At 65.6% G+C, this 56396-nt stretch carries 55 protein-coding genes (1 of these 55 running past the window's edge); 27 read left to right on the top strand and 28 right to left on the bottom strand.

The window, feature by feature from the left end; all coding sequences use genetic code 11:
- The 4 genes in view from mrdA to AC3WN8_RS01580 are tightly spaced (at most 16 nt apart) and all read right to left on the bottom strand, a layout consistent with a single transcriptional unit that may run on beyond the window.
- A protein-coding gene (mrdA, locus tag AC3WN8_RS01595; protein ID WP_492667621.1) for a penicillin-binding protein 2 crosses the window boundary here: on the bottom strand, positions 1 to 1625 show its 5' portion. Its footprint begins 427 nt before the window's first position; only the first 1625 of its 2052 coding nucleotides appear in the window; its start codon is at positions 1623 to 1625; its stop codon lies off the left edge, out of view.
- 7 nt (positions 1626 to 1632) lie between these two features.
- Entirely contained in the window at positions 1633 to 2145 is a 513-nt protein-coding gene (locus AC3WN8_RS01590; protein ID WP_492667620.1) for a rod shape-determining protein MreD, read from the bottom strand.
- 10 nt (positions 2146 to 2155) lie between these two features.
- Positions 2156 to 3034, bottom strand: a complete 879-nt coding sequence (gene mreC / locus AC3WN8_RS01585; RefSeq protein WP_492667619.1) for a rod shape-determining protein MreC — start codon at positions 3032 to 3034, stop codon at positions 2156 to 2158.
- Between the two features lie 16 nt (positions 3035 to 3050).
- Complete coding sequence (locus AC3WN8_RS01580) at positions 3051 to 4094, bottom strand: rod shape-determining protein (RefSeq protein ID WP_492667618.1); 1044 nt, start codon at positions 4092 to 4094, stop codon at positions 3051 to 3053.
- Between the two features lie 146 nt (positions 4095 to 4240).
- Here AC3WN8_RS01580 and mutL point away from each other — a divergent pair, with 146 nt between their 5' ends.
- From mutL to AC3WN8_RS01560, 4 genes are all read left to right on the top strand, one after another.
- A complete protein-coding gene (gene mutL, locus AC3WN8_RS01575; protein ID WP_492667617.1) occupies positions 4241 to 6046 on the top strand; it encodes a DNA mismatch repair endonuclease MutL in 1806 nt (601 codons plus the stop codon).
- Position 6047: 1 nt separating this feature from the next.
- Positions 6048 to 6512: a homogentisate 1,2-dioxygenase gene (locus tag AC3WN8_RS01570; protein ID WP_492667616.1), complete on the top strand. Its 465-nt coding sequence runs from the start codon at positions 6048 to 6050 to the stop codon at positions 6510 to 6512.
- A 7-nt stretch (positions 6513 to 6519) separates the two neighbouring features.
- Complete coding sequence (locus tag AC3WN8_RS01565) at positions 6520 to 7062, top strand: MOSC domain-containing protein (protein WP_492667615.1); 543 nt, start codon at positions 6520 to 6522, stop codon at positions 7060 to 7062.
- A 132-nt stretch (positions 7063 to 7194) separates the two neighbouring features.
- On the top strand, positions 7195 to 8934 hold the full coding sequence (locus AC3WN8_RS01560; RefSeq protein ID WP_492667614.1) for a serine hydrolase domain-containing protein: 1740 nt from the start codon (positions 7195 to 7197) through the stop codon (positions 8932 to 8934).
- 30 nt (positions 8935 to 8964) lie between these two features.
- Here AC3WN8_RS01560 and AC3WN8_RS01555 read toward each other — a convergent pair whose 3' ends face one another.
- From AC3WN8_RS01555 to miaA, 11 genes are all read right to left on the bottom strand, one after another.
- On the bottom strand, positions 8965 to 9930 hold the full coding sequence (locus AC3WN8_RS01555; protein ID WP_492667613.1) for a hypothetical protein: 966 nt from the start codon (positions 9928 to 9930) through the stop codon (positions 8965 to 8967).
- On the bottom strand, positions 9884 to 10372 hold the full coding sequence (locus tag AC3WN8_RS01550; RefSeq protein WP_492667612.1) for a DUF805 domain-containing protein: 489 nt from the start codon (positions 10370 to 10372) through the stop codon (positions 9884 to 9886). The genes AC3WN8_RS01555 and AC3WN8_RS01550 overlap by 47 nt, the downstream gene beginning before the upstream one ends.
- Before the next feature lie 97 nt (positions 10373 to 10469).
- The gene (gene leuA / locus AC3WN8_RS01545; RefSeq protein WP_492667611.1) at positions 10470 to 12134 is read right to left on the bottom strand and encodes a 2-isopropylmalate synthase; all 1665 of its coding nucleotides are present in this window, start codon (positions 12132 to 12134) and stop codon (positions 10470 to 10472) included.
- A gap of 235 nt (positions 12135 to 12369) precedes the next feature.
- A complete protein-coding gene (locus AC3WN8_RS01540; protein WP_492667610.1) occupies positions 12370 to 13011 on the bottom strand; it encodes a YceI family protein in 642 nt (213 codons plus the stop codon).
- Between the two features lie 94 nt (positions 13012 to 13105).
- Positions 13106 to 14356, bottom strand: a complete 1251-nt coding sequence (locus tag AC3WN8_RS01535; protein ID WP_492667609.1) for an adenosylmethionine--8-amino-7-oxononanoate transaminase — start codon at positions 14354 to 14356, stop codon at positions 13106 to 13108.
- The gene (gene bioD / locus AC3WN8_RS01530; RefSeq protein ID WP_492667608.1) at positions 14353 to 14991 is read right to left on the bottom strand and encodes a dethiobiotin synthase; all 639 of its coding nucleotides are present in this window, start codon (positions 14989 to 14991) and stop codon (positions 14353 to 14355) included. Before bioD ends, AC3WN8_RS01535 begins: the two co-directional genes overlap by 4 nt.
- Positions 14988 to 16145, bottom strand: a complete 1158-nt coding sequence (locus tag AC3WN8_RS01525; RefSeq protein WP_492667607.1) for an 8-amino-7-oxononanoate synthase — start codon at positions 16143 to 16145, stop codon at positions 14988 to 14990. Before AC3WN8_RS01525 ends, bioD begins: the two co-directional genes overlap by 4 nt.
- Positions 16146 to 16333: 188 nt before the next feature.
- A complete protein-coding gene (gene ilvC, locus AC3WN8_RS01520) occupies positions 16334 to 17353 on the bottom strand; it encodes a ketol-acid reductoisomerase (RefSeq protein ID WP_492667606.1) in 1020 nt (339 codons plus the stop codon).
- Positions 17354 to 17446: 93 nt separating this feature from the next.
- Complete coding sequence (ilvN, locus tag AC3WN8_RS01515) at positions 17447 to 17962, bottom strand: acetolactate synthase small subunit (RefSeq protein WP_492667605.1); 516 nt, start codon at positions 17960 to 17962, stop codon at positions 17447 to 17449.
- Positions 17962 to 19710, bottom strand: coding sequence for an acetolactate synthase 3 large subunit (locus AC3WN8_RS01510; RefSeq protein ID WP_492667604.1), 1749 nt, complete (start codon positions 19708 to 19710; stop codon positions 17962 to 17964). Before AC3WN8_RS01510 ends, ilvN begins: the two co-directional genes overlap by 1 nt.
- 76 nt (positions 19711 to 19786) lie before the next feature.
- Complete coding sequence (gene miaA / locus AC3WN8_RS01505; RefSeq protein WP_492667603.1) at positions 19787 to 20737, bottom strand: tRNA (adenosine(37)-N6)-dimethylallyltransferase MiaA; 951 nt, start codon at positions 20735 to 20737, stop codon at positions 19787 to 19789.
- Here miaA and serB point away from each other — a divergent pair.
- Positions 20730 to 21605: a phosphoserine phosphatase SerB gene (gene serB / locus AC3WN8_RS01500; RefSeq protein ID WP_492667602.1), complete on the top strand. Its 876-nt coding sequence runs from the start codon at positions 20730 to 20732 to the stop codon at positions 21603 to 21605. The genes miaA and serB overlap by 8 nt on opposite strands.
- Positions 21606 to 21670: 65 nt before the next feature.
- Here the strand turns inward: serB and AC3WN8_RS01495 are convergent, their stop codons facing one another.
- Positions 21671 to 22666, bottom strand: a complete 996-nt coding sequence (locus AC3WN8_RS01495; protein WP_492667601.1) for an SPOR domain-containing protein — start codon at positions 22664 to 22666, stop codon at positions 21671 to 21673.
- A gap of 185 nt (positions 22667 to 22851) precedes the next feature.
- On the opposite strand from AC3WN8_RS01495, the gene AC3WN8_RS01490 reads away from it, so the two are divergent.
- From AC3WN8_RS01490 to AC3WN8_RS01480, 3 genes are read left to right on the top strand one after another with little or no spacing between them, the layout of a single operon-like run.
- Positions 22852 to 23568, top strand: coding sequence for an AAA family ATPase (locus AC3WN8_RS01490; protein WP_492667600.1), 717 nt, complete (start codon positions 22852 to 22854; stop codon positions 23566 to 23568).
- A gap of 12 nt (positions 23569 to 23580) precedes the next feature.
- Entirely contained in the window at positions 23581 to 24240 is a 660-nt protein-coding gene (locus AC3WN8_RS01485; RefSeq protein ID WP_492667599.1) for a hypothetical protein, read from the top strand.
- Positions 24241 to 24260: 20 nt separating this feature from the next.
- A complete protein-coding gene (locus AC3WN8_RS01480; RefSeq protein WP_492667598.1) occupies positions 24261 to 25583 on the top strand; it encodes an SPOR domain-containing protein in 1323 nt (440 codons plus the stop codon).
- Between the two features lie 44 nt (positions 25584 to 25627).
- Here the strand turns inward: AC3WN8_RS01480 and AC3WN8_RS01475 are convergent, their stop codons facing one another.
- From AC3WN8_RS01475 to AC3WN8_RS01465, 3 genes are read right to left on the bottom strand one after another with little or no spacing between them, the layout of a single operon-like run.
- Positions 25628 to 26827: a dihydroorotase gene (locus AC3WN8_RS01475; RefSeq protein WP_492667597.1), complete on the bottom strand. Its 1200-nt coding sequence runs from the start codon at positions 26825 to 26827 to the stop codon at positions 25628 to 25630.
- The gene (locus AC3WN8_RS01470) at positions 26824 to 27813 is read right to left on the bottom strand and encodes an aspartate carbamoyltransferase catalytic subunit (RefSeq protein WP_492667596.1); all 990 of its coding nucleotides are present in this window, start codon (positions 27811 to 27813) and stop codon (positions 26824 to 26826) included. Before AC3WN8_RS01470 ends, AC3WN8_RS01475 begins: the two co-directional genes overlap by 4 nt.
- A gap of 34 nt (positions 27814 to 27847) precedes the next feature.
- The gene (locus tag AC3WN8_RS01465; protein WP_492667595.1) at positions 27848 to 28132 is read right to left on the bottom strand and encodes a DUF1294 domain-containing protein; all 285 of its coding nucleotides are present in this window, start codon (positions 28130 to 28132) and stop codon (positions 27848 to 27850) included.
- Between the two features lie 91 nt (positions 28133 to 28223).
- Between AC3WN8_RS01465 and AC3WN8_RS01460 the strand changes: the two genes are divergently transcribed.
- Positions 28224 to 28466, top strand: coding sequence for a DUF6894 family protein (locus AC3WN8_RS01460; RefSeq protein ID WP_492667594.1), 243 nt, complete (start codon positions 28224 to 28226; stop codon positions 28464 to 28466).
- 6 nt (positions 28467 to 28472) lie between these two features.
- Here AC3WN8_RS01460 and ruvX read toward each other — a convergent pair whose 3' ends face one another.
- Together ruvX and AC3WN8_RS01450 are read right to left on the bottom strand one after the other, a co-directional pair.
- Positions 28473 to 28949 (bottom strand): Holliday junction resolvase RuvX, encoded by a 477-nt coding sequence (ruvX, locus tag AC3WN8_RS01455; protein ID WP_492667593.1) that lies wholly within the window; start codon positions 28947 to 28949, stop codon positions 28473 to 28475.
- Positions 28949 to 30055 carry a DUF3089 domain-containing protein gene (locus AC3WN8_RS01450; protein ID WP_492667592.1) on the bottom strand — a complete coding sequence of 369 codons (1107 nt, stop codon included), beginning with the start codon at positions 30053 to 30055 and terminating at the stop codon, positions 28949 to 28951. The genes ruvX and AC3WN8_RS01450 overlap by 1 nt, the downstream gene beginning before the upstream one ends.
- A gap of 175 nt (positions 30056 to 30230) precedes the next feature.
- On the opposite strand from AC3WN8_RS01450, the gene AC3WN8_RS01445 reads away from it, so the two are divergent.
- From AC3WN8_RS01445 to AC3WN8_RS01415, 7 genes are all read left to right on the top strand, one after another.
- Positions 30231 to 31976 (top strand): DUF4153 domain-containing protein, encoded by a 1746-nt coding sequence (locus AC3WN8_RS01445; RefSeq protein ID WP_492667591.1) that lies wholly within the window; start codon positions 30231 to 30233, stop codon positions 31974 to 31976.
- A gap of 77 nt (positions 31977 to 32053) precedes the next feature.
- Entirely contained in the window at positions 32054 to 32341 is a 288-nt protein-coding gene (gene gatC / locus AC3WN8_RS01440) for an Asp-tRNA(Asn)/Glu-tRNA(Gln) amidotransferase subunit GatC (protein WP_492667590.1), read from the top strand.
- Positions 32338 to 33822 (top strand): Asp-tRNA(Asn)/Glu-tRNA(Gln) amidotransferase subunit GatA, encoded by a 1485-nt coding sequence (gatA, locus tag AC3WN8_RS01435; RefSeq protein WP_492667589.1) that lies wholly within the window; start codon positions 32338 to 32340, stop codon positions 33820 to 33822. The genes gatC and gatA overlap by 4 nt, the downstream gene beginning before the upstream one ends.
- Before the next feature lies 1 nt (position 33823).
- A complete protein-coding gene (locus tag AC3WN8_RS01430) occupies positions 33824 to 33985 on the top strand; it encodes a hypothetical protein (RefSeq protein WP_492667588.1) in 162 nt (53 codons plus the stop codon).
- Positions 33978 to 35462 (top strand): Asp-tRNA(Asn)/Glu-tRNA(Gln) amidotransferase subunit GatB, encoded by a 1485-nt coding sequence (gene gatB / locus AC3WN8_RS01425; RefSeq protein ID WP_492667587.1) that lies wholly within the window; start codon positions 33978 to 33980, stop codon positions 35460 to 35462. The genes AC3WN8_RS01430 and gatB overlap by 8 nt, the downstream gene beginning before the upstream one ends.
- Before the next feature lie 121 nt (positions 35463 to 35583).
- A complete protein-coding gene (locus AC3WN8_RS01420; RefSeq protein ID WP_492667586.1) occupies positions 35584 to 36261 on the top strand; it encodes a hypothetical protein in 678 nt (225 codons plus the stop codon).
- Complete coding sequence (locus AC3WN8_RS01415) at positions 36258 to 37139, top strand: hypothetical protein (RefSeq protein ID WP_492667585.1); 882 nt, start codon at positions 36258 to 36260, stop codon at positions 37137 to 37139. Before AC3WN8_RS01420 ends, AC3WN8_RS01415 begins: the two co-directional genes overlap by 4 nt.
- Before the next feature lie 12 nt (positions 37140 to 37151).
- Here the strand turns inward: AC3WN8_RS01415 and AC3WN8_RS01410 are convergent, their stop codons facing one another.
- The gene (locus AC3WN8_RS01410) at positions 37152 to 37397 is read right to left on the bottom strand and encodes a hypothetical protein (RefSeq protein WP_492667584.1); all 246 of its coding nucleotides are present in this window, start codon (positions 37395 to 37397) and stop codon (positions 37152 to 37154) included.
- 105 nt (positions 37398 to 37502) lie between these two features.
- On the opposite strand from AC3WN8_RS01410, the gene AC3WN8_RS01405 reads away from it, so the two are divergent.
- A complete protein-coding gene (locus AC3WN8_RS01405; RefSeq protein ID WP_492667583.1) occupies positions 37503 to 39098 on the top strand; it encodes a long-chain fatty acid--CoA ligase in 1596 nt (531 codons plus the stop codon).
- Positions 39099 to 39143: 45 nt separating this feature from the next.
- On the opposite strand, the gene AC3WN8_RS01400 is transcribed toward AC3WN8_RS01405, so the two are convergent.
- Entirely contained in the window at positions 39144 to 40250 is a 1107-nt protein-coding gene (locus AC3WN8_RS01400; protein WP_492667582.1) for a PA0069 family radical SAM protein, read from the bottom strand.
- A gap of 73 nt (positions 40251 to 40323) precedes the next feature.
- Here AC3WN8_RS01400 and AC3WN8_RS01395 point away from each other — a divergent pair, with 73 nt between their 5' ends.
- Positions 40324 to 40857 (top strand): YbjN domain-containing protein, encoded by a 534-nt coding sequence (locus AC3WN8_RS01395; RefSeq protein WP_492667581.1) that lies wholly within the window; start codon positions 40324 to 40326, stop codon positions 40855 to 40857.
- A 44-nt stretch (positions 40858 to 40901) separates the two neighbouring features.
- On the opposite strand, the gene moaB is transcribed toward AC3WN8_RS01395, so the two are convergent.
- The 3 genes from moaB to AC3WN8_RS01380 are packed head-to-tail and all read right to left on the bottom strand — an operon-like array spanning position 40902 to position 43895.
- A complete protein-coding gene (moaB, locus tag AC3WN8_RS01390; protein ID WP_492667580.1) occupies positions 40902 to 41429 on the bottom strand; it encodes a molybdenum cofactor biosynthesis protein B in 528 nt (175 codons plus the stop codon).
- Positions 41419 to 43176, bottom strand: a complete 1758-nt coding sequence (locus AC3WN8_RS01385; RefSeq protein ID WP_492667579.1) for a lytic transglycosylase domain-containing protein — start codon at positions 43174 to 43176, stop codon at positions 41419 to 41421. The genes moaB and AC3WN8_RS01385 overlap by 11 nt, the downstream gene beginning before the upstream one ends.
- 2 nt (positions 43177 to 43178) lie before the next feature.
- Positions 43179 to 43895: a uracil-DNA glycosylase family protein gene (locus tag AC3WN8_RS01380; RefSeq protein WP_492667578.1), complete on the bottom strand. Its 717-nt coding sequence runs from the start codon at positions 43893 to 43895 to the stop codon at positions 43179 to 43181.
- Positions 43896 to 44016: 121 nt separating this feature from the next.
- Between AC3WN8_RS01380 and AC3WN8_RS01375 the strand changes: the two genes are divergently transcribed.
- From AC3WN8_RS01375 to AC3WN8_RS01335, 9 genes are all read left to right on the top strand, one after another.
- Positions 44017 to 45666: an electron transfer flavoprotein-ubiquinone oxidoreductase gene (locus AC3WN8_RS01375; protein ID WP_492667577.1), complete on the top strand. Its 1650-nt coding sequence runs from the start codon at positions 44017 to 44019 to the stop codon at positions 45664 to 45666.
- Between the two features lie 16 nt (positions 45667 to 45682).
- The gene (locus tag AC3WN8_RS01370; RefSeq protein WP_492667576.1) at positions 45683 to 47293 is read left to right on the top strand and encodes a tetratricopeptide repeat protein; all 1611 of its coding nucleotides are present in this window, start codon (positions 45683 to 45685) and stop codon (positions 47291 to 47293) included.
- Positions 47294 to 47304: 11 nt separating this feature from the next.
- Entirely contained in the window at positions 47305 to 48135 is an 831-nt protein-coding gene (locus AC3WN8_RS01365; protein WP_492667575.1) for a 4-(cytidine 5'-diphospho)-2-C-methyl-D-erythritol kinase, read from the top strand.
- Between the two features lie 38 nt (positions 48136 to 48173).
- Complete coding sequence (locus AC3WN8_RS01360) at positions 48174 to 48932, top strand: enoyl-CoA hydratase/isomerase family protein (protein WP_492667574.1); 759 nt, start codon at positions 48174 to 48176, stop codon at positions 48930 to 48932.
- On the top strand, positions 48929 to 49651 hold the full coding sequence (locus AC3WN8_RS01355) for an N-formylglutamate amidohydrolase (protein WP_492667573.1): 723 nt from the start codon (positions 48929 to 48931) through the stop codon (positions 49649 to 49651). The genes AC3WN8_RS01360 and AC3WN8_RS01355 overlap by 4 nt, the downstream gene beginning before the upstream one ends.
- A gap of 30 nt (positions 49652 to 49681) precedes the next feature.
- Positions 49682 to 51403: a dihydroxy-acid dehydratase gene (ilvD, locus tag AC3WN8_RS01350; RefSeq protein ID WP_492667572.1), complete on the top strand. Its 1722-nt coding sequence runs from the start codon at positions 49682 to 49684 to the stop codon at positions 51401 to 51403.
- Between the two features lie 25 nt (positions 51404 to 51428).
- Positions 51429 to 51821 carry a hypothetical protein gene (locus AC3WN8_RS01345; protein ID WP_492667571.1) on the top strand — a complete coding sequence of 131 codons (393 nt, stop codon included), beginning with the start codon at positions 51429 to 51431 and terminating at the stop codon, positions 51819 to 51821.
- Complete coding sequence (locus tag AC3WN8_RS01340) at positions 51818 to 53230, top strand: NAD(P)H-hydrate dehydratase (protein ID WP_492667570.1); 1413 nt, start codon at positions 51818 to 51820, stop codon at positions 53228 to 53230. Before AC3WN8_RS01345 ends, AC3WN8_RS01340 begins: the two co-directional genes overlap by 4 nt.
- A gap of 85 nt (positions 53231 to 53315) precedes the next feature.
- On the top strand, positions 53316 to 54515 hold the full coding sequence (locus AC3WN8_RS01335) for a class I SAM-dependent RNA methyltransferase (RefSeq protein ID WP_492667569.1): 1200 nt from the start codon (positions 53316 to 53318) through the stop codon (positions 54513 to 54515).
- 114 nt (positions 54516 to 54629) lie between these two features.
- On the opposite strand, the gene AC3WN8_RS01330 is transcribed toward AC3WN8_RS01335, so the two are convergent.
- Positions 54630 to 55049 carry an MAPEG family protein gene (locus tag AC3WN8_RS01330; protein ID WP_492667568.1) on the bottom strand — a complete coding sequence of 140 codons (420 nt, stop codon included), beginning with the start codon at positions 55047 to 55049 and terminating at the stop codon, positions 54630 to 54632.
- A gap of 67 nt (positions 55050 to 55116) precedes the next feature.
- Positions 55117 to 56310, bottom strand: coding sequence for a type III PLP-dependent enzyme (locus tag AC3WN8_RS01325; RefSeq protein WP_492667567.1), 1194 nt, complete (start codon positions 56308 to 56310; stop codon positions 55117 to 55119).
- Positions 56311 to 56396 lie beyond the last annotated feature (86 nt).

Below are 56396 nucleotides of genomic sequence, written 5' to 3'. Positions count from 1 at the left end.
CTGCGCGCGCCGCCCTTGAAATTGCGGACCTGTGCGGTGCCGGTCTTGCCGCCCAGCCGGACGCCTTCGACCTGGAGCCGGCTGCGCCCCGCCGTGCCGTTGCCGTTCACCACTTCGTCCATGCCAGATCGCACCGCCGCGACATGTTCGGGCGGGAAGGGGAGCGGGCCGGGGGGCTTGTCGTCGTGCCGCGCGAGCAGGCGCGGCATCAGCGCGCGGCCCGACGCCACGCGTGAGGCCATCACCGCGAGCTGGAGCGGGCTGACCTGGAGATAGCCCTGGCCGATCGAGGTGTTGAGCGTGTCCGACTGGCTCCATTGCTGCTTGTGGCGGCGCTGTTTCCATTCGGGGTCGGGAACCGTGCCGTATTTCTGCGACGGCATCGGCAGCGGGAATTCGGTGCCCAGCCCCATGGCGTGCGCCACTTCTGCGATCCGCTCGATCCCGATGCGGCGACCCATCGTGTAGAAATAGGTGTTGCAGCTCTTGGCGATGGCGCGATGCAGGTTCATCGGCCCGTGGCGGCCCAGACAGGCGAAGCGCCGGTTGCCGAGCTGATAGCCGCCGCTGCAATAGACCACTTCCTCCGGATCCACCCCGGCGCCCTGGAGCGCGATCGCGGTGATCGGTTTGAATGTGGAGCCCGGCGGATAAAGGCCTTGCAGCGCCTTGTTGAGCAGCGGCAGATGGTCGTTGTCCGACAGCATCGACCATTCGCCCTGGCTGATCCCGTCGGAGAAACTGTTGGGATCGTAGCTGGGCATCGATGTCAGCGCGAGGATGTCGCCATTGGTGCAATCGATCACCACTGCCGCGCCGGACTGGATGCCGATGCGCCGCGCGGCAAAGGCCTGGAGCCCCGCATCGATGGTCAGCTTGACCGTGCTGCCCGCCACGTCCTGCCGCGTCGCCAGTTCGCGTACCAGCTTGCCGCGCGCGGTCACTTCGGTACGGCGCGCGCCGGGCTTGCCGCGCATCGCCGGGTCGAGCACTTTCTCGATCCCCGCCTTGCCCACCTTGAACCCCGGGGTGATCAGCAGCGGGTCGCGCGTCTTCTCATAATCCTCGGCCGATGCCGCGCCGACATAGCCGACGAGATGACCGACCGCGGCGCCATCGGGGTAGAAGCGGGAGAATCCGCGCGCGGGCGCCGCACCGGCCAGTTCGGGCAGGCGCACGCTGATCGCGGCATATTGCTCATAGGTCAGCCCATTGGCCACCTGGACGGGCTGATAGCCGGCAGCATTCTTCAACTCGGTCAGGATCCGCTCACGCTCATCCTCGTCCAGCCCGAGCAGATCGGCGAGCGTGCCGACGACGCGCGATCCGTCGGATACGCGATCGGGGATCAGGTCGACGCGGAAATCGGTGCGGTTGATCGCGATCGGCTTGCCATAGCGGTCGACGATCCAGCCGCGCCGCGGCGGGATCAGCGTCAGATTGACGCGATTGCTTTCCGACAGCAGCGAATAGCGCTCATTCTCGGCGATCGACAGCCAGGCCATGCGTCCGGCGAGCACCAGGCCGACACCGGCCTGCGCCGCGCCCAGGAACATGGCACGGCGGGTGAAGCTCAGCGATTGCTGCGCTTCGGACAGGATGCGGGGTGGTTTCCTTCCCGGCACGTGGCGGTCAGGACAGACGCCAGCGATCCAGCAGCGCGCAGAAGCGTGCGACGACCGGATAGACCAGGATAGAGAACAGGATTTGCGGCACGATGACTGCGAACTCGGTATGGCCGCCCGTTATATTGGCGGTGAAGAGCCCCCCGGCCAGGCAGACTATAATTGCGGCGGCGGCAATGAGCCAGTCCTGCCAATAATCGCGAAACAGCGTGCGACGGTCGAGCTGGTCGATCGCGAGCAATATGATCGTCCACAGCATCACCGCGCTGCCGACGGGCTGTCCGCTCATCAGATCGTCGACCAGGCCCAGCGGAATGCCCACCCAGATCGGCCATAGCTCGGGCCGGATCAGCCGCCATGACAGCAGCACGAGCAGCCCGAAGGGCGGCAGGATCGGCGTCACCGCGACGATCGGGAGCAAGGTCACTGCCGATCCCAGTACGGTGGAGACCGCGGGCAGCACCTGGCCGCGCAGCCGTGCGACGCGCTCCTCACGGTCGGATCGGATCACCCGGCTCATCGGAAAGGTTTCATTCCGCCGGTTCTTCGGGCTCGGGCGGTGCGATCGCCAGCGGCTGGTAGATTGGCTGGACCAGCGCGAAATCGAGCTTGGCGGGGTCGGCGAGGGGGCGTGCCGTCGCGGTGTCTCCCGCCGCGCGGGTCGCAATGCCGACCGGGATTTGCGGGGGATAGACGCCACCGGTGCCGGAGGTGACGAAGATGTCGCCCGCCTTGAAGATATTGGCGCCGGCATTGAGCCCGCGGATCTCGAGCATGCCGTCGCCCGTACCGCTGGCGATGGCGGGCAGCCCGTCGGAAACGCGGATGACGGGAACGACGGTGCCGGTATCGGTGATCAGCAGCACGCGCGCGCTGGCGAGGCCGACTTCGACCACGGTGCCGACCAGTCCGGTCGCGCCGCGCACCGGCTGGCCGTGGCGCACGCCGCTGATGCTGCCCGCGCTCAGGATCGCGAAGCGCCGCGTGCTCGACGCGGAGGAACTGACCAGTCGTGCCGCGGTGATGGTGGGGCTGGTTTCCGATATGGCGAGCAGCCGCTTCAATCGCCTGTTCTCATATTCGGCGGAGCGTGCGGCGACCAGCCGCCCGCGCGCCGCATCGAGCTCGCGGCGCATCGCCGCATTCTTGTTGGCGGCATCGAAATAATCGGAGACCGCGGTGCCCGCCGATCCCGCGCCGCGCACCGCAGCGCGGATCGCACCTGAGATCGGGCTGGTCAGATCGGTGATCGCGGCGCGCACGGCATTGCTGCCGCGCGGATCGACCCAGGCGGTGATGACGAGCAGCAGGCCGACGAGAGCACCGGTGACGGCGATCACATAGCTGGCGAACAGGCCGTATTGCGCCTTCCGGGAGAATCCGGGGCGCCGCTTGTTTTGCGGAGGCATGGCCGCGCTTCGCCGGTCAGGCGGTTTGGAGCACGCCGCGGAACATCGGGTCTTCCAGCGCGCGGCCGGTGCCCAGCGCCACGCAGGTCAGCGGATCGTCCGCAACCGTCACGGGCAGGCCGGTCTCGTCGCGTAGCACTTCGTCCAGTCCCTGGAGCAAGGCGCCGCCACCGGTGAGCACGATGCCCTGGTCGACAATGTCCGCCGCCAGCTCGGGCGCGGTATTCTCCAGCGCGATGCGCACGCCCTCGACGATCGTGCCAACGGGTTCGGACAGTGCTTCGGCGATCTGGCCCTGGTTGATCGTGATTTCCTTGGGCACGCCGTTGACGAGATCGCGGCCCTTGATGTGGATCGTCTTGCCGACGCCGTCGAGCGGCGTCTTGGCAACGCCCACTTCCTGCTTGATGCGCTCGGCGGTCGCTTCGCCGATCAGCAGATTGTGGTTGCGACGGACATAGGAGACGATCGCCTCGTCCATCTTGTCGCCGCCGACGCGCACCGAGGTGGTATAGGCCAGGCCGCGCAGCGAGAGCACCGCGACTTCGGTGGTGCCGCCGCCGATATCGACGACCATCGAACCGATCGGCTCGGTCACCGGCATGTCGGCGCCGATCGCGGCGGCCATCGGCTCCTCGATCAGGAACACCTGGCTGGCGCCTGCGTTCGACGCGGCGTCGCGGATCGCGCGGCGCTCGACCGAGGTGGAGCCCGACGGCACGCAGATCACGATCTCGGGAAAGCGCCATGCGCGCGCCTTGCCGCCATGCACCTTGTGGATGAAGTGCTTGATCATCTGCTCGGCGACATCGATATCGGCGATCACGCCGTCACGCAGGGGGCGGATCGCCTCGATGCTGCCCGGGGTCTTGCCCATCATCATCTTGGCGTCGTCGCCGACTGCCTTCACCCGCTTGACGCCGTTAATGGTTTCGATCGCGACCACCGATGGCTCGTTGAGCACGATGCCGCGCCCGCGCAGATAGACGACAGTGTTGGCGGTTCCCAGGTCGATCGCCATGTCATGCGACATCATCTTGAAGAAGCGCGACAGAAACATTCTCACCGTCCAGACATTGCTTGGAGCCGGCCGTTTCCGGCTCCGCTGATATGGCTTCCACGCGGGCGCCCGAGAAGCTCTGTAGGCACCGAATTTCTTTGAACGCCGGGTCGCGGAAAGCGGTCGATTGGGCTAGACCCGCGTCCATGTCAATACGCCGCCTTCCTGAGCATCTGGTCAACCGAATCGCGGCGGGCGAGGTGGTGGAACGCCCCGCCAGCGCGCTGAAAGAGCTGGTCGAGAACGCGATCGACGCGGGAGCGACGCGAATCACCGTCCGGATCGAGGGTGGCGGCATCGATCTGATCGAAGTCACCGACGATGGATGCGGCATGGAACGCGACGAAATGGCGCTCGCGCTCGAGCGTCACGCGACGTCGAAGCTGCCCGACGATGCGATCGAGGCGGTGTCGACGCTTGGTTTCCGCGGTGAGGCGCTGCCGTCGATCGCCAGCGTCTCCCGATTCACCATCGAAAGCCGCGTGCGCGGCGCCGATGGCTGGTCGCGCATCGTCGACAATGGCCGGCTGGAGGGGGAGGGGCCGGCAGCCCTTCCGCCGGGCACGCGAATCCGTGTCGAACGCCTGTTCGAGAATGTGCCGGCGCGGCGCAAATTCCTGCGCTCGTCGCGCGCCGAATATGCGGCCTGTGTCGATGTGGTGCGGCGGCTGGCCATGGCACGGCCCGATATCGCCTTCACGCTCGAGCATGAGGGGCGCCGCGCGATCGCGGTGCAGGGCGGCGAGGATGGCCCGGCGCGTGTCGCCGCGCTCACCGACCGCGCGCTCGTCGACAACAGCGTCGCCATCGATTTCGTGCGCGAAGGCGTCCGGCTCGGCGGCGTAGCGGGCCTGCCGACCTTCAACCGCGGCGTCGCCGACCATCAATATCTCTTCGTCAATGGCCGTCCGGTGAAGGATCGGCTGCTCGCGGGCGCGGTGCGCGGCGCCTATGCCGATGTGCTGGCGCGCGATCGTCATGCCGTCGTCGCCCTGTTCCTCGACGTGCCCACCGACGCGGTGGACGTGAACGTCCATCCGGCAAAGACCGAAGTCCGCTTCCGCGACCCCACGCTGATCCGCGGCATGATCGTGAGCGGCCTGCGCCGCGCACTCGACGAAGCGGGGCACCGCAGCGCGCAGCGCCCCGCCGAAGCCGCGCTGGCGATGTGGCAGGCGCCAACCCTCTCCCCCCCTTCAGGAGGAGAAGGTTCGGGAGAGGTCGGAGTCGCGACAGCATCGTTCGATTTTCCCATCCCCAGCGGCAGCCCTCCCCAAAGCAGCGCGCGCCTTTGGGATCGTCGCACATCCTTCATCGCCCCGCCGATGGCGCGTGCCGAGCCCGCTTATTCTCCACCGCCCGAAACGATCAGCCATCCGCTCGGCGTCGCGCGCGGACAGGTTGCGAAGACCTATATCGTGGCGGAAGCGGAGGATGGGTTGGTCATCGTCGATCAGCATGCCGCGCACGAACGGCTGGTGCTCGAACGGATGCGGCGCGCGGTGGCGGATGGCGGCGTCGCGCGACAGGCATTGCTGCTGCCCGAAGTCGTCGAGCTCGACGAATCGGCCTGCGACCGGCTGGAGGCGCGCGCGCCCGAACTGACCGAGTTCGGGCTCGAACTCGAACGCTTCGGCCCAGCCGCGATGCTCGTCCGTGCCACCCCGGCAATGCTCGGGGCGGGCGACGTCACCGGCCTGATCACCGACCTGGCCGACGAACTGGCCGCTTATGACGAAGCGCTGTCGCTCAAGGAACGGCTCGATCATGTCGCGGCGACCATGGCCTGTCACGGCTCGGTCCGCGCCGGCCGTGTGCTTTCAGTCGCCGAAATGAATGCGCTGCTCCGTGAGATGGAAGTGACCCCGCATTCGGGCCAGTGCAACCATGGCCGGCCGACCTGGGTGAAGCTGGCGCATGGCGATATCGAGAAGCTGTTCGGGAGGAAATGACATGAAGCCTTTCCATCTGCTCGCCTTCGCGATGATAGCCCTGTCCGCGCCCGTTGCGGCGCAAGATGGCTGTGAGCCGATCCCCGCCGAATGGGCGGGCTGGTCGGCCAGTGCGCCGTTGTCGGGCGATCTGCGCGCGGGTGGGCGGAACGAGATGGCATTGGCGCCGGTCGGCAGCGTCAAGCTGGCCGCCGCGCCGGTGAAACCGCCCGTTACCGGCCTTTACGCGGGTATTGCGGCGTTCGATGTGGCCAAGGCGGGGCGCGTCAGGATCGCGCTCGACCAGGGCGCCTGGATCGATGTGGTGAAGGATGGCGCGATCGTGAAATCGGTGGCGCACGGCCACGGCCCCAAATGTTCGGGCATTCGCAAGATCGTCGATTTCGACCTGATGCCCGGCCGCTACACCGTGCAGATCGTCAACGCGCCCAAGGACAGGATCGGCGTGATGGCATTGTTGCCGTAACCGGGCGATGGCGGGCGTCGTCATCTCGGTCAGCGCCAGGGCGACGCATAGCCTGTGGAAGGAACCGCGTGACGCGATCCGGTTGATCGCGGGGCTCGGCGTCGAGGGCGATGCGCATTGCGGCGTGACGGTGAAGCATCGCTCGCGTGTCGCGCGCGATCCCAGCCAGCCCAATCTGCGTCAGATCCATCTGATCCATGCCGAATTGCTCGATTGGCTTGCCGATCGTGGCTTCGCGGTTTCGCCCGCCGATCTTGGCGAGAATGTCACGACGCGCGGTGTCGACCTGCTGGCGCTGCCGACGGACACGGTGCTGCGCCTCGGCGATGAGGCGATTGTCCGGGTGACGGGGCTGCGCAATCCCTGTGCCCAGTTGAACGGCCATGCACCCGGCCTGATGGACGCGCTGATCACGCGCGGCGCGGATGGTGCGTTGATCCGCAAGGGCGGGGTGATGGCGGTCGTGACGGCCGGCGGGGCCCTTCGTGCCGGCGATGCGATCGGCGTCGAGCTGCCGGCCGGAGTGCATAAGGCACTTGAGCCCGTTTAAGGTAGAAAGTCTTCACCCGAACAAAAATGTTATAAAGTGATCTTTCATCGATCGCGTCCACGGAGTAACGTCCGCCGGAGCCGAAAAGGCCGATCACGCTGCCGGCGGGGCGGCGGTGTCAGGGAGGATGAAATGTCGATCAGATCTCACGCCATGCGGCGGACCATTCGATGCGGGGCGATGTATGCGGGCGCTGCGCTGTTGGCCTGTGCGATGACAATGCCGGCGATGGCGCAGCAGGGCGGCGGGCTGAGCGCCGACCAGACGGCACGGATCGACGCGCTGTTCGGCGACTATGCGAAGCCCGATTCGGCGGGCTGTGCTGCCGGTGTGATGCGCGACGGGCGCATGCTCTATGCCAAGGGTTATGGCATGGCGGATATCGAGCGCGGCGTGCCGATCACGCCGGCGAGCGTTTTCGACATCGGATCGACTTCCAAGCAGTTCGCGGCGGCCTCGATCCTGCTGCTTCAGGCCGACGGCAAGCTAAAGCTGACCGACGATGTCCGCAAATATGTGCCCGAGCTGCCCGATTTCGGGAAGACGATCACGATCGACCATCTGATCCACCACACCAGCGGCCTGCGCGATTATATCGGGCTGCTGATGCTCGCCGGCTTCTCGCTCGAGGATGTGACCGGCGATGCGCAGGTGCTTTCCTTGCTGTCGCATCAGCGCGCGCTCAATTTCCCGACCGGTTCGCGCTACGAATATTCGAACACCGGCTATTTCCTGCTTTCGGTGATCGTGCAGCGCGTCAGCGGCAAGAATCTGGCGGCCTTTGCGCGCGAACGCATCTTCGCGCCGCTGGGAATGAGCCACACGTTGATCCGCGACAATCATGCGATGCTGATCCCCGGCCGTGCGCTGGGTTATGCGCCCGACGACAAGGGCGGCTTCGTCAACCACCTCTCCAACTGGGAACAGCTCGGCGACGGTGCGGTGCAGGTGTCGGTCGACGACATGCTGCACTGGGAGGGCAATTTCCTCGATCCCAAGGTGGGCGGGGCCGCGATGGTCGATGCGCTGCAGACGCCGGGCGCGCTGGATGACGGCAAACCGATTACCTATGCGCGCGGGTTGATGACCGGCACCTATCGTGGCCAGCCGCACGTCCACCATGGCGGTGCATGGCAGGGCTATCGGGCGATGTTCGAGCGCTTTCCCAAGCAGCGGACGGCGATCGCAGTCTTCTGCAATTCCGATGCGGCGTCGCCTGGCACGCTTTCAAGCGGCATCGCCGATATCGTGCTGGCCGATGTGCTGACGGCCGAGAGCAAGCCCGGCAAGGCGGGAGCGGGCAAGACTGCGAGCAAGGATGTTGCGGCAAAGCCCGTCGATGCCGCACCCTATCTCGGCAGCTATTTCGACGCCACGACTGACACCGTCTATCGGATCGCGGAGAAGGATGGCGGCGTCGTGCTCGATATGTCGGGCCGGACGCTGTCGCTCGTCTCCGACGGTCCCGGCCGGTTTTCGGTAAAGGGTTTCCCCGCGACGCTATCGTTCGAACCGGCCGGAAAGCGCGCGACAGGATTCGGTTTCAGCATCGGCGGCGAGCCGGCGAAGCAGGCGAGCCGTTTCGAGCCCATCACGCTGGCGCCCGATGCGCTGCGTGCCTATGCCGGCAGCTATTACAGCCCCGAACTCGACGCGACGCTGACCTTGACCATCGAGGACGGCAAACTGGCCTTCCGTAGCATCCGCCATGCCTATGCGGAGTTTGCCGGACCGCTCAGCCCGGCGATGCGCGACGCATTTGATGGCCCGCTCGGTTTCCTTACCTTCACGCGCGATTCCGCGGGCCGGATCAGCGGCTTCGGCCTCAGTGCATCGCGAATGAAGGCGATCGCGTTCGAGCGCCGCGACTGACCGGCCGGAAAATCTGCCGGAGCGGCGAATTCAGCAGGGCGCGGCCACGGCCGCGCCCATCATGTCCAGGATCCGGCTGGTCACCCGCGCCTTGAACAGGGCGACGTCGCACAGCAGGGCGAAGATCGACACCAGCCAGGCGGCATATGCGAAGCCGGTGAAATCGGCATAGAGCAGGGTGGAGAACCAGTTCTGCCCGAACAGATAGGCTGCGCTTGCCGTCAGGGTGGATATGCCGAGCAACAGGCCGGGCACGAACAATTGGCGGACATGGTCCGGCCTCGCGATTGAGAGCGCGAACAGCAACAGAAAAGCGAGCAGATTTGCGCCCGTGAAGATGCGCAGGTCGCGCAGCAGATCGGTGACGATCTCGCCATATCGTCCCTCGACGATCCGGCGCAATTGAGGTTCGGCACGTTCCAGCGCCGAAATACGCGACGATGCGATGCCCTGCAGCATCTGCGTCATCCGTACCCGGCATATGCAGTTTGGATCCTGCATACGGCCGACCGTGGCGGCAATCTGTGTGCTGAGGTCCACCGCAAGGGCTTGGCGAAGCGCCGAGATTTCTGCGCTATGCTGTTCAGAGAGCGCCATGGCGAGGCGGCCCGTTCGTGTTTCCGCTGCTGTTGCGCCAATGATCGCCGATCGCTCGCTAAGCTGCCGTTCGATCTTCGTCTCGATAAAGCCGCGCGCGCTTCGCTCGAAATGAATCGGCGATAAAAAGGTCATCGCAAAGGCCGCGCCGAAGAGAATAATACCGGCCAGTGTAGAAATGCGGAGCGTCCACCTCATCTCGTTTTCGATCTGCCCGGTCTCAGGGAGATGTCCGGCGAAATGATCGGCAGGAAGGCCATGCCGGGACGCTATCAGCGCAATGCCCGGTATGTCCATCTGGATCAGGGCAGGACAAAAATCTGCATCGATGTTCGATTGGCACCCGCCGCTATCAGGCAGGAACGGCGGCCGGCTCTTTGGCTCGAGGATTTGGGCCATAGCGATTGGGGCCAATGGTCCCGGGGAAAAGGAGCATTGAGACAAATGCGATCGCGAGAAGGAGGAATGCCAAATTCCAGTAGCTGAGTGCCGGCCATTGCGGATCGAAGGCGTGAAAGTTCACCCGCAGCATAGTGTAGATATTCTGCGCGGCCAGGGGCAGCAATATAAGCGCCCACCATCCCGTGCGACCCTGATCATGAAGTCGCCGGACGAAGAGTGCGATCATGGGCAGTGTGAAGAAAATGTCGATGACCGATCGGACGAGGATTCGGCTCTCCCATGCCCAGAGCTTGTCAGTAGCCAGGTGAAGCGCGGCAACCACAAGCATTGATGCCAACCAGTAATTGGCAAAGTCGAGCCTGCGCGAGCGACCGGTGAAGACGAAGGTGGAGAGGATGGTTCCGCGCACCGATGCGATCGCCTCGCGCAACCCTTCCATCACCCACCCCCCTCAAGAGAATGCAGATTCGCCGATTATGAAATCCTTGTCGAGGCTCAGTTCAGGATGACCGGGATTCCGAGGAATTTCGGCCTGTCTAACCCAGCCCGTTGGCGGCCCCAAGAACGGCGCGGACGCTGGCGGTCGCGACATCCTCGTCGATGCCCACGCCCCAGACGGTGCGGCCGTCGGGTGTGCGGCATTCGACATAGGCGGCCGCCTGCACATTGGATCCGGTGCCGATCGCGTGCTCGCTATAGTCGGCGATGTCGAATTCGACGCCGCACTGGTCGCGCAGCGCCGCGACGACGCTGGAGATCAGGCCGTTGCCGCGTCCGCTGACCGAGCGCGTCTCGCCGTCGATGCCGATATGGCCGGCGAAGATGCGGTCGCCATTGGGCGCGCGCGTCTCGTCATATGCCTCCAGCGTGAAGCGGTGCGGCCCGTCGAGGCGATAGGCGGTCTGGAATGACTGCCAGATGTCGGCGGCATTGAGTTCGCGGCTGGTCTCGTCGGCCATCGCCTGGACGTGGCGGCTGAAATCGGCCTGGAGGCGCTTGGGCAGCTTCAGCCCCTGATCCTGTTCGAGAACCCAGGCGACGCCGCCCTTGCCCGATTGCGAATTGACCCGGATCACCGCTTCGTAGCTGCGGCCCAGATCGGCGGGATCGATCGGCAGATAGGGGACTTCCCAATAGTCGTCGTTGCGCGCTTCCTGCGCCGCGAAGCCCTTCTTGATCGCGTCCTGATGGCTGCCCGAAAAGGCAGTGAAGACGAGTTCGCCCGCATAGGGGTGGCGCGGATGGACGGGGATGGCGTTGCAATATTCGACGGTCTTGATGACTTCATCGATGTCCGAGAAGTCCAGGCCGGGATCGATGCCCTGCGTGTACATGTTGAGCGCGACGGTGACGAGATCGACATTGCCGGTGCGTTCGCCATTGCCGAACAGGCAGCCTTCGACGCGGTCGGCGCCCGCCATCAGGCCGAGTTCGGTCGCGGCGACGCCGGTGCCGCGGTCATTATGCGTGTGGAGGCTGACGATCACGCTGTCGCGATTGGGAATGGCGCGGCAGAAATATTCGATCTGGTCGGCATAGATATTGGGCGTCGCGCACTCGACGGTGGCGGGCAGGTTGAAGATGATCGGCTTCTCGGGCGTGGGTTTCAGGATATCCATCACCGCCGCGCACACTTCGACGCTGAAATCGATCTCGGCGGTCGAGAAGGTTTCGGGGCTGTACTCGAACATCCAGTCGGTGTCGGGCTGCTTGGCGGCTTCGTCGCGCAGGATCTTGGCGCCGGTGATTGCGATCTCGCGCACTTCGTCGCGGGTCATGCCGAAGACGATCTTGCGCCAGGCCGGCGAGACCGCGTTGTAGAGATGGACAATCGCCTGGCGGGCGCCCTTCAGGCTCTGGAAGCTGGTTTCGATCAGGTCGCGGCGCGACTGGGTCAGCACCTGGATGACGACGTCGTCGGGAACGCGGCCGGTCTGGACCAGGCCGGAGATGAAATCGAACTCGGTGGCGCCGGCGGAGGGGAAACCGACCTCGATTTCCTTCACGCCGACCTTGAGCAGCAGGTCGAAGAAACGGGTCTTCTTTTCGCCGTCCATCGGATCGATCAGCGCCTGGTTGCCGTCGCGCATGTCGGTCGACAGCCAGCGCGGCGCCTGGGTGATCGTACGCGACGGCCATTGGCGGTTGGGCAGGTCGATCTGGGGGAAAGGACGATATTTGGTCGAGGGATCGCGTAACATGGCTGTGCTCTCTTCGCTTCATCCGCGCATAAGCGGGTGGAGTTGCTGGGTTCCGGTGATCTGCCCTTAGGCGGTCGCGGCAGCCCGCAGGCCGCACGGAAACGTCGCGCCTAAGGGCGCGTAAGTCGAAGAAGAAGCAGGGCGCGGTGCGCTGACATATCCGGTTCAATGACGCGGAACCGGTCGCGTGTCCAGAGGAAACCCGCCCGGCAGGGGCCGGACGGGTTCCTTCGCATCATTTTTCGAAGGCGGCGGAGATGTCGAGCTTCACGGCGTCGGTGACCAGCGGCACGCCGTAACTGATGCCGAAATCGCTGCGCTTGATCGTGGCTTCGGCCTTGAAACCCACTGTCGGCTTCTTGACGAAGGGGTTGATGCCCGCGCCGACGAATTCGGCGTCGAGCACCACGGGCTTGGTCACACCGCGGATGGTGAGATTGCCCTCGATCTTCGCTTCGTCGCCGTCCTTGTCGGGAATCACGCGCGTCGATTTGAAGCTGGCCGTCGGAAACTTCTCGGCATCGAAGAAATCGGCGGTCGCCAGATGCGCATCGAGCTTGGCATTGCCGCTCGCCACTCCGGCGAAGGGCGCAACGGCTTTGATCGGGATGGTGACCTCGACCGACGACGCGGCCAGATTGGCGGGATCGATCTTCAAGGTGCCGCTGACCCCGGTGATCAACCCATGATAGGGGCTGAAGCCGAAATGATTGACTTCCCATGCGATCAGGCTGTGGCCGGGATCGGCGGCATAGGTGCCGGCGACGACCTTGCTCCGGTCCTTGGTGCCCGGCGCGCTGGTCGGCATCTGCGCGATGACGGGCACGGCAATGGCGGCCAGCGTGGCGAGGCTGGTTGCGATCAGGATTCTGCGCATCGGAATGGGGTGCTCCGTTCGTTGAGTGTGCGGAACGGACAATTGGCGAAATGCGCGCGAAGTTCCATCGGAAAGCGCGAAACGATGCGTTTCCTCAGATCGTGTCGAGCGCTTCGCCGATCACCGCATAGATGTGGTCGAGATCCTCGGCCGTGATGCCGTAAGGCGGCATCACATAGATGGTGTTGCCGAGTGGCCGGAGCAGCGCGCCGCGTTCGCGGAACCGAGCGGCCAGGCGCGGTGCGAGGTCGGAGAGATAGCCGCTGTCGGAGACCTCGACATCGATCGCCGCGATCGTGCCCAGCCGGCGCTGTCCGCTCAGGCGGGGATGGTCGGACAGGCGCGCGATATGGCCTGCCTGCATTGCGGCCAGCGCATCGATCCGTGTCTGGACCGGCTCGTCGCGCCAGATGGCGAGATTGGCATTGGCGGCGGCACAAGCGATCGGGTTCGCGGTGTAGGAACTCGAATGGTAGAAAGTGCGGGCGCGATCCTCCGACCAGTGCGCCGCGAAGATCGGCTCGGCGCAGAGCGTGACCGCAAGCGGCAGCGATCCGCCGGTCAGCCCCTTGGACAGGCACATGATATCGGGTGCGATGCCCGCCTGTTCGCATGCGAACATCGTGCCCGTGCGGCCCCAGCCGGTCATGACTTCGTCGGCGATGAACAGCACCCCATGTGCCGCGCAGATCGCGCGCATCTCGGCCAGGATATGCGGCGGATAGATCAGCATCCCGCCGGCGCCCAGGATCAGCGGTTCGACGATGAAGGCGGCGGGATGGTCGCGGCAGGCGACCTCCAGCGCGTCGAGCGTGTCCTGTTCCTTACCCGCTATGGGGAAGGGGATGGTGCCGACATCGAAGAGCAGCGGCTCGTAAGCGCGATTGAACACGCCGCGCGCGCCGATCGACATCGCGCCGATCGTGTCGCCATGATAGCTATGCTCCATCACCAGCACGCGATGGCGCGGCTCGCCGATATTGGCCCAGTAACCGAGCGCCATCTTGAGCGCGACCTCGACACTGGTCGATCCGCTGTCCGAAAAGAAAACGCGCTTCAGCGGCTCGGGGGTGATCGCGACGAGCGCGCGCGCCAGCGTTTCCGCGGGCTCGTGCGTCCAGCCCGCGAAAATGAGCTGGTCGAGCCTTTCGGTCTGCGCGCGGACCGCCGCCATGATGCGCGGATGGCAATGGCCGTGCGTGACCACCCACCAGGACGAGATCGCGTCGATCCAGCGACTGCCGTCCTCGGTGAAGATCGCCGCCCCTTCGGCGCGGGCGATCAGCGGAATCGGTTCGCCCAGGCCGTGCTGGGTGAAGGGGTGCCAGACGGGCGATCCGGTCATCGGAAATCATCCAGGTTGAAACCGGCAGCAAAGGCGGTGGCCAGCGTATCCGGGGTCAGTGGATCGAGCCGGGGCAGGCGGCCGAGGCGGCGTATGCCCGAGAACGCGGGAATGATCGCTTCACTGTCGGGCATGGGATCACCGATGAACGCGATGCCGTGGATGGGCACGTCGCGATGGCGCAGCGCCTCGATCGTCAACAGGCTGTGGTTGATCGTGCCGAGACCAGTGCGCGCGCAGACGATCACCGGGATCTGCCAGCGCACGAAGATGTCGGCGAACAGCGTATCGCGCGTGACAGGCACCAGCGCACCGCCGGCCCCCTCGATCACCAGCGGGCCGTTTGTTTCAGGCGGCATGAGTGTGCCGATATCGATGGCTACGCTGTCCAGTTCTGCAGCGAGATGGGGCGAGGCTGGCGTGTTCAGCCGATGGGTTTCGGGAAGAACAGATCCTCCCCGTCCCGGGGAGGGAGGATTGGTCAGCCGCGCAACGGTTTCGCTGTCGGTCTCGTCTTCCAATCCTGCCTGGATCGGCTTCCAATAGGTCGCGCCGAGCGCCTGGACGAGTGCGGCTGCGAATACCGTCTTGCCGATGCCGGTGTCGGTGCCGGTGACGACGAATTGCGCGCTCATGCCGGAACCGGCGCCATCGCCTCGGCGAGCGCGTCGGCCATCGCATCGACATCCGTCTCGGTCACGTTGAGCGTCAGCGACAGGCGCAGCCGTGCGGTGCCTTCCGGCACGGTGGGCGGGCGGATTCCGCGAATGTCGAAGCCGCGCTCTTGAAGCATGGCGGCCATCGCCATCGTCCGGTCGTCCTCACCGATCACGACGGGTACGATCTGCGATCCCGTGGCCGGGATGCCGAGCGGGGCAAGGCGTATCGCGGCATGATCGACCAGCCGGGCGAGCCGCGCTCGCCGTTCGGGGTCGGCGGCGGCGATGCCGATCGCATGGCCGACGCAATGCGCGACGAGCGGCGAGGGCGCGGTCGAGAAGATGAAGGGGCGGCCGCGATTGATCAGGAAATCGATCACGGTGCGCGGGGCGCAGATCAGGGCACCCTCGCAGCCCAGCGCCTTGCCGCAGGTGTGGAGCGTGATGAGCTGCTCGCCGAGCCCGAGATCGTCGGCCAGGCCACGCCCATCGGCGCCGAACACGCCGGTCGCGTGCGCTTCGTCGACGACGAGTATGGCATCATGGCGTCTGGCGATGATCGCCAGGTCGGAAAGCGGCGCACGGTCGCCATCCATGCTGTAAAGGCTTTCCACCGCGATCCAGACGCGGCCCGTGCCGCCCGCGGCACGCCAGACGGAGATCGCATCCTCGAATGCGGACGCGTCGTTGTGCGCGGCGGCGACCCGCTCGGCGCGGCTGAGGCGCATTCCGTCATGCGCGCTGGCATGGATCAGCGCATCATGGACGATCAGGTCGCCCCGCTGCGGCAATGTCGCGAACAGCCCGGCATTGGCGGCGAAGCCGGTCGAAAGGAACAGCGCCGCTTCGCTGCGATAGTGGCGCGCGGCATCGGCTTCGAGTGCCTCGTGCGCCTCGTGATTGCCGCGCAACAGCCGCGATCCGCCCGAGCCCATCGGTAGGCCCAACGCGATCCCCTCGGCCAGCGCGGTACGCAGCGCGTCCGAGTTCGCGAGGCCGAGATAGTCGTTGGACGAAAAGTCGAGCCCGTCGCGCGGGCGCAGAGCGCGGAGGCGATCCGCGGCTTTCAGTGCGTCGAGCTGCGCCTGGTGTGTGGCAAATACCGAAATGATCGCGCTCCCATCCGTCATCACGCGGTCGTCATTGCGAGGGGGCGAGCGGCGAAGCAATCCAGAAGTGCGATGTGTCTGGAATCACTGCGTTTCACCTGGGATGACGCCGGCCAGTGGGCATGAAAATGGCGGCGGATGCAGGCACCCGCCGCCGTGATCATTTCACGAGGTGCGCGTCTTCGGCCTTGCCGGGACGCGCAGGTTCCTCAGTTCTTTTCCTTGTCGACCAGCTTGTTGGCGCCGATCCAGGGCATCATCGCGCGCAGTTCGGCGCCGACCTGTTCGATCGGGTGTGCCGCGGCCTGCTTGCGCGCGGCCTTCAGCTCAGGCTGGCCGGCGCGATTGTCGAGCACGAAATTCTTGACGAAACGGCCGCCCTGAATGTCCGCCAGGACGCGCTTCATCTCGGCCTTGGTCTCGGACGTGATGATCCGCGGGCCGGTGGTGATGTCGCCATATTCGGCGGTGTTGGAGATCGAGTAGCGCATGTTGGCGATGCCGCCTTCATACATCAGGTCGACGATCAGCTTCACTTCGTGGAGACACTCGAAATAGGCCATTTCGGGGGCGTAGCCCGCTTCGACCAAAGTTTCGAAACCCGCCTGGATCAGATGGGTCAGGCCGCCGCACAGCACGGCCTGCTCGCCGAACAGGTCGGTTTCGCATTCCTCGCGGAAATTGGTCTCGATGATGCCCGAACGGCCGCCGCCGACGCCGGAGGCATAGGCGAGCGCGATGTCATGCGCATTGCCGCTCTTGTCCTGCGCGACTGCGATCAGGCAGGGCACGCCGCCGCCGCGGACATATTCGGAGCGGACGGTGTGACCCGGGCCCTTGGGCGCGATCATGATCACGTCGAGATCCTCGCGCGGCTCGATCAGGTTGAAATGGACATTGAGGCCGTGGGCGAAAGCGAGCGCCGCACCCTGTTTCATATTGGCGTGGAGATCGTCGGCATAGATCGCGGCCTGATGCTCGTCGGGTGCGAGGACCATGACGATATCGGCCCAGGCGGCGGCCTCGGCGTTGGACAGCACCTTGAAACCAGCGGCTTCGGCTTTCTTCGCGGTGGCGGACCCGGCGCGAAGCGCGATCGCGACCTCCTGAACGCCTGAATCGCGCAGATTCTGCGCATGGGCGTGGCCCTGGCTGCCATAGCCGACAATGGCGATCTTCTTGCTAGCGATCAGCTTCGGATCCGCATCGCGGTCGTAATATACGCGCATTCTTCTTCCCCTAGTCAGGCGTCCCGTGCTGCGGGACGAATGGTGTTGAGATTCGAGGCTCCGTTCGTTTCGAACGAAGCCGGGACGTGGAATTCAGGCCGCCTCTTTCCCTCTGGAAATGGCGACGATGCCGGTGCGGGCGACTTCGACCAGGCCGACCTCACCCATCAGTTCGACGAACTTGTCGATCTTGTCGGTCGTGCCGGTCACTTCGAAGACGAAGCTGGAGATCGTCGCATCGACGACGCGGGCACGATAGACTTCGGCCAGCCGTAGCGCCTCGATCCGGTGATCGCCGGTGCCGGCCACTTTCACCAGCGCCAGTTCGCGCTCGACATGCGGGCCGAGCACGGTCAGGTCGACCACCTTGTGGACGGGTACCAGCCGCTCGAGCTGCGCGATGATCTGGTCCATCACCGGAGCAGAAGCGGAGGTAACGATGGTGATGCGGCTGATCAGATCGTCGTCGCTGATATCGGTCACCGTCAGGCTCTCGATATTATAGCCGCGCGCGGTGAACAGACCGGCGATGCGTGCCAGCACGCCCGCTTCATTGTCCACGATCACGGCCAGCGTGTGCCGCTCTCTTTTTTCTTCCTTGATATGCATCAGACCAGCGCCTTCGCCTCGTCGTCCATCTCACCCGATACCTGATCGGTCTGGAGGATCATCTCTGTGTGCGCCGCGCCCGACGGGATCATCGGGAAGCAATTGGCGAGCTTCGCCACGCGGCAGTCGACGAGCACCGGTCCGGGCGTATCCAGCATCTGGCGGATGCCCGGTTCCAGTTCCTGCTGTCCCTCGATGCGGATGCCCGTCCAGCCATAGGCCTCGGCGAGCTTCACGAAATCGGGCAGCGCGTCCGAATAGCTTTCCGAATAACGGCTGGAATAGGTCAGTTCCTGCCACTGGCGGACCATGCCCATATATTCGTTGTTGAGGATGAACAGCTTCACCGGCAGGCGATATTGCGTCGCCGTGCCCAGTTCCTGGATGTTCATCTGGATCGAGGCTTCGCCCGCGATATCGATCACCAGCGCATTGGGATTGCCGAGCTGCGCACCGATCGCGGCGGGCAGGCCATAGCCCATCGTGCCGAGCCCGCCCGAGGTGAGCCATTTGTTCGGCTGTTCGAAATGGAAATGCTGCGCGGCCCACATCTGGTGCTGGCCGACCTCGGTGGAGATGATCGGGTTCAGGTGCTTGGTCGCCTCCCACAGGCTGCGGATCGCCTGCTGCGGCATGATCTCCTTGGCCGAGGCCGGGAATTCCAGGCACTTCTTGGCGCGCCATTCCGCGATCCGCGACCACCAGGCCGACAGGTCGTTCTTGCGGTGCTGGCGACCCTTCCAGACGCGGATCATATCCTCCATCGCGCGGCCGACATCGGCGATGATCGGCAGGTCGACGGCGACGGTCTTGTTGACCGAGGAACGATCGATATCGATGTGGATCTTCTTCGCATTGGGCGCGAAGGCATCGAGCCGTCCGGTGACGCGGTCGTCGAAGCGGCTGCCGAGCGCGATGATCAGATCGGCCTGATTCATCGCGAAATTGGCTTCGTAGGTGCCGTGCATGCCCAGCATGCCCAGCCACTGATCGGACGAGGCGGGGAAGGCGCCCAGGCCCATCAATGTCGACGTGACGGGTGCGCCGGTGATCTTCGCCAGTTCGCGCAGCAGTTGCGCCGCAGCAGGGCCGGCGTTGATCACGCCACCGCCGGTATAGAGGATCGGCCGCTCGGCCGCGGCCAGCATCTCGACCGCCGCCTCGATCAGCGACTGGTCGGCCTTCAGCGCGGGACGATAGGTCTTGTGCTGGATCGCCGCCGGCTTGCGATATTTCGCGGTCGCGACCTGGACGTCCTTGGGGATGTCGATCACCACCGGACCCGGACGACCCGACGTCGCGATATGGAAGGCTTCGTGGATCACATCGCCCAGCCGCTCGGGCGACTTCACCAGATAATTATGCTTGGTGCAGTGGCGGGTGATGCCGATCGTGTCGGCTTCCTGAAAGGCATCGCTGCCGATCAGATGCGTCGCCACCTGGCCGGTGATGACGACCATCGGGATCGAATCCATCAGCGCGTCGGTGATGCCGGTGACCGCGTTGGTTGCGCCGGGCCCCGATGTCACCAGCACCACGCCGGGCTTGCCGGTCGAACGGGCATAGCCCTCCGCAGCATGCGTTGCGGCCTGTTCGTGACGAACCAGGATGTGCTTGATCCGCTTCTGCTTGAAGATCGCGTCGTAGATCGGAAGCACGGCGCCACCGGGATAGCCGAATATGACCTCGACACCCAGGTCGCTGAGTGCCTCGACCAATATGTCCGCACCGGACTTTTCCGCAGTCATCCGTCGTCTCCGTTTGGCACACGTCTCTTTGCGCCGCAGCGCAGCGAAAGCAAGCGGGCTGGCTAGAGATAAGAAATTAATCTGTCAACGCATAGTTGTGTAATTTAATTGCGATATGAGAGATAAAATTGTCATCAGGTTGCGCGTCATGTCGCTCCCATTCGGGCGGCGGCTGGCGCGAGAACCAGGTATATTGGCGCTTTCCATACTGACGCGTGGCGATGCGCCCGCGTTCGGCCATGGCATCGCGGTCGATCTCGCCCCTTAGCCAGGCCGCGATTTCCGGTACGCCGATCGCACGCATGACCGGCAATGCGGGATCGAGCCCGCGTGCGAGCAGCATTTCGACTTCGTCGATCGCGCCTTGCGCGATCATCTGATCGAAGCGTCTGTCGATCCGTTCGAACAGCCATTCGCGTGGCGGCAGCAGGACGACCGCGGCCAGGCGAATATCGCTGCCGATCCCGCCGCTGCGTTCCGCCTGCCAGGCGGCGAGCGGCCGGCCCGTTGAACGGACCGTTTCGAGCGCGCGCGCGACGCGACTGGTATCGGCCGGCGCAAGCCGGGCGGCGGCGGCCGGATCCTCGATCGCCAGCGCGGCATGGGCGGCGGCGACGGGCAGCGCGCGTACCGCCGACCGGATCGCCGGATCGATTTCGGGCACGGGGGCGATGCCGTCGAGCAGGGTGCGCAGATAGAGTCCGGTGCCGCCCGCCAGGATCGGCAATTGTCCTGCTGCGTGCGCGGCGTCGATCTCCGCGCGTGCATCGGTTGCCCAGCGTGCCGCCGAACAGGCCTCCGCACCATCGACATGGCCGAACAGGCGGTGGGGAATATCGTCCATCTCGTCCGCCGCCGGGCGTGCGCTCAGGAGACGCAGGTCACGATAAACCTGCATCGAATCCGCATTGATCACCACCGATGGCTGCATCCGGCCGAGGCGAACCGCCAATGCCGACTTGCCGCTGGCGGTCGGGCCTGCAATGAGCGCGACCGGTTTTGGGCGCGGGAGCCGAGTCTTGTTCATCGTTACCTTGATAGCCGACGGTCTTTCCGCGGGCGATACCGTCGATGCAGCGGATCGGTTGCGCGCAGCCGGTTGCGAGCCGGGCGAGGGGCGCTGGATCGACGCAGAACGGGCGTTCGACCTGACATTCACCGGCGATCCGGTCGCGGCGCGGCGTGCGATCGAGGGGCAGATCGCGCGGACCGACACGATCGTCCAGCGCGAGGCGCTGCGCGAAAAGGCGCTGATCATCTCCGACATGGATTCGACGATGATCACCGTCGAATGCATCGACGAACTGGCCGACTATGCCGGTCTGCGCGCCGAGATCTCGGCGGTGACCGAACGGGCGATGCAGGGTGAACTCGATTTCGAAGCGGCGCTCGATGCGCGCGTCGCATTGCTCAAGGGCATGGAGGTCGGCGTTCTGGAAACCTGCTATCGCGAGCGTGTCCGCATCATGCCGGGCGCCGAGCCGCTGGTGCGCACGATGCGCGCGCGCGGCGCTACCGCGGTGCTGGTGTCGGGCGGTTTCACGCATTTCGCCGATCCCGTCGCCGCAGCGATCGGTTTCGATCGTGCGATCTCGAACCGCCTGGGCACGTCGGACGGACGGCTCGACGGCACCGTGCAGCGCCCGGTGATCGGCGCGGAGGCGAAGCGAGAGGCGCTGCTGGCGGCGATGGCCGAACATGGTGTCGCCGTCGAACGGACGCTGGCGGTGGGCGACGGCGCCAACGACATTCCGATGATCGAGGCGGCCGGGCTCGGTATCGCCTATCATGCCAAGGAAAAGGCTGCGGCGGCGGCCGATGCCCGCGTGCTGCACGGCGATCTCACCGCGCTGCTCTACGCGCAGGGCATTGCGCGGCGCGATTGGGTGAGCTGACGGGACGGCTTTCAACGATCTGTCGCTCCAGCGAAAGCCGGAGCGACAGGCGTAAATTCCGATCGCTAAGCCTTCACAGCCAGACAGGCCTGACCTGCGCGCTTGACCGCGGTGCATTGGCTTTCGGCCTGGGCCTTGGTCGCGAACGGCCCGGCCTGCAGCTTGGTGATCGCGCCGGCCTTCACCAGAAAGGGTTGAAGCGCCCCAAGGCCGCTGATGTTGCGCTCAAGGGATGTCCATAGCGCCTTGGCGCGGCCATGCTCGCCAAATGCGCCCAGCTGGATGCGCCATGCACCGCTGCGCGAGGGCGTGGGTGTCGGTGCGGCGGCAACTGCAACGGGCCTGGCCGGCGCTTTCACCACTGCGGGCGGCGGCGGAGCGGCGGGGCGTGCCTCGCCCGGTGGCGGATAGCTTGTGCCCGGGCGCTGAGGAGCGGCGCTGGACGGTGGCAGATCCGCCGAGGCGATCGCCGACATCTGCATCTGCGGCTTGGCAGCCCGCAATTCGAGATCGCGCGCAAGCGCGGTGCCCTTCTGGCGCTGATCGAGCGGGATATATTGATCCATTTGCGCAAGCGTGCTCGATGCCTGGGGCAGGCCGGCGGACGAGGCGCGGGTCATCAGCGCATATGCGCGGATCCAGTCCTTGTCGATCAGATCGCCGTTGAACAGCGCGGTTCCCAGCACATATTGCGCGCGGGGCTCGCCGCGATCCGCCGATTTCCGGATCCATTGCAGCGCTTCCTTGCGGCTGCCGTTCTGGAACAGGATCAGTCCGTAATTGTCCTCGGCCTGGGCATGACCCTGCATCGCGGCCTTTTGATACCAGGCCTCTGCCTGTTTCAGATCGGGCGCGGGCACGCCGCGGCCCAGCTTATAGGCCTGTGCTAGGTTGAACTGCGCATCGGCGTCGCCCGCGATCGCGGCCGGACGCCATTCCTTGACGGCGGTGGCATAATCGCCGCGTTGCCAGGCATCGACGCCGGCCTTGACGTCCGCCATCGCCGGCGCCGCCAGGCTTGCCAATGCCAGCCCCAATCCCATCATCCCCACGAACCGCATCTGCCCAAACCCCTGAAAATCGTCACGGCGGATCAGTGTAAGCACAATTTACTAAGCGGTTATTAGCACAAAATTCAGCATGGTTTGAAGCGGAACGATCCGCGGAACAGCTTTCGCATCGTTAACCAGATTTTAGCGCTCAACATGCGATTGGCCGATCCGGGAATTCGAGCCGAGGGGAATCTATGCGCGTTCTTGCACTTGCATCGCAGAAGGGAGGATCGGGCAAGACCACCTTGTCGGGTCATCTCGCCGTGCAGGCGCAACGCGCCGGTGCCGGCCCTGTCGTGCTGATCGATATCGATCCGCAGGGCTCGCTCGCGGATTGGTGGAACGAGCGCGAGGCTGAATATCCGGCCTTTGCACAGACCACCGTCGCCCGCCTCGCATCCGATCTCGAAGTGCTGCGCCAGCAGGGGTTCCGACTGGCGGTGATCGATACGCCGCCCGCCATCACCATGGCGATCCAGAGCGTCATCGCCGTCGCCGAACTGATCGTCGTCCCGACGCGTCCGAGCCCGCACGATCTGCGTGCGGTCGGCGCGACCGTCGATCTGTGCGAACGCGCCGGCAAGCCGCTGATCTTCGTGGTCAACGGCGCGACTCCCAAGGCCAAGATCACGTATGAAGCCGCCGTCGCGCTTTCGCAGCACGGCACCGTCGCCCCGGTCACGCTGCATCACCGCACCGATTTCGCCGCGTCGATGATCGACGGTCGCACCGTGATGGAAGTCGACCCCAAGAGCCGGTCCGCGAACGAAGTCGTCGAACTCTGGACCTATGTGTCCGATCGGCTGGAGAAGAATTTCAGGCGCACGGTGTTCAGCGCGCCGTCGCTCGGCCATCCATATAATGCTCCCCGGCCGGCAGGTGGTTTCGGCCGCCGCGTCGTCGGCCAGTAAGGGGAGGGTATCATGGGCGAACCAAAGCCACTCGCATCGCTTTCATCCACCCTGCTCGCGCGCAAGGGGCAGGCCAAGCCTGCCATGCGTCCCCAGGGTTTCGGCAGCTTCGGCAATCCCTTCAACGGGCATGACGATCTCGGCTGGAACGACATGGGGCACGACATGCGTCACCCCGTTCCGATCCACCAGGATGTCCATCCCGAGCCCGCGCACGACCTGCCCCCCGTGGTGCTCCAGCGCGAGGAACTGGCCGAGGAACTGAGCCTCGCGCCACAGGATTTCCACGCACCCGAAATGCTGGTGTCGGTCGAACAGGCCGAGGTCGAGTTCGACGACGCGTCGTTCGATGCGGAACCCGCTTATGCCGAGCCCGCGATCGAAATGGAGCCGGCCTTGGCCGTGCCTGAGGCCGCCCCGGCGGCCGTGCTGGCGACGCGCAAGGTTCCGATCGTTGCGGTGAAGCGCGCGCACAAGGCGGCAAAGAGCCGCAAGGGCAAGGCGGCCTTCACGCTGCGGCTCGATCCCGAGCGGCATCTGAAACTGCGCCTGGCCTGTGCGATCAGCCGTGAATCGGCGCAATCGATCGTCACCGACGCGCTCGACCAGTTTCTCGCCACTCTGCCTGAAATCGACGAACTCGCCCGCAAGGTTCCGGGTGCGACCCGCTAAGGGAAATGGGGTTTACTGAGATGAACAAGATTCTCGTCCTCAAGCTTGCCGGATCGGCATTGGTGCTCGGCGCCACGCTGGTCGGTTGCAATCCCGCCGCCAAGAAGATGGCGATCGCATCCGCGTCCGACATGGGCGGTTCGTCCAAGGGGGCCGCATCGTCGGCCGCCAAGGCGGAAAAGGCGTTGAAGGCCAATGATTTCGCGACGGCGATCGCGGCGGCGGAGGCGGCGGTCGCCGCCCAGCCGCGCCAGGCCTCCTATCGCATGCTGCTCGGTCAGGCCTATCTGGCCGGCGGTCGCTTCGTTTCCGCGGAAACCGCGTTTCTCGACACGCTGCGCCTCGATCCGGACAATGGCCGTGCCGCGCTGAGCCTCGCTTTGTCGCAGATCGCGCTGGGCCGCCCCGACATTGCGCGCGACACGCTGGAGAAGACCGCCAATTCGGTGCCCGTCGCCGATCACGGTCTGGCGCTGGCGCTGGCCGGCGACATTCACGGCGCGGTCGAGATGCTCGAAGCCGCGGCACGTGCGGAGGGGGCTTCGGGCAAGACCCGCCAGAATCTGGCGCTGACCTATGCATTGGCGGGTGACTGGACGCGCGCGCGCGCGATTGCCGAGCAGGATGTTCCCGCCAATGAGGTCGATGGCCGTCTTGCCAATTGGGCGAGCTTCGCTCAGCCGCGCAACAGCTGGGATCAGGTGGCGAGCCTGCTCGGTGTGAAGGCCGTGCTCGATCGTGGCCAGCCCGAGCGTCTGGCGCTGGCGCCCGATGCCGGACCGGAGCGGCAGGCACTGGCCGCTGCGAGCCCGGAACAGATGTTCGCCCCGACTGCTGCGGAAAGCGCGGACGCGACCCCGGCGTCGGAGTCCGTTCCCGTGCAGGATGCCGCGCCGGTGCAGGTCGCCGAAGCCGCAACGCTCCGCCAGGTGGTGTTCGCGCCCAGCCGGGAAATCGTGCAAGCCGTTCCTGCCGGGCTCATCCGTGCGAGCAATGGTCCGGTCAAGCAGGCCGCCGTCGCGCATGCCGTCACTGGCGGCCGTTTCGTCGTGCAGCTTGGCGCCTTCTCGACGCCTGCCAAGGCGGAAGCCGCCTGGAAGCGGGCGGTGGGTCGCTATGGTTCGCTCACCGATTATCCGCCGAACGGCGAATCCTTCCGTTCGGGTTCGGCAACGCTCCACCGTGTCGCTGCTGGCGGATTCGCTACGCGCAACGCCGCCAATGCGGTTTGCGCACGCGTCAAGGCGAATGGCGGCAGCTGTTTCGTCCGTGTCGACAGCGGACAGCCCCAGTCGCAATGGGCGATGCGGGCCGCTGGCGGGATGCGTCTCGCGGCACGCTGAGCGCTTTTAGCAGATCCAAGTCCGTTCCCGGACAGACAGGGCGGTCAACCGATGGGTTGGCCGCCCTTGATCATTGCGGTGACGCGGCCCTGTACCGGCATGCCGTCGAACGGCGTGTTGCCGGCGCGCGCCGTCATGCGGGCCGTATCGATGCGCCATGGCGCATCGGGTTCCACCAGGATCAGGTCGGCGGGCGCGCCGATGCTCAGCGTTCCGGTTTCCAGGCCCAGGATGCGCGCGGGATTGGCCGCAAGCAGCTCGAACAGGCGGGGCAGGGCGATATGCTCGTCGCGGACCAGCCCCAGCCCCAAGGCGAGCAATGTCTCCGCGCCCGCCATGCCCGGCGCCGCGTCGGCGAAAGGTAGGCGTTTGTCCTCGGGGCCACGGGGATCATGGCCTGAACACAGCACGTCGATCGTGCCGTCCGCCAGGGCGGCCAGCGCGGCCTGACGATCGCTTTCGGCGCGCAGTGGCGGAGAGAGGCGCGCAAAGGTTCGGAAATCGGAAACGGCGATGTCCGAAAGATAGAGATGCGCCGGCGTGATGCCGCAGGTGACGGGCAAACCCTTTGCCTTTGCCGCACGGATCAGCGCGAAGCCCGCCGCGGTCGTCACCTGGCGGAAGTGGATCGCGGCGCCCGTATCCTCCACCAGCGCCAGGTCGCGCGCGATCGCCATCGCTTCGGCAATGGCAGGCGCGCTCGGCAAGCCAAGGCGCGTCGCGGTCTCGCCCGACGTCGCGACGGCATTGCCCGTCAGTCCCCCATCCTCGGCATGGACGATGACGGTCAGGCCGAGCGGCGCGGCATAGGCCAGCACCCGGCGCATCACCCCCGAATCCGCGATCCAGCCGCGGCCGGTCGCGACCGCCTGTGCGCCGCTGTCGCGCATCGTCGCGAATTCCGCGAGATCCTCTCCCGCCAGTCCGCGCGTCGCGGCGGCGATGGGGTGGACCCAGAGATCGGGCTTGCCGCTGTCGGCCGCGCGCTGGATCAGGCCCGGATCGTCGAGTGGTCGCGATTGATCGGGCATCAGCGCGGCGCGGACGATTCCGCCCGCACGGCAGGCAGGCTTGTCGATCGCGAACACGCCCAGATCGATGATGCCCGGCGCGATCAACGCGCCCTTCGCATTGAGGGCTTCGGCGCCTGCCGGAACCGCGATCGTGCCGATCGCTTCGATAATGCCATCGCGCATCAGCACGGCCTGGCCATCGGCTCCATTGATGACGGCGCGCGCGCTCATGCCCATCCCTCCAGGCCCCGGCGTTGGCGCGTCAGCACGTCGAGACAGGCCATGCGGACGGCGACGCCCATCTCGACCTGTTCGGTGATCGCCGAGCGGACGGGATCGTCGGCGACGTTGCTGTCGATCTCGACACCCCGGTTCATCGGTCCGGGATGCATGACGAGCGCATCGGGCGCGGCCCGTTCGAGCCGTTCGAGCGTAAGACCGTAAAGCGCGTGATATTCGCGCGGCGAGGGGATGAAGCCGCCGGCCATCCGCTCATTCTGGAGGCGGAGCATCATCACGACGTCGGCACCGGCGATGCCCGCGTCGAAATCGGTGAAGGGGGTGACGCCCATCCGCTCGATCGCGGGCGGCATCAGCGTGGGCGGCGCGATCACGCGCACTTCGGCGGCGAGTGCGGTCAGCGCCAGGATGTTGGACCGGGCGACCCGGCTGTGGAGCAGGTCGCCGCAGATCGCGACGCGCAGATTGGCGATCCGTCCCTTGCGCCGGCGGATGGTGAGCGCGTCGAGCAGCGCCTGGGTCGGATGTTCGTGCCAGCCGTCACCGGCATTGAGCACCGGGCAATCGACCTTGTCGGCGATGAGCTGCACCGCGCCCGAGCTGGAATGGCGGATGACGATGATGTCGGCGCGCATCGCATTGAGCGTCATCGCCGTATCGATCAGCGTCTCGCCCTTCTTCACGCTCGACTGCGCGGCGTGCATGTTCACGACATCGGCGCCCAGCCGCTTGCCCGCGATCTCGAAGCTGAGCAATGTCCGCGTCGAATTCTCGAAAAAGGCGTTGATCAGCGTCAGGCCGGCCAGCCGATCGTCATGTTTCGAGGCGCGGCGGTTCAGATCCACCCATTGCTCGGCTTCGTCGAGCAGGAACGCGATTTCGTGGGGCTGGAGGCCGGAAATACCGGTCAGGTGCCTGTGCGGGAATTGCGCCGCACCGGTGAGGCCGGTGGGCGGGAAGGGTGTGGGTGCTGGCATTAAAGGCCGCGATTAGGCCGATTGATCGGCGAGTTCAAGGCGCTCCGAACCAGGCCCAGCCAAGCCCGATGAGAATGCCGGCCTGGACCATCGCGATCAGGTGGAGTTTTATCGAAAAACTCTCTTTCCTGGTCTTGTGGCGAAATCGGGCGCGCCCCGCATAGGCGCCGATCGTTCCGCCGATCATGGCCGCAAAGAGCAGGTCGGCTTCGGATATCCGCCGTTGTCCGGCGCGCGCACGCGCCTTGTCGCGGCCGAACTGGATGAAGGCGAAGATGTTGACGAGCAGCAGGCCCGATATGATCGCGATCCATGTCATATTCGATCTATCAGGCTTTGCCCGCGCATGCGCGGGCAGCTAAGTGGCCGGTCACACAGGCGAATATGTTTCATCATTGTCGGGAATGCGCATGGCTCGATATTTTTTCAATCTCTACGAATGCGGCACGCTGACGCCCGATGTCGAAGGCGAGGAATTCGACGATCTCGACACGGTGCGCGAAACTGCGATTCGGCTCGCGCGCGGCATCATGGCCGGTGAGATCACCGCTGGGCGGCTGTGCCTGCTTTGCCGGATCGAAGTGATCGACGAGGCCGGCGTCGTGGTGATGGAAGTGCCGTTCAAGGAAACCGTGATCGTCACCGGGCTCTGACGCCGGTCAGGTCAGCGATCCGCTCCCGCTGGCCAGCGCGTCGATCGCACCCTGCAGGATATGCGCGGCCGCCAGCGTGTCGACCCGTTCGGCGCGTTTGGCGCGGCTGAGATCGGCCTCGATCATCGCGCGCTCGACCGCCTGGGTGGACCAGCGTTCGTCCCAAAGCAGGATCGGCAGGCCGAGATCACCGATATTGCGCGCAAAGGCGCGGGTCGACTGGCTGCGCGGGCTTTCGCTGCCGTCCAGGTTGATCGGCAGGCCGAGCACGATTCCGGCGACATGCTGTTGCGCGATCAGCGCGACGAGCGCCGCCTTGTCGGCCGAGAATTTGCTGCGGCGGATCGTTCCCGACGGGCTGGCGAAGCTCCATCCCGCGTCGCACAGCGCGGTTCCGATCGTCTTGGTGCCGAGGTCGAGCCCGACCAGCCGGCCGCCATCGGGCAGGGCATCATGGAAGACGTGCGAATCGGTGGTGATCATCAGCCCTTGTACGCCGCCAGCCGCCGTGCCGCATCGGCGCGGACATTCGCCCAGAACAGGCTGTAGTCGTAGACATGGTAATTGTTGCCGGGCAGCACATAGGGGCCCAGTTCGGGCGGGTCGCCGATCAGCAACAGGCCGCGCTCGTCGCAGCGCGCCGGCACCGCGGCGGGCGTCAACGACGCGGTCTTGAGATCGGCGGATGGAACCAGCGTGCCGAGATTGAGCGTGGCGGGCGCCCCGCCGCCACGCGAGCCGGTCAAGGGATTGGTGCAGACCATCGGCGTTCCCGCACGCGCCTTGCCGTCGAAACCGGTGCTGTTGTTATAGGTGTCGAGCACGGCGTCGGGCTCGGCAGGTTCGGCGAAGCTCTGCCAGCTTAGCAGACATCCCGTCTGATCGGGCGCGGTACATTCGGCAAGGCCGAGCGCCGGCAGGTCGACGGTGCGCGAGACCGGCCAGCCCACCACATAGGCGGCGACGATCCGTGCGGCGAGCGGTTTGCCCGCCACGCGTTCGCGCAACAGCCGGGTGAGGTGCAATGCGCCCTGGCTGTGCCCGGCAAGGATGATCGGCTGATCGGCAGGGATCGCCGAGACGAACTGGTCGAATGCCGCGAGCACGTCTCCATAGGCGAGGTCGAGCGCCTTGTCCGCCTCCGCCTTGCCGGTCAGGAAAGCGCCGAACGTCGCCTGACGATATCGCGGCGCCCAGATCGCGCCGGCTTCGTTGAATGCGCTGGCCTGTCCGCGCAGGAACAGCGTTGCGCGATCATTGGCTTCGGCATCGTCGAGCGGCGCGTTCCACGCGGCACGGTTCAGATAGGATGTCGGATGGACGAAGAAGACGGCCGCGCGCGGGCTGGGCGCAGGGGCGAAGCCCTTGGGTGTCCACAGCGCCGGATTGCCCTGCGCGATATCGGGGCGGGCCAGCCACATCTTGCGATCGGCATAGGCGCCGGCATCGGCCGCGGGCAGCGCGCGGAAATCTGCGCTGGGGACCATCGCGGTGCGCATCATCTGCACACCGAACAGGCGATAGGCGAAGGTGGCGGCGATCGCGAGCACGATCAGGGTCGCAAACACATAAAGGAATTTCCGGGCCAACGGGGAGTCTCCATTGTGCAGTGCAACATAGATTGCGCCGCCGGGCAATGCGATTTCCATTAGTGCTGGATGCGAAGGATGCAATCGCGGCGGGCTGCATCAATTCACCATTGAAAATCCATGACGCCTTTCGCGCATGACCGGTTAGGCTCCCGGCAAAGGTGGAGAGCCAGCCATGGACGATGTGATCGAACGAAGCGATGACTGGGCGTGGCGGCCATGGCTGCTGGCCGGGCTGGGTGCGGTTGCGGGCCTCTCGATCCATCTGATCCTGGGCGACGACCGGAGCGGCACGGCGTGGGCGAGCTGGCAAATGTCGGCCGCGATGTTCGTCGGCTGCTTCGCGGTGTTGCTCGCCTACACGCTGGAGCGTGTGCGCTGGCAATCGTCGCTCGCCTTTTCCGCGATCTCCGCGTTGATTCTCGCTGCGATCTGCTGGTGGAATGGCGCGCCGGACGACTGGAGTGAGGCGGAAGGCTGGCGGATGGTCTGCGCCTTTCTGTCGATCGCGATCGCCGCGCCCTTGATCCAGACCGCGCGCGATCACGGCACGCTGCGCTTCCCCTATGCCGAGGTCCATGGCCATGCCTGGACCAATGTGGTGATCTGGTTCGCCTCGGCGGCGTTTGTCGGGGTCGTGTTCCTGCTGACTCTGTTGTTGTCGGAATTGTTCTCGCTGATCGGGATCCGCCTGATCCGCGACGCGCTCGATGAACAATGGTTCGTCTTGCTGCTGATCGGCACCTCGCTTGGCGCTGCGGTCGGTGTATTCCGCAAGCGCGACGGGATCACGCGGCTGCTGTTGAAGGTGGTCGTGGCGCTTCTCGGCGTGCTCGCGCCCGTGCTGGGCGCGGGACTGCTGCTGTTCCTCGCCAGCCTGCCGTTCACCGGGCTGTCGGCATTGTGGGACGCGACCAAGGCGACGACGCCGATCCTGCTGTCCTGCGTGGTCGGCGCGTTGATCCTGGCCAATGTGGTGATCGGCGACAGCGAAGAGGATGAGAGCCGTTTTCCGCCGCTGCGCTGGGGCGCGATGGCGCTCGCGCTCGCGATGCTGCCGCTTGCCGCGATCGCGGCGATCTCGACGGGCGCGCGCATCCAGCAATATGGTTTCACGCCCGACCGGCTCTGGGCGCTGACCTTCGTCATCGTCGCCAGTGCCTTTGGTCTAGCCTATCTGGTCGCGCTCGTTCGCGGCCGGATGGATTGGGCAAGGCATGTCCGGCCAGCCAATCTGAAACTTGCCTTCGGCCTGTGTGGACTTGCGCTGTTCCTCGCGCTGCCGATCCTGAGTTTCAACGCGATCTCGACGTGCGATCAGGTCGCGCGGTTGCAAAGCGGGCGTGTGTCCCCGGATAAATTCGACTGGGCGGCGCTGCGTTTCGATTTCGGCGACCCGGGCAAGGCAGCGGTCGATCGACTGACGAAGAGCGGCAATGCCAGGATCCGCACGGCTGCCGCGCTGGCGTCGAAGGCAGAGGATCGCTGGGCGCTTTCCCGGCATGAGGACGGCAGGGCCAGGGCCGAACGCATGGCGCGCGAGTTGCGCATCGTCCCGGAGAAAGTGCCGTTGCCACAGGGGCTTCTCGAATCCTTCAGCCGCTTCGACCGCTATGCAGGCCAGGCGGACAAGCGGGCTTATGCCTTGCTCTACAAGCCCGGCGATACGGTTGCCGTGCTGGTGTCCTATACCTGCGAAGCGTGCTCGCCCGACGTCGACGTTCGGCGGCTTTCGGCGAGCGGCAATTGGGAGCAGCCGCCCACGACGGACTATTCCTATGGCGGCAAGACCAGCGATGAGGTGAAGACGCACAACCGACTGGCCGGCGAAGCCATTGCGCGCGGCGCGATCGAAATCCGCAACATCGGGCGACGCCAGGTCTTTGTGAACGGGAATCCGGTCGGCGATGTGTTCGAATAGCCTCTTCGCTTGATGCGGTGCGGCGTGGATGCTAGCCGCGCTTCGGATCTTCAGCCGATCCGATCATCAGGAATGCCATGTCAGTCGATATCCCAACCGTGAAGAAGATCGCGAGCCTCGCGCGGATCGCGATGACCGATCAGGAAGCCGAGGCGCTTGCGCCCGAGCTCAACAACATCCTGGGCTGGATCGAACAGCTCGGAGAGGTCGACACCGCCAATGTCGAGCCGATGACGGCGGTCATCCCCAATACGCTGCGCCTGCGCGAGGATATCGTGACCGACGGCAATGTCCGCGATCGCGTGCTGGCGAACGCACCCCAGGCCGAACATGGCTTCTTCACCGTTCCGAAGGTGATCGAATGACGACCGCACTGACCGACCTGGGCATCGCGGGTATCCGCGACGGCGTCCGCGACGGCGATTTCTCGGCGCGCGAAGTGGCGCAGGCCTTTATCGACCGCGTTGCCGCGGCCAAGCCGCTCAACGCCTTTCTCGTCGAAACGCCCGATCATGCGCTGAAAGCGGCCGACGCGGCCGACGCCGCGCGCACCTCTGGCGAGCTCAAGCCGCTGTCCGGCGTGCCGATCGGCATGAAGGATCTGTTCTGCACCGAAGGCGTGCCGACGACCGCGGCGAGCGGCATCCTCGACGGTTTCACGCCGACGTACGAATCCACCGTCTCCGCCAATCTCTGGGCGGCGGGCGCGGGCATGCTCGGCAAGCTCAACCTCGACCAGTTCGCGATGGGCTCCTCCAACGAGACCAGCGCTTTCGGCAATGTGATCTCGCCCTGGCGCCGCAACGATGGCGGCAATGCCGCGCTTGCCCCCGGCGGTTCGTCGGGCGGCAGCTCGGCGGCGATCTCTGCGCGGCTCTGCCCCGCAGCGACCGGCACCGACACCGGCGGCTCGATCCGCCAGCCCGCCGCGTTCGTCGGCATCTCCGGCATCAAGCCCACCTATGGCCGCTGCTCGCGCTGGGGTGTCGTCGCTTTTGCCAGCTCGCTCGACCAGGCGGGCGCGATGGCGCGCGACGTCAACGACTGCGCGATCATGCTCGGCGCCATGGCCGGCTTCGACCCCAAGGACTCGACCTCGCTCGACCTGCCCGTGCCCGACTGGGCCGGCAGCCTGTCGGGCAATCTCAAGGGCAAGAAGGTCGGTATTCCGAAGGAATATCGCGTCGACGGCATGCCCGCCGAAATCGAGGCGCTGTGGGAACAGGGCATTGCCTGGCTGAAGGACGCGGGCGCCGAGGTGGTCGAAGTCTCGCTGCCGCACACGAAATATGCGCTGCCCGCCTATTACATCATCGCGCCGGCGGAAGCCTCGTCGAACCTCGCTCGCTATGACGGCGTGCGCTACGGGCTGCGCGACCTGCCCGACAATGCGGGTCTGCAGGACATGTATGCCGCGACCCGTGCCGCCGGCTTCGGCGCCGAAGTGAAGCGCCGCATCATGATCGGCACCTATGTGCTCTCGGCCGGTTTCTACGATGCCTATTATAATCAGGCACAGAAGGTCCGCACGCTGATCGCGCGCGATTTCGACAAGGCATGGGAAAGCTGCGACCTGCTGCTGACCCCGACTGCGCCGTCCGCAGCGTTCGCGCTGGGCGAGAAATCGGCGGATCCGCTGTCGATGTACCTCAACGACGTGTTCACTGTGCCGAGCTCGCTGGCAGGGCTTCCCGCCATGTCGGTGCCCGGCGGTCTGGACGGGCAGGGGCTTCCGCTCGGCCTGCAGATCATCGGCAAGGCGCTCGACGAGCAGAGCGTGCTCGATGCCGGCCTTGCGATCGAGCAGCGCGCGGGCTTCACCGCGCGGCCGGAGCAATGGTGGTAAGGTGAGTTTCCTCGTCGACATCGTCTTCGACTTTATCGGCGAGGTGGTGATCGAAGGTATCTGGCGTGGATCGCGGCGCACATGGCGGGAAATGACGGGCAAGGCGCCCATCCCGGAACAGCCATTGCGCAAGCGAACGGGAAGACAGCGAAGACATGACTGAGAGCAGCTATCGAATTCAGGGCGCAACCGGCGAGTGGGAGGTCGTGATCGGCCTCGAGGTCCACGCGCAGGTCACGAGTCAGGCCAAGCTCTTTTCGGGCGCGGCGACCGCGTTCGGGGCGGAACCCAATACGCAGGTGTCGCTGGTCGATGCCGCGATGCCCGGCATGCTGCCGGTTCCCAACCGCGAATGCATCCGCCAGGCGGTGCGCACCGGCATGGCCATCGACGCGCAGATCAACAAATGGTCGCGCTTCGATCGCAAGAATTATTTCTACGCCGATCTGCCGCAGGGCTATCAGATCTCGCAGCTCTATCATCCGCTGGTGGGCGAGGGCACGATCGAGGTGACGCTCGACGAGAAGGATCCCGACAGCGCGGTCAAGACGATCGGCATCGAGCGTATCCATGTCGAACAGGATGCCGGCAAGCTGATGCACGATCAGCATCCGACGCGCTCCTATGTCGATCTCAACCGCTCGGGCGTCGCGCTGATGGAGATCGTCTCGCGACCCGACATGCGTTCGCCCGCCGAGGCCGGCGCCTATGTCAAGAAATTGCGCTCTATCCTGCGCTATGTCGGCTCGTGCGACGGCAATATGGAAGAAGGCTCGATGCGGGCCGACGTCAACGTGTCGGTCCGCAAGCCGGGTGAGCCGTTCGGCACGCGTACCGAGACCAAGAACGTCAATTCGGTGCGCTTCGTGATGGCGGTGGTCGAGATCGAGGCCAATCGCCAGGTCGACGTGCTCGAATCCGGCGGCAAGATCGTCCAGGAAACGCGGCTTTACGATCCCGACCGCAACGAGACCCGCTCGATGCGCTCGAAGGAAGATGCGCATGATTATCGCTATTTTCCCGATCCGGATCTGCTGCCGCTCATACTCGACGACGCGTTTCTCGAGGAATGCCGCGCCAGCCTGCCCGAACTGCCCGACGCCAAGCGCAAGCGCTACGAAACCGAACTGGGCCTGACCGCCTATGCCGCCGCGGTGCTCACCGCAGAGGCCGAAACGGCGCGCTGGTACGAGGCGCTGCTCGATGCTTGCGGCGATGCGAAGATGGCGAAGGCCGCGTCCAACTGGCTGATCTCCGACCTGTTCGGTGCGCTCAACCGCCTGGGCAAGGATGTCGAGGACAGCCCGGTCTCGCCGAAGCAGGGCGCGGAATTGCTCAAGCTGGTGGCCGACGGCACATTGTCCGGCACCCTGGCGAAGCAGGTGTTCGAGATCATGCTCGAAACCGGCGACGATCCCGCGAAGATCGTCGAGGAAAAGGGCCTGAAGCAGACCAGCGACACCGGCGCGATCGATGAAGCGATCGCGAAGATCCTCGCCGACAATGCCGACAAGGTCGACCAGTATAAGGGCGGCAAGGAAGCGCTGTTCGGCTTCTTCGTCGGCCAGACGATGAAGGCGATGGCGGGCAAGGCCAATCCGCAAGTCGTGAACGAGCTGCTGAAAAAGGCGCTGGCTTGAGCGGGGCGGCGGCAAGGTCTGCCCATCTCACGCACTGAGACCGTCTTGTCAGCATAGTATCGGCGGTTAGATACTCAGCCGTGGCTGCTCGCGATTCTCCGGGTGGCGGGGGAGAGTGTTGATGCGATCGATGATTGGTGCGTGCCTGTCGGCCGCGCTGGTACTGCCCATGGGATTTGCGCCGATGAGCGCCGCCTGGGCTCAGGATGCTGCTGTGACCGAAGCACCAGCGGTTGAAACCGCCAAGGCCCCGATCTCGACCCCAGCCGCCGTCCTGCAGGACAGCGCGTCGCCATTCGGCATGATCACGCTTGCCGAAGAAGACGTTGCGAAGGTCGCGATGCCCGAGCTCGCTTTCCAGGCGACACCGGAGGACGAGAAGAGTTTCGACAAATATTATTATTTCAATCGGCCGGGTACCGACTTCGCGACCGCTTATGCCGATATCAGCGAATGTGACGGCTATGCGCGTGGCCTCTCGAGCGGGATCACCTATCAGCAGGCGCCATATCCCTATGCCGGAACCATGGCCGGTGCGGTCGGCGGGGCGATCGGCAATGCCATGGCCATGGCGATCTTCGGGTCGGCTGAAAAGCGCCGGTTACGCCGGGTCAACATGCGAAAATGCATGAATTTCAAGGGTTACGAACGCTACGGCTTGTCGAAGGAGCTCTGGGAACCGTTTAATTTCGAAGAGGGACTCTCGAGCGTCAGCGAGACCGACCGGCAGCGCTACTTGATGCAACAGGCGCTCGTCGCCTCATCTCACACACCGACGACGAAGGGGCTGGGACTGTGAAGCCGAAATTGTTCGTCGCAGCTGCCGCTTTGCTGCTGGCCGCACCCGCCATGGCCAAGGATAAGGATGTGGTCTTCGTGACCAGTTCTGCGATCAAGGACAAGCCGGCGGTGACGCTGGACAAGGCGCAAGCCTATATCCTGTTGCGTTCCGACGCCGCGATGCCGCTTCACCTGATGAGGGTGCCGAGCGCTGAGGATCAGGCCGCCTATGACAGGATGCGCGCCGATGCCCTGACCAAGGCGCGCGGGAAATATGTGAAGAAGCTGGCGAGTTATGAAAAGGCGAAGGCCCTTGCTGCCGACGCGCGCCAGCGGGGATCGAGCGCGGGTTTCACGGTGCCCGACAAGCCGGTCGAGCCGACCGAGGAGAATTTTGAGTTCACCCCCTTCGGCCTGATGACCGGCGTTTCGATCGGACCGATGAACCGGTTCGCGAAACAGGATGGCGGCGCCTCGACTTATCTCCATGCCGTGACTCCCGGCACATATCGCATCTACGGTCCTATCACCGTGATCCCCAACGGCGCGGCCGTCGGCACCTGCCTGTGCATGGGAAGCGTATCGTTCGAGGCGCGTGCCGGCGAAATCGTCGACATGGGGGCGATCGCGGTGAAGGTACCCCCGGCGGAAGTCGATGCAGCGCAGACCGAAGGCATCATAGCGTTCAATTTCCAGCTCCAGCCCGCGACGCCGGCGATGAGCGTGGACGGCCGGCTGAAGGATGTGCCGATCCGCCCGGCCGCCTATCGGCCGATCGGCAAGCTCCCCAATTATTTCGGCCTGACGATCGATCGGTTGGCCGAAATGCCTGGAGTTATGCGCTATGAGCGTGATCGGATCATCGATCTAACCGCAGCGGGTGGCGAGGTGCGCTGACGCGCCGCCACCTTATGAAACGCGGGGATCCGCACCTGGCGTTCCAGGCTGTTCCGCGGGTATCGCGTCGGGCGCGTCGGTATCGCCCTGATCGGGTGTGATCTCGTCGGGGGCCTGTTCGGGTGTGGCCGGCGTCTCGGTGGGAACCGAGTCCGGATGATCGACGTCGCCCTGCCCCGGCACGATCTCGTCGGGCGTCCGCACGGGCTCTTCCGGCGGCGGGCTGTCGGGGTGCGGTTCGGATGGCTGGGTCGCCATTATATGCTCTCCTTCCCCTGTTGAACGCGCAAGGGCTGCAAGATGCTTCACGCATCCTGCAAAAATGGCGATAAAGTCGCGGAAATAGAGATTCGGGAGAGATGAATGCTCGGCGGAATGCAGGATTTCGAGCTGCGCGTGCCCAGGCTGATCGATCATGCCGCGCGCGAACATGGCACGCGCGAGATCGTCAGCTATTGGGCCGATGGCACGACGACGCGCAGCAACTGGGCCGGGGTGGCGCACGACGCCCGCCGGCTTGCCCAGGCGCTGGAGAAGATGGGCGTGAAGCGTGGCGATCGCGTTGCGACGCTGGCGATGAACCATGGCCGGCATCTGGCCGCCTGGTATGGCGTGATCGGGATGGGCGGGGTGATCCACACCGTCAATCCGCGCCTGTTCGACGAACAGCTCGTCTATATCTGCAACCATGCGGAGGACCGCGTTCTCCTTTACGACAAGGCGTTCCAGCCGGTCGTCGATCGGCTGAAGGCGCAATGGACGACCATCGACCATTATGTCTGCTTCGATTCGGACGGCGCCGACGGTTTCGAGGCGCTGATCGAGGAAGAGGATGGCGATTATACCTGGGTCGAGGGCCCGGAGCGTGAGCCCTGCATGCTCTGCTACACCAGCGGAACGACCGGCAATCCAAAGGGTGTACTGTACGAGCATCGCTCGACCATGATCCATGCGATGGCCGAAGTGTCGCCGCCCGTATTCGATCTGGAGCCGCGTTCGGTCGCGCTGCCGATCGTGCCGATGTTCCATGCCGCCGCCTGGGGACTGCCCTTTGCCGGTGCGTTGGCCGGCATCAAGTTCGTTTTTTCGGCGGTCAACGACGCCGCGGTGCTGTGCAAATTGATGAACGAGGAGAAGGTGACGCATTCGGCGGGCGTGCCGACGGTGTGGCTCGCCATGTTCCAGCACATGGATGCCACCGGACAAAAGCCCGAATATCTTCAGCTGGTCACGATCGGCGGGTCGGCCGCGCCGCGCGCGATGGTCGAGCGGCTGATGAAGATGGGGATCCGTGTCGGCCATGCCTGGGGCATGACCGAAACCTCGCCGATCGGCACGATGGGCGCGCCGCCGCCCGATTGGGACGATCTGAGTTTCGAGCAGCAGGTCGACCAGGTGTGCAAGCAGGGCAGCGTGCCGTTCGGTGTCGAACTGCGCGTGGTCGACGACGAGGGCGTGATCCAGCCGCGCGACGGCGCCAGCTCGGGCCGGCTGCAGGTGCGGGGGCCGTGGATCATCAAACGTTATTTCCAGGACGAGAGCGGCGACTGCATCGATGCCGAGGGGTGGTTCGACACCGGCGACGTCGCGGTGATCCATCCCTGCGGGACGATGCAGATCACCGATCGCTCGAAGGATGTGATCAAGTCGGGTGGCGAATGGATCAGCTCGGTCGAACTCGAAAACGCCGCGGTCGGCTGCCCCGGGGTCCAGGAGGCCGCGGCGATCGGCATCTATCACCCGAAATGGGACGAGCGACCGCTGCTGCTGATCATCCGCAAGCCGGGGAGCACGGTCAGCGCCGAGGATATCTTCGCGTTCCTGTCCAGCCGCGTCGCGAAATGGTGGCTGCCCGACGAGATCGTGTTCGTCGACAGCCTGCCGCACACCGCGACCGGCAAGCTGCTCAAGACGGCGCTGCGGGAGCAGTATCGCGACTATAAGCTGGCAGCTGCCTGATCATCCCCGTGTCATTCCCGTTTTCGCGGGAATGACACGGAGGGCTTAAAACAACCGCAGCTGAGCCCCTTCGGGGGGCCTGAACAGGTCGGTCCGCAGCTTCAGCCAATGACGGTCGTTGAGCCCGGTCTTGCGACAGGCGATCTTGAAGCGTGTGCGCAGCAGATCGGCCCATGGCCCCTGCGCCCGCATGCGGCTGTGGAAATCGGGATCATTGTCGCGCCCGCCGCGCATCTCGCGGATGATCGCCATCACCTTGCCGGCGCGGTCGGGGAAATGGGTATCCAGCCAGGCGCGGAACAAAGGGGCGACCTCGAACGGCAGGCGGACCAGAATATAGGATGCGTGGGCTGCGCCCGCGTCCGCCGCGGCTTCCAGGATATGTTCCAGTTCGTGATCGGTGATCGCCGGGATCACTGGCGCGATCGAGACGATCGTCGGAATACCCGCTTCGCTCAACGCCTTGACCGCAGCGAGCCGCTTTGCAGGGCGGGGCGCTCGCGGCTCCACCGTCATTGCCACTCTGGGATCGAGCGAGGTGATCGACACCATCACCGATACCAGCCCGTCCCGTGCCATGTCGGCAAGCAGATCGATATCGTGCACCACGCGATCCGACTTGGTGGTGATCATCAGCGGATGCCGCGTTTCCGCCAACACCTCGATACAGCTGCGCGTGATCCGCCAGTCGCTCTCGATCGGTTGATACGGGTCGGTGTTGGTGCCCATCGCGATCGGCCCGACCTTGTAGCGCGGCTTCGTGAGTTCCGCGCGGAGCAGCTTTGCTGCATCGGGCTTGGCGAACAGCTTCGTTTCGAAATCGAGCCCGGGCGACAGATCGTGATAGGCATGGGTGGGACGTGCGAAACAATAGATGCAGCCATGCTCGCAGCCGCGATAGGCATTGATCGAACGGTCGAAGCCGATATCGGGCGATTGGTTGCGGGCGATGATCGTCTTCGGCCGCTCGACCGTCACCACGGTCCGCAGCTTCGGCATATCGCCGTCGATATCGGCGCGCGCATCGAGCCAGTCGCCATCGGCTTCGGTCGAGGGCAGGTTGAAGCGCGTGCTCTCCCGATTGAGCGTTGCGCCGCGTGCGGGGCGGAGCCTTGCATCCATCACCGCACGATGCGCCGCTTTATGGAACATATCAAGAACAAATGCGATGCTTGAAAGAGCGTCGCGGGCGCGTCACTGTGGCCGTGTAACCGGGGACATGTTCATGCGTATTCGAATTCTCACCTCGCTCGCACTGCTCGGCGCGTCACCGGCCCTCGCGGTCGAGACCAAGCCGATAGCGGGCGCGGTCGCGCTGCCCGAGACGCTCAAGGGCGACGATATCAAATCCTTTGCGGAGGTTCTGCAGGCCGAGGGGTACAAAGCGAAGATCGAAACCGGCAGCGATGGTTCGACCTATATCGCCTCCGCCGCGGACGGCACCAACATCTCGATCTACTTCAACGATTGCGAGCCCGGTAAGGGATGCTCGAATATTCGCCTGACCGCCTGGTGGGAAAAGCCCAAGGGCGCGAATGCGGAGACGATGAACGCATGGAATAATGGCTGGAAGATGATCCGCGCCGTCTATGATTCGGACAAGGACGTCGTCATCGACTATTATTATACGCTGGTCGGCGGCGTCTCGCGGGCGAACTTCATCGACATGTTCGAATGGTATGCCAGCGTGTCTTCGGATTTCTCGGATTACCTCGCCGAGCTGGAGACGCCGGCAAAGGCCGAAACCTCCAAGAAATAGGGCAGGGGGCTTGCAGGGTTCGATCCGTCCGGATCGGACCTTGATCAGCGTTCCATCAGTCTCGGCATGAGTTCGACGAAATTGCAGGGGCGGTGCCGGCTGTCGAGCTGGCTTGCCAATATGCCGTCCCATCCGTCCTTCACCGCCCCGGTCGAGCCCGGCAGCGCGAAGATATAGGTGCCGCGCACCACCGTCGCGGCGGCGCGGGATTGGATGGTCGAGGTTCCGATCGACTGATAGCTCAGCCAGCGGAACAATTCGCCGAAACCGGGAATCGCCTTGCCGCCGAGCCGGTCGAGCGCCTCGGGCGTCACGTCGCGGCCCGTGACCCCCGTTCCCCCCGTCGTGACGATGCAATCGACGTCGGGATCCTCGATCCAGGCATGAAGGCGGGCGACGATCAGGTCGATCTCGTCGCGGATGATCGCGCGTTCGGCCACGACATGGCCAGCCGCCTCGATCCGCCCGACCAGCGTATCGCCGGAACGGTCGTCCTCCAGCGTGCGGCTGTCGGAAATGGTGAGGACGGCGATCCTGACGGGCAGGAACGGCGCCGTCTCGTCAATCGGCACTGGGCGTCCTGGTGCCGGTGTCCATCCGCACCGCGGTCGCGCCCGGAAGGCCGGGAAAGCGCGGCCACAGGCCCTGTGCCAATGCGGTCATGCTGCCGGCGCGCTCGCCCGCATTGCGTTCGTACATCCAGTAATTGCGCAGTACGATCGTCACATAGCCGCGCGTTTCCCAATAGGGGATGGATTCGATGTAGAGCAGCGGATCGCCGCGATCGATGTTGCGGGCATTCCAGTCGCGTACCGGCGCCGGGCCGGCATTATAGGCCGCGATCACCTTGGGCAGCAGCCCTTCGGTGCCCGGGAAATCGCGCAGCGCCTCGAGATGCGCCTGCCCATATTCCATATTGGTCGACGGGCTGGTCAGCGATTCGCGCGACCAGCTGGTGCCTTTGCGGCGGGAAATATCCTGCGCGGCGGCGGGCATGATCTGCATCAGGCCATAGGCCCCTGCCGGGCTCACCGCGTCGCGGCGGAAGTTCGATTCCTGGAGCGCGTGGGCGAACAGCAGCGACCGGTCGACGCGCCAGCCGCCATCGGGAGTCCAGTCGGGTGCTGGATAACGTGCACGGGGGCCGGGGGTGGCGCCGGCCGGGCCGTTATGCGCCAGCCAGAGCTGGGTCTCGGGCAGGTTGAGACGCTCGGCAAGTGTCACCAGCGCCGCATGATCCTCGCGTCCGCCGATCCGCGCCTGATGGCGCATCGCATCGTCGGCCAGCTTGAATTCGCCGATTTCGGAAAGCGCGATCGCGGTGACGATATTGGTCTTGCGCTGGAGCCGGCCCCAGTCGGCAGTGACGAGATCGGGCGCGGATTGCTCGCGCCGCTTGATCCCAAGCGTTTCGGCGGCGAGCAGGCCGTAAAAGGTCTCGTCCATCCGCGCCGCGTTGCGCAGCCGCGCCTGCACCCTTTGCGGTTCGCCCAGCGCCACGTCGGCGCGCGATGCCCAGAACAGGCCGGCGGCCCGCATCTCGCTGTCCTCGCCGCGCGCCGCGACCGATTCGAACGCTGTCCGGGCTGCCTGGAAATCCTTTTCGCGCCAGGCCGCCAGTCCGGCGACCCAGTCGGCATGGACCGCCCATTCGCCGGTGCCGGCCTGCGCCTTGGCGGCAAGCGTGCGCGCCGCACGGTCATTGCCGGTCAGATAATAGGACCAGGCGACACGCTGCTGCCATTCGGTCAGCGCGGCCGGGGTCAGCGTCGCCGCCGCGCCGTCGATCAGCATTTCGCAGGACGCCGGATCGTCCTTCTTGATGAGCGGCAGGATCTTCTGCCCTAATGCCGCGGCCGCCATGTCGTCCTTGACGGTCGAGGCGCGCTGGCGAAGCGGACGGCTGCCCAGCCAGATCAGGCGTTGAGCGGTGGGGATGGCGGGCAGTTCGGTCGCACCGCGTGTCGTGGCGAGGCGTGCAAGCTGCGCGGATTGCGGCATGTCCGGTGCCTGCGTGACCAGCGCCATCAGCGGGTCGAGCTCGACCTTGGGCGAACCCTTCGCCAGATAGAGTTCGGCCCGCGCCACCGAATGGAGCGGGCCGGGCTTCATCGCATCGAGCCTCGCCGCCGCATCGGCCCATTTCTGTCCGCGGATCGCCGCGAACACGGCGCGATAGCCTTCGCGCTCCTCGGCGGTCAGCTGGGGCGGCAAAGCGGCGCGCGCGGATTTCGCGGACGCACGCTGCAGCGTCTCGCTGGCCGCCAGTGCGGGTGCGACGGACGCAAACAGCAACGTGGCGCCAAGCAGAAACTTCAACTTCAAATCTCGATACCCCCGGTGAGGAGCCGCAGATCCTTCCACACGTCCGCCTTGCGGGTTGGATTCTGGATCAGGAAACGCGGCGCGAAACTCGCGATCGTCTCCACATTGGCTCCACCATGGTTAATGATACGTAACTTGCCCCGAATCTCGACCAGTTCCGTCCCGAGAATTGCACGGCTGGCCGCCTGGCCCATCAAAAGCAGCCTTTTTGGCGCCGCAAGCGCGATGTGACGACGCGCGATCTCGGCCATGTCGCGCAGAACGGCCGGGTCGATCCGTGCGCCCGCGGGGCGCGTCAGATAGAGCGAGGCGAGATAGATTGAGGCGCGATCGCGCCCGATCGCGGCGAGCATGCGATCGAACAGCCGGCCAGTCTCGTCGGACAGCAATCGCCCTGCGGCACCGTCCTGCGGTTCGGGCATGTCGATCAGGATCATCAGATTCGATGCCGGATCACCTTCGGCGAGCAACCGGTGTCCCGGTCGCGAACCATCGGGCAGCGACGATTCGCTCTCGATCCACGACCGAAAGGCGGCGAGCGTCGTCGGAATGGGTGCCTGAACGGGCTGCGGCGCGGCCGGGGCCGGGGCGCCGGCGGCCGGCTCGATCAGCCAATTGCGCGGCGCATCGGCGATGGCGACATCCACCCCGGCCTCGCGCCACCAGTCGAGCACGCTCAACGCACCCGGAATGTTCAAAATATCGTCCCCCACTCGCATATGCCCCTTAGAGTCCAAGGTTGACGAGGCGGTCAATCTTCATGCACCGCAGTTCTGGCAAGGCGTGGCACGCATGCGATGACAGGAATCGCGCGGCCCGCCCGGAGGGACGGGAATGAGCGAACGGGAATCGATGCCTTATGACGTGGTGATCGTCGGTGGAGGGCCTGCGGGCCTCGCCGCGGCGATCCGTCTGAAGCAGCGCGCGGCGGAAACGGGCAGCGAGATTTCGGTCTGCGTGCTCGAAAAGGGTTCGGAAATCGGCGCGCATATCCTGTCGGGTGCGGTCGTCGACCCCAAGGCGCTCGACGAACTTCTGCCCGACTGGAAATCGAGCTGTTCGCTTGCGCAGACCCCGGTGACCGAGAATCATCACTGGGTGCTGACGGCCAACGGCAAATATGAATTCCCGCATATCCTGATGCCGCCCTTCATGAACAACAAGGGCACCTATACCGGCTCGCTCGGCAATCTCTGCCGCTGGCTGGCCGAGCAGGCCGAAGGGCTGGGCGTCGAGATCTTTCCCGGATTCGCCGCGGCGGAGATCCTGTTCAACGAGGACGGATCGGTGAAGGGTGTCGCGACCGGCGATATGGGCGTGGCGCGCGATGGCACGCACAAGCCCGATTATCAGCCGGGCCTGGAGCTCCATGCGAAATACACTTTCTTCGCCGAAGGCGTGCGCGGTCATTTGACCAAGGAGCTCAAGCGGATCTTTGATCTCGAAGCGAATTGTCAGCCGCAAGTCTATGGAATCGGCCTGAAAGAGCTTTGGGATATCGATCCGGCCAAGCATGAGGCCGGCCGCGTGATCCACACCCAGGGCTGGCCGCTCGGCGATGCCTGGGGCGGCGGGTTCCTCTATCATCAGGCCAATGGCCAGGTCGCGCTCGGCTTCGTCGTCGCGCTCTCCTACAAGAATCCGCACCTTTCGCCGTTCCAGGAATTCCAGCGCTGGAAGACGCATCCAGCGATCCGCGCCATCCTGGAGGGCGGCAAGCGCGTTTCCTATGGCGCGCGTGCGATCAACGAGGGCGGCTGGCAATCGGTGCCCAAGCTGACTTTCCCGGGCGGCGCGCTGATCGGCTGCTCGGCCGGCTTCGTCAACGTGCCGCGGATCAAGGGCAGCCATACCGCGATGAAGTCGGGCATGCTGGCTGCCGAGGCGGCGTTCGACGCGATCGCGGCCGAGCGTGCCGGCGACGAACTGACCGTCTATCCAGAGGCGCTCGAGAAGAGCTGGATCGCCAAGGAACTCAAGATGGTCCGCAATGTCGAGCCGGCGGTCGCCAAGTTCGGCGGCACGGCGGGCACGCTGATCGCGGGCGCCGATATGTGGATGCGTCAGCTCGGCATCGGGCTGCCCTTCACATTCGGTCATACGCCAGATCACGAGAAATTGTGGCGCAAGGATCAGTGCGAGAAGATCGACTATCCCAAGCCCGACGGTGTTGTCAGCTTCGACCGGCTGTCCTCGGTGTTCCTGTCGAACACCAATCATGAGGAGGATCAGCCGATCCATCTGACGCTCAAGGATGCGGATATCCCGATCTCTTACAATCTGCCGCTCTATGACGAACCCGCGCAGCGTTACTGCCCGGCGGGCGTCTACGAGGTCGTCGGGCAGGACGAGGGCAATCCGCGCTTCCAGATCAACGCGCAGAACTGCGTGCATTGCAAGACCTGCGACATCAAGGATCCGACCCAGAACATCAACTGGGTGGTGCCCGAGGGCGGCGGGGGCCCCAATTATCCGAACATGTAGTCGCCTTGCCGCAGCATTGCTGCTGAGTGTGTGCGCGGTCGCGCCGGCCGCTGCGACGCGTGGCGATGCGGAAGTGATCGGCAATTATGTCCGCGCGCGGCTGGCCGATGCGGCGGGCGCGCCCGAACAGGCCGCGCCCGGCTATGCCGCGCTGCTGGCCCAGCAGCCCGACGATTCGGCTCTGGCGTTGCGGGCCTGGCGCGGCGCGATGGCGGCGGGGGATATGGCGCTGGCATCGCGCGCGGCGCGGCTCCTCGATGCGCGCGGCGTGCTGCCGGCCGAAGGCCGCCTGCTGCTTGCCGCGGAAGCGATCGCCACGCGCGACTGGGCCAGGGCGCGGCTCGCGATCGACCGGATCGAGGAGGAGCAGGCATTCGAGTTCCTCGCGCCGATCCTGCGCGCCTGGGTCGATCTCGGCGCCGGGGACGGCCCGTCGGCCGCACGGCTCCAGGGGCGGCTTCCGGGCCTCACCGCCGCCTATGGCGGCGAGCAGCGCGCCTTGCTGCTGCTTGCCGAGGGCAAGGTCGAGGGCGTGGAGATATTGCGCACCATGAGCGGGGGCGGCCCCGGCATCTCGCGCGACGCGGTCCGTATCGCCGCGGCCTCGCGATTGGCGGGGCTGGGCGATCGCGATGCGGCGCTGTCGTTGCTGAGCGCCGACGATGTCGACCTGCATGCCGCGCATGGCCTTGCGGCGAAGCGTAGGCTTCCGGGAGCCGTGGTGACGGCTTCGGCCGGCGCATCCCTGCTGCTGGTGCGGCTGGCGGAGGATATCCAGCGACAGCAGCCGACACCGCTTGCGCTGTCGCTCGTCCGCATCGCGGGGCTGCTCGATCCGCGCAGCGATGCGGTCAACCTGCTCGCCGCGTCGATGCTGGCCGCCGACGGCCGCAGCGCCGGGGCGCTGGGCGCGCTCGATCGCGTCAATCCCAAGGGCCCGTGGGTTTCACGCGTCAACGATGCGCGCGTCCAGCTTCTCGCCGAACGCGGCGAGGGGGATGCCGGGCTGGCCCTTGCCACGCGTGCGGCGCATGCCAGGGATGCCACCGCGCAGGATTGGATCAGGCTTGGCGGCGTGCAGAGCGGTATGGGTCGTCATGCCGACTCCGCCCAATCCTATGCGCGCGCCATCGAACTGACCGGCAAGGATGGAACCGAGCCGGGCTGGACCCTGTGGCTGCTCAAGGGCGGCGCCTATGAACAGGCTGGCGACTGGGCCAATGCCCAGCCTGCGCTGGCCAAGGCGGCGGCGCTTGCACCCGACCAGCCTGCGGTGCTCAACTATCTGGGTTATGCGCAGCTCGAGCGGCGCGAGAATCTGGAGGAGGCCGAGCGGTTGATCCGGCGGGCGAGCGAATTGCGCCCCAAGGACAGCGCGATCACCGATTCGCTCGGCTGGGCCTATTATGTCCGCGGCAATTTGCCCAAGGCGATCGAGACGCTGGAGCGCGCGGTGCGGGGCCAGCCCGATGAACCGACCATCAACGAGCATCTCGGCGACGCCTATTGGGCGGCGGGCCGGCGCATCGATGCGCGCTATGCATGGCGCGCGGCCTTGCTCGGTGCCGACGGGCCGGGATCCGAACGGTTGCGCACCAAGATCGATCTCGGCCCACCGGCGCCCTGACCGGATCGACCATGCACGAAACCGCCTGGGCGAAGGTCAATCTCGCACTTCATGTCCGCACCCGTCGTGCCGATGGCTATCACGACATCGAAAGCCTGTTCGCTTTCGCGAATTCGGGTGACGTCCTGACGGCGACGCTCGACGACGGGCTCTCGCTGACGATCACCGGTCCTTTCGCAGCCGGATTGTCGAATGGGGACGACAATCTGGTTCTGCGCGCTGCCCATGCGCTTCGCGATGAAGCCGCACCCGACCGGGGCGCGCGGATCGCGCTCGATAAACAACTACCCGTTGCGGCTGGAATCGGGGGCGGTTCTGCCGATGCCGCCGCGGCGCTCCGCCTGCTCGCCCGGCTTTGGGCCATCGAGGATGACGCGCTGCTTATGCGGATCGCCGCGGGGCTCGGTGCCGACGTCCCCGCCTGCCTGGAAAGCCGAACGCTCAGGGGGGAGGGGCGCGGTGACCGGCTCGACCTGCTCGATGATGCGGCGCTTTTCGGCGTGCCAATCCTGCTCGTCAATCCGCGCATTGCGCTCGCCACCGCGCCCGTCTTCAAGCGGTGGGACGGGATCGACCGTGGCCCGCTCGCACATGGCGCGCCGCTCGCCGCCGCGCGTGCCGGGCGTAACGACTTGGAGCCGCCCGCGATCGCGCTGGTTCCGGAAATCGGTGGGCTCGTCGCCGCGTTGGCAGAGGCGCCGGGGGCGACACTTGCGCGCATGTCCGGCTCGGGCGCGACCTGTTTCGCGCTGTTCGCCGATGCCGGCGCGCGCGACCGGGCTGCGGCGGCGATTGCGGCGCGCTGGCCCGGCTATTGGCAGTTGTCGGCGGCGTTGCGATAGGCGTGACAATCACCGCACGGAAAGGCAGAGACGAAGACATGTTCGATCTTGCGCAAGACGGGCGTGTCGCCCGCATCAGCCTGAACCGACCCGAGGCGCGTAACGCTATCCGGACATCCGACTGGTCCGCGCTCGCGGAGGCCGCCGAGCGGGCGGTGGCGGACGGCGCGCGCTCGGTTATCATACGCTCCGCGACCACCGGCATCTTCTGCGCAGGGGCCGATCTGGTCGAGCTGGAGGCGCTTCCGGGCGATTCCGCCGGGCAAGCCGCGATGCGCGGCGCGATGTGCGATGCGCTCGATCGGCTTGCCCGATTGCCCGCCGCGACGATCGCTGCGATCGATGGCGGCTGCTTCGGCGCAGGCGTCGCGCTCGTCATGGCATGCGACCTGCGCGTTGCCGGCCATGCCGCGCAATTCTCGATCCCGCCCGCACGGCTGGGTATCGGCTATCCGCAGGAAGATGTCGCCAGGCTGGTGGCGCTGGTCGGCCCGGGGCAATCCGCCCGCCTGATGCTGACGGGCGAGCGGATCGGCGCCGACGAGGCGCATCGCATCGGCCTGATCGAATTGACCGCCCATAGTGCGCATGGCGCCGTCGGCACATTGGCCGCGCTGTGCGCCGAATCCTCCCCGGCCAGCGTCGCGCTGCTCAAGCGCGCCATTGCCGCGGCGGCAGGGGGCGAGCGGTCGGGGGCCGCGTTCGACGAGGATTTCGAGCGCGCGTTCGACGGCGCCGATTTTGCCGAGGGGATCGCGGCCATGCGCGCGCGGCGTTCGCCGGATTTCGGCGCTTGAACCCGCGTTTCGTCGCCGGCGATCCCGATTCGGGCCTGCTGATCATCGTCGATCACGCATCCAACCATGTGCCCGACGACATCGCGCTCGGTATCGATCCGGCATTGCTCGACCAGCATATGGCGATCGATATCGGTACGGAGGCGCTGTGCGACCTGCTCGCCGATCGGCTTTCCGCGTCGGCGCTGCTCGCCACCGTTTCGCGGCTCGTCATCGATCTCAATCGGGAGGAGGATGCGCCAGGCCTGATCCCGCGTGCGAGCGACGGCCATGCGATTCCCGGCAATGCGGATCTTGGCGATGCTGATCGCGACGCGCGAATCGAGCGTTTCTGGCGACCATATCATGCCGCGATCGATCGGGTCGTCGGCGAGATTCGTCCACGCATGCTCGTCTCGCTCCACAGCTTCACGCCGCGTCTGACCAGCGATCCGGACCAGCAGCGCCCCTGGGAGATCGGTGTGCTCTACAATCGGGACGAGCGCGCCGCGCGCGCCGCGATTCCGTTGCTGGAGGCCGCCGGCGTCGCCACGGGAGACAATTTTCCCTATTCGGGCAAGGTGTTGAACGCGACGATGAACCGCCATGGCGAGGGCAGGGGATTGGCCTATCTGGGGCTGGAGGTCCGCCAGGACCTGATTGCCGACGCGGCCGGCGTGGCGCGATGGGCTGAAATTCTCGCACCTATAATTGCAAATACGCGCAACACACTTGCGTGAATCGTCCTTTTGAGGAAATAGGCCTGCGCCATGACCCATGTTTTTGACAAATCCAGACTCCCCAGCCGCCATGTGTCGGTCGGACCGGAGCGTGCGCCGCACCGCAGCTATTATTATGCGATGGGGCTGACCGAGGAAGAGATCGCCCGGCCGTTCGTCGGTGTGGTGAGCGCCGGCAATGACAGCGCGCCCTGCAACACCGCGCTCGATGCACAGGCAAATATCTGTCGCGAGGGTGTGAACGAGGCGGGCGGCATGCCGCGGCGTTTCAACACGATCACCGTAACTGACGGCATCGCCATGGGGCATCAGGGCATGAAAAGCTCGCTGGTCAGCCGCGAAGTGATCGCCGATTCGATCGAGCTGTCGGTCCGCGGCCATTGCTATGACGCGCTGGTCGGCTTTGCCGGATGCGACAAGTCGTTGCCCGGCATGATGATGGCGATGATCCGGCTCAACGTGCCGTCGATCTTCGTCTATGGTGGCTCGATCCTCCCCGGCACCTATCAGGGCCGCGACCTGACGGTGCAGGATGTGTTCGAGGTGGTGGGGCGCTACAGCTCGGGCTCGTGTCCGCTGTCGGAATTGAAAGCGATCGAGAAGGCGGCATGCCCGGGGCACGGCGCCTGTGGTGGTCAATATACTGCCAACACCATGGCCTGTGTCGGTGAGGCGATCGGATTGTCGTTGCCGAACAGCAATATGGCGCCTGCACCTTACAAGGCGCGCGATGAGATCGCGCGCGCCGCCGGCCGTCAGGTGATGGAGCTTCTGGCACGGAATATCCGCCCGCGCGACATCTGCACACGCGAAGCCTTCGAGAATGCGGCGCGGATCGTGGCGGCAACGGGCGGATCGACCAATGGCGGCCTGCACCTGCCCGCAATGGCCCATGAGGCGGGGATCGAATTCGACCTGTTCGATGTTGCGGAGATATTCAAATCAACGCCTTATCTGGCAGATCTGAAGCCTGGCGGGAATTATGTCGCCAAGGACATGCATGACGCCGGCGGCGTCTACATGCTGATGAAGACCCTGCTGGCCGAGGGCCTGCTCCATGGCGATTGCCTCACGGTGACCGGGCGCACGCTTGCCGAGAATATCGAAGAGATCACCTGGAACCCGGATCAGAAGGTGATCTACGATGCGCGCACGCCGATCACGCCGACCGGCGGGGTCGTCGGCCTGCGCGGCAGCCTGGCGCCCAATGGCGCGATCGTGAAGGTGGCGGGCATGCATCGCCTCACGTTCAGCGGTCCGGCCCAGGTGTTCGACTGCGAAGAGGATTGCTTTGCCGCGGTCGAGGCGCGCCAGGTCCGCGAAGGATCGGTGGTGGTGATCCGCTATGAGGGGCCGAAGGGCGGCCCCGGCATGCGCGAGATGCTGTCGACCACCGCCGCGCTCTATGGCCAGGGCCTGGGCGAAAAAGTCGCGCTCATCACCGATGGCCGTTTCTCCGGCGCGACGCGCGGATTCTGCATCGGCCATGTCGGTCCCGAAGCCGCCGAGGGCGGCCCGATCGCGTTGATCGAAGATGGTGACATCATCACGATCGATGCCGAGGCCGGCACGATCGACCTCGAGGTCGCGGATGACGTGCTCGCCGCACGGCGCGCCGACTGGCGGCCGCGCGTCAACGACTATCAATCGGGTGCCTTGTGGCGCTATGCGCAGAATGTCGGTCCGGCCTATAAGGGCGCGGTCACCCATCCTGGAGCGAGCGCCGAAACCCATGTCTATGCGGATATCTGATCGGGCTTTCGGCGTTGCCGCATCGATGATCCTGGCGGCTGCGCTGGGTGCGTGCAGCGGCGATCCGACCGCAAATCAGTCTGCGCTTGCCCAGGCCGAGACCCAGGCACGTTCGGAAGCCGCGGACGACGGCAAGATCGACTGCAAGCCCGCCGGTGAAACGGCATTCCTGCGCGCCTGCGACATCGAGCGGAGCCGCGACGAGGACGGCGCGGTGATCCTGACCATCCGTCATCCCGATGGCGGCTTTCGGCGGCTGCTGATCGCCAATGACGGTCGCGGTGTCGTTGCCGCCGATGGTGCGGAACAGGCCTCGGTCGCCACAATCTCGCCGCGCGAGATCGAAGTGGCTTTGGGCGGTAACCGCTATCGCCTGCCCGCCACCGTCAAGCCCGGCGCCGTCGCGGCCGGACAATGACCGCTCAACGCCCGATCCTGACCGCCGCCGCGATGCGCGCGGCGGAGGACCGGGCCATTCGCGCCGGAACCTCGGTCGACATGTTGATGGACCGCGCCGGTCGTGCGGTTGCCGATGCCGCCTGGCGTTTCGGTGGTGGCCGGCCGATGCTGATCCTGTGCGGCCCGGGCAATAATGGCGGCGACGGCTATGTCGCGGCGCGTTATCTGAAGGCACGGGGCGCCAGGGTGCGGGTGGCGGCCCTTGCCGATCCGCGCAGCGACGCCGCGATCCGCGCGCGCGCCGGCTGGGACGGACCGGTCGAACCGATCGCCGATGCCGCGCCCGCGCCGGTGCTGATCGATGCGCTGTTCGGTACCGGCCTGTCGCGGCCGCTCGATCCCGCTGTGGCCGATCCGCTGGCGAGCCTCGCCCGCGCCGCGCATTTCAGTCTCGCGGTCGACTTGCCCAGCGGTCTCCAGACCGACACCGGTGCGCTGTTCGCGCCAGTTCCGCGCTTCGATGCGACGCTTGCGCTCGGAGCGCTGAAGCCCGCGCATCGTCTTCAGCCCGCCGCCGAACTGTGCGGCGCTGTGCTGCTCGCCGAGATCGGGGTGCCGGCATCGACGCATTGGCATGAGGTGGCTCGTCCCGAACTCGCCGGGCCGGGGCCGCAGGATCACAAATATACGCGCGGCATGGTGATGGTGATCGGCGGCGGCATGCCCGGCGCCGCCCGGCTTGCCGCGACGGCGGCTTTTCGCGCGGGGGCGGGTATGGTCCGGCTCTATGGTGCGCAGGGCGGGCCGGACGCGTTGATCTGCCGCACGATCGACGAGGTTCCGGCCGGATTGGCGGATCCCCGGATCAACGCCGTGCTGGTCGGTCCGGGCATGCCGACGGACGATTGCGGGCGGAGCCTGCTCGATCCCGCGCTCCAGTCGGGGCATCCGCTGATCCTCGATGCCGGTGCGCTTCGCCTGGTCGGCGGGATCGGGGTCGAGCGGCTGGCCGATTTGCCGGCAATGGCGATCCTGACTCCGCATGACGGCGAATTCGAAGGGCTGTTCGGCGGAGCGAGCAGTGATGGCGTGAGCAAGGTCGACCGCGCGCTCGCCGCGGCCGAGCGTTCGGGCGCCGTCGTCGTCCACAAGGGCCCCGACACCGTGATCGCCGCACCCGACGGCCAGATCGCGGTCGCACCGCCCAATTCGGCCTGGCTCTCGACCGGGGGTACCGGAGACGTGCTGGCCGGCATCATCGCGGCCATGCGCGCACGCGGACTGGACGCGTTCGCCGCCGCAAGCGCGGGCGTATGGCTCCATGCCGAGGCTGCCCGCCGTGCCGGCCCGGCATTCATTGCCGACGATCTGGCACCACAACTTTCCGGCGCGCTTACGCAATGTCTCGGCCCTTTGAAAAGAGCCTGACTGGCTTCGCCGAACCGGCATTTCACGCATTTCGACGGAAGCGCAAAGCGCTTCCACCGCAATCGATCACGCTCTAAGTGGGGCGATGACCGAAGCTTCTGAAATCGTTCGTATCGCCGCACGCGGCGACGGGGTAACCGCCGATGGGCGTTTCGTGCCCTTTGCCGCGCCCGGTGACGCCGTGACGTCGGATGGTGTCATCCTGAGGGGAAACCACCATAATCTGCCGCAATGCGCGCATTTTCCCGAATGCGGCGGCTGTCAGCTTCAGCATCTCGATGACGAGAGCTATGCCGGCTTCGTCCGCGATCGCATCACCGTCGGCCTGGCGGCGCAGGATATCGCCGCGCCCGATATGGCATCCGTCCATCTCTCCCCGCCGCGCGCACGGCGCCGTGCCAGCCTGAGGGCCGAGCGGCGAGGCAAGCGCGTGCTAATCGGATTCAATGCCGGTGCCAGCCATCGTATCGTCGACATGGTCGATTGCGCGGTGCTGCATCCCGCCCTGTTCGCGCTCGTCGCGCCGCTGCGTGGATTGCTCGGGCATGTTCTGCGCGACAAGCGCGTGGCGAATATCAGGATGACGCTGGCCGATCAGGGCGTCGACCTGCTGATCGACGGCATCGAGGCCGATGGCCTCGCCGCCAGCGAGGCGCTGACCGCCTTCGCCGCGGCGAATGCGCTGGCACGGTTTGCGATCGATGATGGATATGGCCCCCAGACGCGCTGGGAGCCCGATCCGGCGACAGTGACGCTTGGCGACGTGCCCGTGCATCTGCCGCATGACAGCTTCCTCCAGGCGACCGCGGACGGGGAAGGGGTGCTGACCGCTGCCGTGATCGACGCGGTCGGGGATGCGCCAATGGTTGCCGACCTGTTCTCGGGGCTTGGCACCTTCGCCCTGGCCCTGGCCGGCCCGCGCAAGGTTTACGCCGCAGAGGCTGCGCGCGATGCGGCCGGTGCGCTCAAATCGGCTGCCGGGCGCGCGCTCCGTCCGGTCTTTGTCGAGCATCGCGACCTGTATCGCCGTCCGCTCACGACGGCCGAACTCGATCGCTTCGGCGCGATCATCCTCGATCCGCCCCGCGCCGGCGCCGAAGAGCAGGTCAAGGCGCTGGCCGGATCGAAGGTGCCGCGCATCGCCTATGTCTCGTGCAATCCCGCCACATTCGCGCGCGATGCTAGGCTGTTGGTCGCCGGTGGCTATCGGCTGGAACGGATCACGCCGGTCGGCCAGTTCCGCTGGTCGACGCATGTCGAACTGGCGGCTGCGTTCGTGCGCTGAGCGGAGGCGGCGCTTAGAGTGATTTCGAGGCAGGTGGAATCACCTGCCGGCTCGGAAATCACGGTCAATAAGGAAATTTTGAGTCTGTCCGGTTCAATCTGAACCGGACAGACTCTAGAACACGATCAACGCCGCACGAACCGCGAGCGCCGCCAGCACCAGAGTACCGAGCACGAAGACGACGAAACGGACCATGATCTGGTTGACCGTCACCTGCACCAGGCTGTGGAGTACCCTCAGGCCCATATAGGCCCAGGCGATCTGGGCGTTCAGGCCGTCGCCGGCGCCGAGCAGGGCCAGGGTCAGCGCGATCGCATAGAAGATCGTCGGCTGTTCCATCAGATGATTGTAATTGTCCGCTTTCCAGCGGACATCGGGCGGCAGGATCGCGGTCAGCGTACCGGGCGGCACCGTCGGATCCAGCTTGACGTTCAGCCGCTGCATCGCGGGAATGCGTGTGGCATACATCCACACCCACATCACCAGCGACCACAGCACCAGCGCCACGACGGGCGCGAGGATCTCGCTCTTCATAGGAAAACACCCCTCCTTCGTTATGAAGGAGAGGGTGCTTCAGACCGTTTCAGTCGTCAAACGAAACTCAGTTGCGCTTGAGCGTCACCACCGAGCTGCGGCGGGGTTCCTCGACAAGGGTGTAGAGGCTGGCCATGGGCTCGTCCTCCGCGATCACCGTGCCGACCTCGCCAAAGCCGTTAAAGGCGGTGCGCATCGCGCAGCCATAGGCGCCGAGCATGCCGATCTCGATATAGTCGCCGGCTCCGGTGTCCGCGGGCAGCATGAACGGGCCGGTCATATGATCGAGATCGTCGCAGGTCGGCCCATAGAAGCTGAAGGCCATATTGCGCGTGTCGCTTTCATCCTCGCGGATCAGCTTCACGGGAAAGCGCCAGCCGACATGCGCCGCATCGAAGAGTGCGCCATAGGCGCCGTCGTTGATGTAGAGCTCGTCGCCGCGCCGCCGCTCGACGCGAACCAGCAGGCTCGCATATTCGGCGCAGAGCGCACGGCCGGGTTCGCACCAGAGCTCAGCCGAATAGCTGATCGGCAGATCCTCGAACGCGGCATGGATCGCGGCGAAATACGCTTCGAGCGCCGGCGGTTCCATGCCCGGATAGACCGAGGGGAAACCGCCGCCGACATCGACCAGGTCGACGGTGACCGCCGCCTGCACGATCGCGGCGCGAACCTGCTCCATCGCTTCGGTATAGGCGCGCGGCGTCATCGCCTGGCTGCCGACATGGAAGCAGATGCCCAGTGTGTCGGCGGCCTGACGGGTTGCCATCAGCAATTCCGACACCTCGGACGGCGCGGCGCCGAACTTGGACGCCAGGCTGAGCTTCGAATGGTCCGACGACACGCGCAGCCGCACGGCGAGCGTCAGGTCGCTCGCATGTCGCGTCGCGCGCATGATCTTGTCCAGCTCTTCGAGCGAATCGAGCGAGAAGGTCTTCACGCCGTGCGTGAAATAGGCCTCGCGGATCGCTTCCTCGGCCTTGACCGGGTGCATGAAGCACAGTTCGGCCTCGGGCAGCGTCTTCGCAACCATCCGCACCTCGGAAATCGAGGCGACGTCGTAATGCGTGATTCCGCTATCCCACAGGATCTGGAGCAGATCGGGTGAGGGGTTCGCCTTGACCGCATAGAGTGACCGCCCCGGAAACTTCTCCACGAAGAAGCGGGCGGCACGCTCTGCGGCGTGCGGACGAATGAGCGTGACCGGCTGAACCGGACGAAGGGCGGTCGCTAGCCCCAGCGCGCTATGATGCTTGTGCAACTCAAGGGACCTCCAATGGGTAGTTCACGAAGAGCTGCCTTGCGGTGGAAGTCCCATGGGGCAGCGGGAAGCGCGATATATGTGGG

The sequence above is a fragment of the Sphingobium sp. FW305-3-2-15-F-TSA7 genome, from assembly GCF_058787155.1.
This window is presented reverse-complemented; position numbering and strand designations above follow the sequence as displayed.

Coding starts and splice junctions, on each gene's coding strand:
- AC3WN8_RS01590 (WP_492667620.1), bottom strand. CDS start 2,145: ATGAGCCGGGTGATCCGATCCGACCGTGAGGAGCGCGTCGCACGGCTG.
- mreC (WP_492667619.1), bottom strand. CDS start 3,034: ATGCCTCCGCAAAACAAGCGGCGCCCCGGATTCTCCCGGAAGGCGCAA.
- AC3WN8_RS01580 (WP_492667618.1), bottom strand. CDS start 4,094: ATGTTTCTGTCGCGCTTCTTCAAGATGATGTCGCATGACATGGCGATC.
- mutL (WP_492667617.1), top strand. CDS start 4,241: ATGTCAATACGCCGCCTTCCTGAGCATCTGGTCAACCGAATCGCGGCG.
- AC3WN8_RS01570 (WP_492667616.1), top strand. CDS start 6,048: ATGAAGCCTTTCCATCTGCTCGCCTTCGCGATGATAGCCCTGTCCGCG.
- AC3WN8_RS01565 (WP_492667615.1), top strand. CDS start 6,520: ATGGCGGGCGTCGTCATCTCGGTCAGCGCCAGGGCGACGCATAGCCTG.
- AC3WN8_RS01560 (WP_492667614.1), top strand. CDS start 7,195: ATGTCGATCAGATCTCACGCCATGCGGCGGACCATTCGATGCGGGGCG.
- AC3WN8_RS01555 (WP_492667613.1), bottom strand. CDS start 9,930: ATGGCCCAAATCCTCGAGCCAAAGAGCCGGCCGCCGTTCCTGCCTGAT.
- AC3WN8_RS01550 (WP_492667612.1), bottom strand. CDS start 10,372: ATGGAAGGGTTGCGCGAGGCGATCGCATCGGTGCGCGGAACCATCCTC.
- leuA (WP_492667611.1), bottom strand. CDS start 12,134: ATGTTACGCGATCCCTCGACCAAATATCGTCCTTTCCCCCAGATCGAC.
- AC3WN8_RS01540 (WP_492667610.1), bottom strand. CDS start 13,011: ATGCGCAGAATCCTGATCGCAACCAGCCTCGCCACGCTGGCCGCCATT.
- AC3WN8_RS01535 (WP_492667609.1), bottom strand. CDS start 14,356: ATGACCGGATCGCCCGTCTGGCACCCCTTCACCCAGCACGGCCTGGGC.
- bioD (WP_492667608.1), bottom strand. CDS start 14,991: ATGAGCGCGCAATTCGTCGTCACCGGCACCGACACCGGCATCGGCAAG.
- AC3WN8_RS01525 (WP_492667607.1), bottom strand. CDS start 16,145: ATGACGGATGGGAGCGCGATCATTTCGGTATTTGCCACACACCAGGCG.
- ilvC (WP_492667606.1), bottom strand. CDS start 17,353: ATGCGCGTATATTACGACCGCGATGCGGATCCGAAGCTGATCGCTAGC.
- ilvN (WP_492667605.1), bottom strand. CDS start 17,962: ATGCATATCAAGGAAGAAAAAAGAGAGCGGCACACGCTGGCCGTGATC.
- AC3WN8_RS01510 (WP_492667604.1), bottom strand. CDS start 19,710: ATGACTGCGGAAAAGTCCGGTGCGGACATATTGGTCGAGGCACTCAGC.
- miaA (WP_492667603.1), bottom strand. CDS start 20,737: ATGAACAAGACTCGGCTCCCGCGCCCAAAACCGGTCGCGCTCATTGCA.
- AC3WN8_RS01495 (WP_492667601.1), bottom strand. CDS start 22,666: ATGCGGTTCGTGGGGATGATGGGATTGGGGCTGGCATTGGCAAGCCTG.
- AC3WN8_RS01490 (WP_492667600.1), top strand. CDS start 22,852: ATGCGCGTTCTTGCACTTGCATCGCAGAAGGGAGGATCGGGCAAGACC.
- AC3WN8_RS01485 (WP_492667599.1), top strand. CDS start 23,581: ATGGGCGAACCAAAGCCACTCGCATCGCTTTCATCCACCCTGCTCGCG.
- AC3WN8_RS01480 (WP_492667598.1), top strand. CDS start 24,261: ATGAACAAGATTCTCGTCCTCAAGCTTGCCGGATCGGCATTGGTGCTC.
- AC3WN8_RS01475 (WP_492667597.1), bottom strand. CDS start 26,827: ATGAGCGCGCGCGCCGTCATCAATGGAGCCGATGGCCAGGCCGTGCTG.
- AC3WN8_RS01470 (WP_492667596.1), bottom strand. CDS start 27,813: ATGCCAGCACCCACACCCTTCCCGCCCACCGGCCTCACCGGTGCGGCG.
- AC3WN8_RS01465 (WP_492667595.1), bottom strand. CDS start 28,132: ATGACATGGATCGCGATCATATCGGGCCTGCTGCTCGTCAACATCTTC.
- AC3WN8_RS01460 (WP_492667594.1), top strand. CDS start 28,224: ATGGCTCGATATTTTTTCAATCTCTACGAATGCGGCACGCTGACGCCC.
- ruvX (WP_492667593.1), bottom strand. CDS start 28,949: ATGATCACCACCGATTCGCACGTCTTCCATGATGCCCTGCCCGATGGC.
- AC3WN8_RS01445 (WP_492667591.1), top strand. CDS start 30,231: ATGGACGATGTGATCGAACGAAGCGATGACTGGGCGTGGCGGCCATGG.
- gatC (WP_492667590.1), top strand. CDS start 32,054: ATGTCAGTCGATATCCCAACCGTGAAGAAGATCGCGAGCCTCGCGCGG.
- gatA (WP_492667589.1), top strand. CDS start 32,338: ATGACGACCGCACTGACCGACCTGGGCATCGCGGGTATCCGCGACGGC.
- gatB (WP_492667587.1), top strand. CDS start 33,978: ATGACTGAGAGCAGCTATCGAATTCAGGGCGCAACCGGCGAGTGGGAG.
- AC3WN8_RS01420 (WP_492667586.1), top strand. CDS start 35,584: ATGCGATCGATGATTGGTGCGTGCCTGTCGGCCGCGCTGGTACTGCCC.
- AC3WN8_RS01410 (WP_492667584.1), bottom strand. CDS start 37,397: ATGGCGACCCAGCCATCCGAACCGCACCCCGACAGCCCGCCGCCGGAA.
- AC3WN8_RS01405 (WP_492667583.1), top strand. CDS start 37,503: ATGCTCGGCGGAATGCAGGATTTCGAGCTGCGCGTGCCCAGGCTGATC.
- AC3WN8_RS01400 (WP_492667582.1), bottom strand. CDS start 40,250: ATGTTCCATAAAGCGGCGCATCGTGCGGTGATGGATGCAAGGCTCCGC.
- AC3WN8_RS01395 (WP_492667581.1), top strand. CDS start 40,324: ATGCGTATTCGAATTCTCACCTCGCTCGCACTGCTCGGCGCGTCACCG.
- AC3WN8_RS01375 (WP_492667577.1), top strand. CDS start 44,017: ATGAGCGAACGGGAATCGATGCCTTATGACGTGGTGATCGTCGGTGGA.
- AC3WN8_RS01365 (WP_492667575.1), top strand. CDS start 47,305: ATGCACGAAACCGCCTGGGCGAAGGTCAATCTCGCACTTCATGTCCGC.
- AC3WN8_RS01360 (WP_492667574.1), top strand. CDS start 48,174: ATGTTCGATCTTGCGCAAGACGGGCGTGTCGCCCGCATCAGCCTGAAC.
- ilvD (WP_492667572.1), top strand. CDS start 49,682: ATGACCCATGTTTTTGACAAATCCAGACTCCCCAGCCGCCATGTGTCG.
- AC3WN8_RS01345 (WP_492667571.1), top strand. CDS start 51,429: ATGATCCTGGCGGCTGCGCTGGGTGCGTGCAGCGGCGATCCGACCGCA.
- AC3WN8_RS01340 (WP_492667570.1), top strand. CDS start 51,818: ATGACCGCTCAACGCCCGATCCTGACCGCCGCCGCGATGCGCGCGGCG.
- AC3WN8_RS01335 (WP_492667569.1), top strand. CDS start 53,316: ATGACCGAAGCTTCTGAAATCGTTCGTATCGCCGCACGCGGCGACGGG.
- AC3WN8_RS01330 (WP_492667568.1), bottom strand. CDS start 55,049: ATGAAGAGCGAGATCCTCGCGCCCGTCGTGGCGCTGGTGCTGTGGTCG.